The sequence below is a fragment of the Streptomyces diastatochromogenes genome, from assembly GCF_002242805.1.
GTDB lineage: Bacteria > Actinomycetota > Actinomycetes > Streptomycetales > Streptomycetaceae > Streptomyces > Streptomyces diastatochromogenes.
The window spans coordinates 169,637-212,335 of sequence record NZ_MCGQ01000031.1 but is presented as its reverse complement, the minus strand read 5'-3'; the positions used below and the strand labels follow the sequence as shown (position 1 = coordinate 212,335).

Sequence of the window (42,699 nt, the reverse complement as noted above, 5' to 3'; positions counted from 1 at the left end):
GATTGGGTGGGTCCGGTGGGCGTCCTCGGGGGCGCTGAGTCGGCCCGACTTGGGGCCCCTCCCCCCTCCCCCTCCCCTCCCCCTTTTGCACGCTCGGGTTCTTCACGCTCGGCTGACGTCGGCCAGGCCCCCGCGCCCCGGCCGACGTCACCGTCGCTGTCCCGCACCGGTCACGCCCGTCGCCCTGCCTGTCGGCCCGCCCGCCCCAGCAGCCGCAGCAGTTCCGTGTTGTGCCCGCGCCGGGACCAGGCGATCAGGACGAGCGGCACGATCAGGATCAGCGGGGTCGCCGCGTACTGACCGTCGAAGACGGTGAGCTGGACGATGAACGCGCCCACCATGAGCGCGCTCAGCGCGATCGCCGCCACCGACTGCAGCACCGGCACCAACAGCGCGATCGCGCCGGCCAGTTCGAGCGCGCCGATGGTGTACATACCCGCACTGCCCCAGCCGATCTTGTCGAAGGACTCGACGGCCGACGGGTGCGCGATCAGCTTGGGCAGGGCGCTCGCGATCCCGTAGAAGAGGGCGAGCAGCACCTGCACCGTGCGCAGGGCGATCCGGGCGAGGCGACCGCGGGCGGTCACGGGGGCGGTGGAGGGAGTGGAAGTCGCGGGGGCGGTGGTCTCGGACATGGGGGTCTCCTGGGTGAAGCGGTCCCGGTTGCTGTCACCGAGGTAGACCGCCCGCCGTCCGAGAACTCATCGCTCCTACGCCACCGGTACCGCCCTCACCCACATCCCGTCCGGAGTCAGATACGCGTCCACCTCCAGTCCCGCCTCCGCCAGCGCCTGCTCGAACTGTTCCTTCGTGAGGGGCCTGGCGAGGAACGTCTGGGTCCAGGCCGCGTCCGGGAACACGTACTCGGCGCGCACCGAGTGCACCCCGTCGCCGACCGGCTCCGACGACGCGATCCGTACGGTGAAGCCGCTCGGGTCGACCCGCTCCCTCGGCACGTTGGCGTGGTAGTCCCCGCCCTCCCGCTGGATGAGCACGCAGCCGCTCTCCGCGACATGGCGGGCGCAGGCGCGCAGCATGCCGCGGCTCACCTCGACGTCGCCGTTGTGCACGAGGAACGACGCGAGCATCACCACGTCGAACCTCTCGCCCAGGTCCAGGTCCTCGATCGGGCCGCATATCGTGCGCGCCCCGCGGACGTGGGCGAGCATCTCGGTGGACTCGTCCACCGCCGTGACCGTGAAGCCGCGCTCCAGCAGGGCGTGGGTCACCCGGCCCACTCCGCTGCCCAGCTCCAGGATGTGGGCCCCGGCGGGCACTGCCGCGGCGATGACGTCCGGCTCGTCGCCCACCGGAAGCCGCGTGTACAGCTCGACCGCGCATCCGTCCGGGGTGATCGCACCGGGTCCTGTTCCGTCGTATCCTTCACGCATTTCGACCGTCATGCCCGAACAACGGGTGGCCTCCGTACGGCCGTTCCCGTCCGAGGGCGGTTCACGCTTTCGGGTTATTCGCCCTGTAGCGGGAACCATCCGTGCCCGATGTACCAGTGGCCTCCGGCTCGCAGATGGTCGCCGACGGCCCGCTCCACGGACGTGCGCCGCGGCAGCTCGGCGACCGGCAGGTCCGGGTTCCCGAAGACGAACTGGACGGGCTCGGTGTCGGCCGGTTCCGTGTCCTCGTGGGCGATGCGGAAGCGTTCCTGGAAGCGGATGACGTTGGACTGCGCGGGCAGGTGGCGCTTCAACTGGGGGTCGAGCAGCCAGGAGTGGCAGACCGCGACGGGGTACGTCTCGTCGGGGTAGTGGCCCGCGAAGAACTCCGTGGCCAGCGCCAGCGAGCGGTCACAGGCGCCCGGCGAGAGCGGGCCGAGGAAGTCGGGTATGTGGAGGTTCAGGCAGGGCGTGCCCGGGGCTGCGTCCAGCCCGGCGGCTGCGAGTGCCGCGCTGGTGCGCTGTCCGAGTGGGGCCCGCTGGAACTGCAGGCGTCCCAGTTGGTACAGCTCGCCGCGGAAGTGCAGGGTGAGCCAGCGCGGCGCCTGCACGCCCGCACTGCCGTGGCGCCTGCGGTGGACCGCCATGTTCCGCCCGAGGTCGGTGAGGGTGCGGCGGGAGACGTCGGCCGGGATGCCGCGCTCGCGGTGGTGGGTGCGGACGTAGGGGAGCGCCGCCACGAAGACATACACGGGGAAGCAGCGCTGCAGGGCACCCGATGGCCAGTCGAGCTCGGGCAGGTCGGCCCCGCCGCGGATCTCGCCCATCCCTCGCACCAGCTCGGCGACGGCGCCTTCGAGGGTCCGCGACAGTTCCGGGTCGTCGCTCACGCGTCGGCCCATTCGTACGAGTGCGTTGATGTCCTCGTGCGGTACCGCCAGATCGAGCAGCACCTCGGCCAGTTCGTCGGCATCGGGCAGCAAGCGATGACCCCCTTGGTGAACGTTCGCTCCGGAGAGTACGTTGCAGGCAGGAGTGGTGATCCTGATGCGTACGGGCAGTGAGCCGGCGACCGCGCGCAGTGCGCTGCGAGCGCGTTTCTGGCTGAGCGTGTGGGGGCTGGTCTGGGCGATCTTCGGCACGGCGGTGTTCGCGCTCGTCGGGCGCCCCGGTTGGGCGGCCGCCTGCGGGGTGCTGTGGCTGGTGGCCACCGTCGACATGACCATGATCCTCAGGCACATCCGGCAGGGGCCGCACTATCAGCCGGGCCGGGACATCCCGCCGTACCGGCCGGTGGACAGCGATCCGCCCCGCCCTCGGCCGAGCGGTCGGCCCTACCCGCGCCCGCCTCGGCCCCGCCACCCGTGACGGCGGCCTGCGGGCCCGTCAGCGCGGATTCCTCGGCGCGAACGCCCGGCACGGCCCGTCACCTCGGCGCGGACCCCCGGCACGGCCCCGTCCGCAGTCAGGACTCGAACTCGGCCGCCTTCAGGTACTGAGGGTTGGGGTCGAGCGCGGCGGCCAGCCGGAAGTGGCGCTTGGCCTGGTCTTGGCGGCCCTGGCGTTCGTAGGTGCGGGCCAGCGCGAAGTGCGCGAACGCGTTGTCCGGCTCACGCTCCAGCACGATGGTGAACTCGAGTTCGGCGGGCCGCAGTTGTGCGGCCGCGAAGAAGGCTCGCGCACGCAGCAGCCGGGCCGCGGTGTTCTCGGGGTGTGCGGCGATGACTCCGTCCAGCAGCTTCACCGCGCCCCGCGGATCCCGCGCGTTGAGCAGTTGCTCGGCCGCGCGGAAGTCTATGACGTGCGTCTCCGGAGTACGTCCGGTGGAACCGCTGATCTCGGGCACGGCAAAGTCCTTCCCTCACTGCGGCGGTTCAACGCCCTGCCACAGGCAGCTATTCCGCGCCGCCGTCGCGCGATCGCCCGTCCCCGGATGTCGCGCGCGGGTCGCGCGCCCGGCGCACGAGGTCGTCCCAGACCTCCGCCACGCGCTTGCGCAGCGCGTCCAGGGGTACGTCGTTGTCGATCACGATGTCCGCGATCTCCCGGCGCTGCTCGCGGGTCGCCTGCGCGGCCATGCGTGCGCGTGCGTCGTCGTCGGTCATGCCGCGCAGCCGGACCAGCCGGTCGAGCTGGGTCTCGGGGCTCGCGTCGACGACGATCACCAGGTCGTACAGCGGCGCCAGGGCGTTCTCCGTGAGGAGCGGCACGTCGTGGATCACCACGGCGCCCTCGGTCGCGGTGCTCTCCAGCTCGCGGGAGCGGGCGCCCACCAGGGGATGCACGATCGAGTTGAGGACGGCCAGCTTCTCCGGATCGGCGAAGACGATGGAGCCGAGTCTGGGCCGGTCCAGGCTGCCGTCGGCGGCGAGGATCTCCTCGCCGAAGGCCTGCACCACGGCCGCGAGACCGGGTGTGCCGGGCGCCACGACCTCGCGTGCGATGCGGTCGGCGTCGATCAGCACGGCTCCGTGCTCCACGAGCAGCCGCGACACCTCGCTCTTGCCGGCGCCGATGCCGCCGGTCAGGCCCACTTTCAGCATGAGCGGAAGCTTAGGCCCTGCCACTGACTGGGCCACCCCCCGGCGTCGGTCCTACGGCCGGGCCGGCCGCGCTGGGGCGTGCCGGACCCCGCGTCGCCTGCGTGATCCAGAAGACACCCCTAGTTCTCGCCCTCTCGCTCGGCCAGGAACCGCTCGAACTCCCGCCCGATCTCGTCGGCGGACGGAATCTCGACCGGCTCGGCGAGCATGTTGCCCCGGGTCTCGGCGCCCGCGGCCGCGTCGTACTGGTGCTCCAGGCCCTGGACGAGCGAGGTCAGCTCCTCGTCGCCTTCCTGGATCTGCCGGTCGATCTCGGTCTGCGTGCGGTGCGCGTCGGTACGCAGGGAGTGCGCGATGCCCGGCAGCACCAGCCCGGTGGCGGCCGTGACGGCCTCCAGTACGGTCAGCGCGGCGTCCGGGTACGGGGAGCGGGCGATGTAGTGCGGGACGTGCGCGGCGACACCCAGGACGTCGTGTCCGGCCTCCATGAGGCGGTACTCCAGCAGCGACTCGGCACTGCCGGGGACCTGGGCCTCCTCGAAGGGGCTGCGGTGGCCGGGGATCAGGTCGGTGCGGTTGCCGTGGGGGGTGAGGCCCACGGGGCGGGTGTGCGGGACGCCCATGGGGATGCCGTGGAAGTTCACGGACAGGCGGACACCGAGCCGCTCCACGATCTGCCGTACGGCGGCCGCGAACCGCTCCCACTCCACGTCCGGTTCGGGCCCGGAGAGCAGCAGGAAGGGGGCGCCGGTGGCGTCCTGGACGAGGTGGACCTCGATGGCCGGCACCTCGTAGTCGGTCCAGCTGTCCCGCTTGAAGGTGAGCAGCGGGCGGCGGGCCCGGTAGTCCACGAGCCGGTCGTGGTCGAAGCGGGCCACGACCTGGTGGGGCAGTGAGTCGAGGAGCCGGTCGACGATCTGGTCGCCGGTCTCACCCGCGTCGATGTATCCGTCGAAGTGGTAGAGCATGACAAGTCCGGCCGACTCCTGGGCGAGCGCCATGTCGACGACGGCCAGGCCCTTCGGCTCCCATGCGTACAAACCCTGCGGATCAAGCACTGTGACCGCTCCTCCTCGTGTTCCTCTTCCACAACGCGCCCTGGGGCGTAGGCATTCCCGCGTCAGGGCGCTGATCAGGCACCTAGGTCCGCGCATCTTGACGCCCCGTCAACTGGTCCGTACCTTCACGAAGACCGGAGTTCATATCCACGTACATCGTTCATGTATGAGATCCGCGTCCGTACGACAGGAAGGCACCCCCATGCGCACGCGCACGCTGCTCACCTCCCTGCTCGCCGCGACCACCGCAACCGGCGGCCTGCTCCTCTGCGCGGGCCAGGCCCCGGCCGCCTCGACCGTCGAGGTCGGCACCGCGGCGCAGCTCAAGACCGCGCTCAGCAACGCGAAGCCGGGCGACACGATCCATCTCGCGGACGGCACGTACACCGGCAACTTCAAGGCGACCACGCCGGCCGGCGCCACGGCCCGCATCACCCTCACCGGCTCCCCCGGGGCCGTACTCACCGCGAGCGGCGGCTACGGCCTGCACCTGAACGGCGCGTCCTACCGGACGGTCAGCGGGCTGACCGTGACCGGAGGCCAGAAGGGCATCGTGATCGACACGGCCAAGGGTGTCGTGGTGGACGGCGTCACGGTGCACGGGCTCGACATGGAGGGCGTGCACTTCCGCAACTCCAGCACGGACGGCGCGATCAGGAACTCCAGGATCTACGACACCGGGAACGACGGCCGGGGCATGGGCGAGGGCGTGTACGTGGGGACCGCGAACACGCTGTCCGACAGGAGCGACCGCATCCAGATCCTGAACAACACGATCGGCCCCGACGTCGGCGGCGAGAACGTCGACATCAAGGAGGGCACGACGGGCGCGCAGATCGTCGGCAACACCTTCGACGGCAGCGGGCTGACCGGCGCCAACTACGACGACTCCTGGGTCGACGTGAAGGGCAACGACGTCCTCGTCCAGGACAACACCGGCAACGACGGCTACCAGACCCACACCCAGCAGTCCGGCTGGGGCTGCGGCACGGTCTTCAAGAACAACAAGTCAACTTTGACTGGCACCACCGGCACGACCCAGCTGGCCATCAACGTCACCAACTACAGCGCCGGCTGCAAGACGACGGTCTACAGCACCAACACGGTGACAGGCGGCAAGGGTCTGACGAATATCCCGGTCACTTCCTGAGAAGGGCCGGGGCACCCCACCTAGGCGCGCGGGGCTGTATCCATATGCGGCTCCGCCGCGTGGGCGCGACAAGCCCCCACCGGGCCGCACCCAAAGGGCGGTCGCCCCAATAAAAATCTGAGGGCCCGCACCTCGAAAGGTACGGGCCCTCAAACCTACGAGCTAAGCCTCAGCTCACTGAGAAGCTCAGCTCTGGCCACCGGCCAGCTTCTCGCGAAGCGCGGCAAGCGCCTCGTCCGAGGCCAGCGCACCGGAGGTGTCCGCACCCTCGGAGGAGTACGAACCGCCACCCGACGCGGCCGGAGCGGCAGCCTCGCCACCTTCGGCGGCAGCGGCAGCGTCGGCCTCGCGGGACTTGATGACCTGCTGCTGGTGCTGCTCGAAGCGGGCCTGCGCCTCGGCGTACTGGTGCTCCCACGCCTCGCGCTGGGTCTCGTAGCCCTCGAGCCAGTCGTTGGTCTCGGGGTCGAAGCCCTCGGGGTAGATGTAGTTGCCCTGGTCGTCGTAGGACGCGGCCATGCCGTACAGGGTCGGGTCGAACTCGACCGTGGCCGGGTCGGCACCGAAGGCCTCGTTGGCCTGCTTCAGCGAGAGGCTGATGCGACGACGCTCGAGGTCGATGTCGATGACCTTGACGAAGATCGCGTCGTTGACCTGGACGACCTGCTCCGGGATCTCCACGTGGCGCTCGGCCAGCTCGGAGATGTGGACCAGACCCTCGATGCCCTCGTCCACGCGGACGAACGCACCGAACGGAACCAGCTTGGTGACCTTACCCGGGACGACCTGACCGATCTGGTGGGTCCGGGCGAACTGCTGCCACGGGTCTTCCTGGGTCGCCTTCAGCGACAGGGAGACACGCTCGCGGTCCATGTCGACGTCGAGGACCTCGACGGTGACTTCCTGGCCGACCTCGACAACCTCGGAGGGGTGGTCGATGTGCTTCCAGGACAGCTCGGAGACGTGGACCAGACCGTCGACGCCACCCAGGTCCACGAAGGCACCGAAGTTGACGATCGAGGAGACCACACCGGAGCGGACCTGACCCTTCTGCAGGGTCGTGAGGAACGTCTGGCGGACCTCGGACTGGGTCTGCTCCAGCCAGGCACGGCGGGACAGGACCACGTTGTTGCGGTTCTTGTCCAGCTCGATGATCTTGGCCTCGAGCTCCTTGCCCACGTAGGGCTGGAGGTCGCGGACGCGGCGCATCTCGACGAGAGAGGCCGGGAGGAAGCCGCGGAGGCCGATGTCGAGGATGAGACCACCCTTGACGACCTCGATGACGGTACCGGTGACGATGCCGTCCTCTTCCTTGATCTTCTCGATGGTGCCCCAGGCACGCTCGTACTGGGCGCGCTTCTTCGAGAGGATCAGGCGGCCTTCCTTGTCCTCCTTCTGGAGGACGAGGGCCTCGATCTCGTCACCGACGGCGACGACCTCGTTCGGGTCGACGTCGTGCTTGATCGAGAGCTCGCGGCTCGGGATGACACCTTCGGTCTTGTAACCGATGTCGAGCAGGACCTCGTCCCGGTCGACCTTCACGATGACGCCGTCGACGATGTCGCCGTCGTTGAAGTACTTGATCGTCTCGTCGATCGCGGCGAGGAAGGCTTCCTCGTTACCGATGTCGTTGACCGCAACCTGCGGGGTGGTGGCGGTGGTCTCGGTGCTGCTCGTCATGTGGGAAAGGGCTCCGGTTACGGACAGAAAGTCGTAGGTACTGCTACGCCGGGAGCCCGTATCGCTCTGAAGAAGCCGGACAGCCAAGGAAGCGCCCCACCAGTACTGGTGATGGCGCCTCGACAACCGAGGGGACATACAACAGATGCGAGCGCAGCCTGCTACGTCTGAGGTGCGCAGGCCCGCAGCGCAACTTGTAGCATACGGGGGCAGCCGGGCAGGGTCAATGCGCGAAGGCGCACACCCGGGGCGGATCGCCGCATACCCGGCACAAAAAATCGTCCCAGCAGGCCACGCAGGACTGCGGGACCCCTTCCGTGACACGCGCGCGCCCGGCGGGTTGGACGGAAGAGTACGACGAGGGAGCCGATCATCCAAGAGCCTGAAACGCTCGACCCCGAGGGGCTCGAGCCGGAAGCCACCCGACGTGACGCCGGGGTCGCGGAGAGCACCCGGGCCAACCGTGGCTGGTGGGACCGCAACGCCGACGAGTACCAGATCGATCACGGCACGTTCCTCGGCGACGACCGCTTCGTGTGGGGCCCGGAGGGCCTGGACGAGGTGGAGGCCGAGCTGCTCGGCGCCCCGGAGGACCTGAAGGGCAAGGACGTCCTGGAGATCGGCGCGGGCGCGGCCCAGTGCGCGCGCTGGCTGGCCGCCCAGGGCGCCCACCCGGTGGCCCTGGACCTCTCGCACCGCCAGCTCCAGCACGCCCTGCGCATCGGCGGATCGTTTCCCCTGGTCTGCGCCGACGCCGGCGCGCTGCCCTTCGCGGACGGCTCCTTCGACCTCGCGTGCTCCGCGTACGGGGCGCTGCCGTTCGTGGCCGACCCCCGGCTGGTGCTGCGCGAGGTGCGGCGGGTGCTGCGGCCGGGTGGCCGCTTCGTCTTCTCGGTGACGCACCCGATCCGCTGGGCGTTCCCGGACGAGCCCGGTCCCGAGGGCCTGTCGGTGTCCGCGTCCTACTTCGACCGCACTCCCTACGTGGAGCAGGACGAGGAGGGCCACGCGGTGTACGTCGAGCACCACAGGACGCTCGGCGACCGGGTCCGGGACATCGTGGCCTCGGGCTTCCGGCTCGTGGACCTGGTGGAGCCGGAGTGGCCGGCGTGGAACACCTCGGAGTGGGGCGGCTGGTCCCCCCTGCGCGGGAACCTGATCCCGGGTACGGCCGTCTTCGTCTGCGAGCGGGACTGAGCAGTCTCGTCCGTATATGCGCACGCGCGCGTGGGGGGCGTTTTCGGCGTCGTACGACACTAGGGGCGTGATCCGTTACGACGCCCTGGACTCGCTGCCCGTCCGTGCCGCCCTGCCCGCCCTGAGCGACGCCCTGAACGGGCACGGCACTGCCGTGCTTGTGGCGCCGCCCGGCACCGGCAAGACGACGCTGGTGCCGCTCGTGCTGGCGGGGCTGGTCGGCGGCGGTCCCGCGCGGCGGGTCGTGGTGGCCGAGCCGCGGCGGATCGCGGCGCGGGCGGCGGCCCGGCGGATGGCGTGGCTGCTGGGCGAGAAGCCCGGCGAGAGCGTCGGCCACACGGTGCGCGGCGAGCGGGTCGTGGGGCGGCACGCGCGCGTGGAGGTCGTGACGACCGGTGTGCTGTTGCAGCGGCTGCAACGGGATCCGGAGCTGGCCGGCGTCGACGTGGTGGTGCTCGACGAGTGCCATGAGCGGCATCTGGACGCCGACACGGTGGCCGCCTTCCTGTGGGACGTACGGCAGACGCTGCGGCCGGAGCTGCGGCTGGTGGCCGCGTCGGCGACCACGGACGCGCAGGGCTGGGCGCGGCTGCTCGGCGGTGCTCCGGTGGTCGAGGCCGAGGGAGTCGCGCATCCCGTGGACGTCGTCTGGGCGCCTCCTGTGCGTCCGGTACGGCCGCCGCACGGCATGTGGGTCGATCCGGCGCTGCTGGGCCATGTGGCGTCGGTGGTACGGCGGGCGCTGGCCGAGCGGGAGGGGGACGTGCTGTGTTTCCTGCCCGGGGTGGGCGAGATCGCGCGCGTGGCCGGGCAGCTGGGCGATCCGGGTGATGTCGAGGTGCTGCAGGTGCACGGGCGGGCGCCGGCCGCCGTACAGGACGCGGTGCTGGCGGCCGGGGCGCGGCGCCGGGTGGTGCTGGCCACGTCCGTGGCGGAGTCGTCGCTGACGGTGCCCGGGGTGCGGGTGGTGGTCGACTCGGGGCTGGCGCGGGAATCGCGTGTGGACCACGCGCGCGGACTGAGCGGGCTGGCGACGGTACGGGCGTCGCGGGCGGCCGGGCGGCAGCGGGCGGGCCGGGCCGGGCGTGAGGCGCCGGGTGTGGTGTACCGGTGCTGGACGGAGGCCGAGGACGTCCGGCTGCCGGCCTTTCCGGCGCCGGAGATCAAGGTGGCCGACCTGACCGCGTTCGCCCTTCAGGCGGCCTGCTGGGGCGATCCGGACGCGTCCGGACTGGCGCTGCTGGACGCACCGCCGGGTGGGGCGATGGCGGCCGCGCGCTCCGCGTTGGCAGCGGTGGGGGCGGTGGACTCCGTCGGGCGGGCCACGGAGGTTGGTCAGCGGTTGGGGCGGTTGGGGGTGCACCCTCGGCTGGGGCGGGCGCTGCTGGATACCTCCGGTGGGGGTGCCTCGGTTGTTGCCCTGCTTTCTGAAGAGGTGCCGCGGGATTACGGGGATGATCTTGCTGGTGCTTTGAGCCGTGCTCGGCGTGGGGGTGACGCCTACGGGGAGCGGTGGCGGAGCGAGGTTCGGCGGCTGCGGGCCGTCTCTGGGGAGTTTTCCCACCCGCCCACCCATGACCGTCAGTCACAGGTGGACGTTCAAGCAGAGCCACGCACCGCTGACGACAAGCTCACCGGGCTCGTTGCCGCTCTCGCCTTCCCCGAGCGTGTCGCCAAGCTCGACGGCGGGTCGTACCTCATGGCCTCCGGGACTCGGGCCGAGTTGTCCGAGGGGTCGGCGCTGCGTGGGGCGCCCTGGATCGTCGTCGCCGCCGCCGATCGGCCCGGTGGGAAGGGGCACGCGCGTGTGCGGCTGGCGGCGGGCGTGCACGAGGACGTGGCGCGAGCGGCGGCCGGGGCGCTGTTCGAGGAACGGGACGAGGTGCACTGGGGCGACGGGGATGTCGTGGCTCGGCGTGTCGAGCGACTGGGGGCCATCGAGTTGGCCGTACGGCCCCTGAGGGACGTCGGTCCCGGTCTCGTACGCGGTGCCCTTCTGGAAGGCCTACGGCAGGAGGGGTTCGGGCTGTTGCGGTGGTCCGCGGAGGCGGAGGTGCTGCGGCAGCGGCTGGCGTTCCTGCACAGCCACCTCGGCGCGCCGTGGCCGGACGTGTCGGACGAAGCCCTGCACGCGCGCGTGGACGAGTGGTTGGAGCCGGAGCTGAGCCGGGCCCGGAGGCGGGCCGATCTCGGGCGGATCGACGCCGGGCAGGCCCTCGCGCGGCTGCTGCCCTGGGCGAGCGGGGAGGCCGCCCGGCTGGAGGAGCTGGCGCCGGAACGGATCGCCGTACCCAGTGGGTCCAGAATCCGGATCGACTACGGGGACCCGGAGCGGCCCGTCCTCGCGGTGAAGCTGCAGGAGATGTTCGGGTTGCGGGAGACACCCGCCGTGGCGGGGGTGCCGCTGCTCGTCCATCTCCTCTCCCCCGCCGGACGGCCCGCCGCCGTCACGGCCGACCTCGCCTCCTTCTGGAAGGACGGCTACAAGGGTGTGCGCGCGGAGCTGCGGGGGCGCTATCCGAAGCATCCCTGGCCCGAGGACCCGGCGACCGCCGAGCCCACCCGGCACACCAACGCGCGGCTCAGGCGCTGACCGGTTCGGTTTCCGTCGCCTGTGTGTGTGCCGGGCCCTCGGGGCGGCGGCCGCGTGCCTCCAGGTAGAGGGCGAGCGCGAGGAGCAGGACGCCGAGGGTCAGGAAGCCCCAGGGCAGGTAGGAGGTCATCAGGAGGACCAGGGTGCGGTTGTGTTTGACGAGGGCGACGGTGTGTTCGATGTAGTCCTCGCGCATCTTCACGTCCCCGGCGAACGCCGTCACCTTGGCGCGGCCGCCGAGCAGGGTGCCGCCGCGCAGCTCCTCCTTGTGGAGCTCTTCGCCGTAGACGGGCGCTCCGGTGACCGGTTCGACCCAGAACTTCCGGACGGTGCTGTACCAGCGGGTGGTGCCGGTCTTCGCCACCGACTCGGGGGTGATGCCCTGGACCGGCATGGTCTTGGGCATGAGGACCTTGGTCCAGGGGATGGTCTGCTCGAAGTAGTAGACCTTCAGGCCGCGGAAGGTCTGGGTGCCCTTGTAGTGGATGGGGTTGGTGGTGCGGGTCTGCGCGTCGAAGTACTCGTAGTCGCGCTTCTGGGTCAGGAAGGGCCACTTGAACTCGATGCCGTCCCGCTTGACCGGGTCGCCGTCGACGGACTCGCCGGTGGCGTGGACGGGGTCCTGGCTGTGGGCATCGAAGATGTAGCGCTCCGGGATCCGGGAGATCATCTTGCCGTCGGGGCCCTGGAGGTAGGACAGCCCGTCCCAGACGACGACGGGTCGCCCCGCGCTCTTCTCGATCTTCTCGGCGGCCTCCACGTTGCCCTTGAGGGTCTGCACGATGGTCACCTTGGAGACCTTCTTCGCGCGCATGGTGCCGTAGTCGAGGAGGGTGGCGTCCTTGGCCTCCAGGACCATGTCCTGGTACTGGTTCGGCGGGATCCTGGCCAGGCGCGGGAAGGCGTACCAGCGCAGCAGCGGGGACAGCGCCGCGAAGAACACGGCGCAGCCGAGCAGGACCAGGCTTGCGTTGCGGCGCATTCCGGCCTCCCTCCGGGACGGGTGCTGCTACGGGTGCGCGGGCACCGTCGTCAGCAGCGGCTTGGGGGACGTCCGGCCCGTCGGCGCGCCCATGGCGGTCACCGCCAGGACCAGGGCGAGCGCGAGGGCGAGACCGGTGGCGGCGACGAGCAGGGCACGCATGCGGGCCTCCCGGCGGACGTTTCCTGATGGATCGTCAGGTGCGGCAGGCACCGTAGCAACGGGCGGCCGAGATGAGAACAGGTCGCGCACACGGACGAGGGCGCCCCCTCCGCCGTGGCGGAAGAGGCGCCCTGTTTTGCCCGGTGCCGGGTGTGTGCCGTCAGGAGCTCGCGGACGGGCTCGGCGAGGGCGAGGGGCTGGCCGAGGCGTCGGCCGCGGCGACCTTCAGTTCGACGGTGAGGGTCGCGCCGCCCGTGGTGGTGATGCGGAGCAGGAAGGTGCCGGTGGTGTCGTCCGCGTACAGCTTCGGCAGTGTGAGCAGGCCCTTGTCGTCCGTCTGGAGGTCGGTGAGGGTGCGTACGACCTTGCCGTCGGCGTCCTTGAAGTAGGGGCCCTTGTCGTTCTCGGTGGCGTCGTCGGCGGACTTGATCAGGGTGGCGGTGGCCGCGACCTGGTCGGCGACGGCGCCCTTGTACGTCGCCTTCACCTGGACCTGGTCGGCGAACTCGCCGCCCGGGGTGCAGGTCAGCGGGGTGTCGCTGGTGCGGGCGAGGGTGTCGGCGGCGCGCGCGGTGACGGTGGCCGTGTAGTCGACCCCCTTGACCTGGTGGCCGACGACAGCGGTGGTGATCTTGAAGGTGCCGGTCTTCTCGCCCGCCTGGAGCGCCGGTGCGAGCGCCACGCCCTTGGCGTCGGTGGCGATGGTGGCCACGGTCTCGCCGCCGACGAAGGTGGCGTCGGTGTCGCCGGTGATGGTGAACCGGATCCGGACCTTGCCGACGGCCGCCCCGGCCTTGGTCTCGGCACGGGTGCTGATCCGCTGGGCGAACGCGTCGCCCGCCATCGCGGTGAGCTTCGTGGTGCCGTTGCCCGCGTTCTCCAGGTGGTCCACGGTGTCGGAGGGGGTGGGCGGGGCCGGTGGCTTCGGCGGCTTCGGGTCGGGCGTGTCCTTGCCGTCGCCGGGCTTGCCCGGCTCCGGCTTGGTCTTCGGCGGGTCGGAGGGCTTCTTGGTGTGGTGCTTCGAGCCGTCGTCGCTGCGGTGGGAGGGCACGCCGCCGGTGCCGTCGGGCACGGAGTGGGTGCCCTTGCGGTAGTACTCCAGCCAGCTCAGGACCAGGTTCAGGTAGTCCTGCGAGTTGTTGTAGCTGAGGATCGCGCTGTGCAGGCCGGCCTGGGTGGACATGTCCCAGTCGTTGCGGCACAGGTAGTGGCCGGCGGCGAGCGCGGCGTCGTAGACGTTGTTGGGGTCCGCCTTGCCGTCGCCGTTGCCGTCGCGGCCGGCCCAGGCCCAGGTGGACGGGATGAACTGCATCGGGCCGACGGCCTGGTCGTACTGGCTGTTGCCGTCGTACTCGCCGTGGTCGGTGTCCTTGATGAGCGCGAAGCCGTTGCCGTCGAGCTGCGGGCCGAGGATCCGGCCCAGGGTGGTGCCGTTGGCGTCGACGCGGCCGCCGCGGGCATGGCCCGACTCGACCTTGCCGATGGCGGCCAGGAGTTGCCAGGGCAGGTTGCAGCCCGGCTTGGAGGTGCGCAGCTCGGCCTCGGCCTTCTTGTAGGCGTCGAGGACCGTCGCGGGGATACCGGCCTCGGCCGGGCCCCGGGAGACGGGGGTGCCGATGGTGGGCGACGGGCTGGGGTTGGGGCTGTTGAGCGGCGGCAGGTCCGTGTAGTACGGCGAGTTGCCGGTGGCGTTGGCGCTGCCGTCGGCGGCCGCCTCCGGGACCGGGGTGCTGGCGCCGGCCGTGGCCTGTCTGCCGTGGTCCTCGCCGGTGGCTCCCGGAGCCTGGGACGCGGACAGAGCCGCGACCGCTGCCGCGGCCACGGCGGTGGTCGCCGCTCCCTTGCGCAGCCGCCTGCCGATGTGCGCCGCCATAGAGTGAACCCCTCCCGTGGACGCCCCTGCGTCCGTCTCCGTCCGTGTGCCTCGCTCTGGTCTGACGGTTGACCCGGTGCTCTGGTTGCCCCTGTTCCGCCTTTCCATCCGCGCGACGTACGTTCGAACGTGCGCCCGGCACCGCGACCCAGGTGACCCTACGACACCTTCCTTTGCCCGGGCACCCGTTCGCGTCCGTTTTTCACCGGTTGGCCAACTTCCGTTGGTGTGGGGGGCGTCGGACGGTACTCACGCATACTGGACGGACATGATCACCGGTTCCGGTGCCGCGGCCGACGACCGTTCCAGGGGGCTCTGTTGCCGTTCACGCTCAGCCATGCGGCGGCCGTGCTGCCCGCCATCCGCCGGGACGGCGCGGGCCGGGGCCGGCTGGTGCCCTCGGTGCTCGTCGCGGGCTCCTTCGCGCCCGATCTGACCTACTACGCGGCAAGCGTCCTGCCGGGCGGAATGGAGTTCGGGTCGGTCACGCACTCCTTCGCGGGTGTGATCGGCGTGGACGTGCTCATCTCCTGGGCTTTGGTGGGGCTGTGGCTGCTCGTCCGGGAACCCCTGGTGGCTCTGCTGCCCCGGGGCCGGCAGGGGCGGCCGGCCGCTCTGCTGCGCTGCGGTGCGCCACGCGCGCGCGTGCGGGCCGTTTCCGTGCTGTGGTGGTACGTCTCCGCGGTGCTCGGCGCGCTGACGCATGTCGTGTGGGACGCGTTCACGCATCACGACCGGTGGGGGTCCCGGCTGATTCCGGCCCTCGGACGGAGCCTGGCGGGCATGCCGCTCTATTCATGGCTGCAGTACGGCACGTCCGCGGTGGCCGCCGTGGTGATCGCCGTGTTCCTGGTACGTGCGCTGCGGCGGGCGCCGGCCGGTGAGCCGCTGGGGGTGCCCGCCCTGTCCGTACGGGACTGGTGGTGGGCCGCCTGCGTACTCGGCGGCTGCGCCCTGACGGGAGCGGTGCAGCGGGCGACGCGGTGGTGGGAGTACTGGGGTGCGCACGCCAGCCCCTGGGACCTGGTGCCCACGCTGTGCTTCGGTGTGGGCGCCGGGCTGGTCCTGGGGGTGCTGGTGTACGCGGCCGGGGTCAGGGTGTGGCGCTCTGCCCCGGTTCCGGGCAGTCCCGCAGCGGCGGCCGGTGCCGCTCGGGACCGGTCGGCCGCTCGATGACGGGGGCCACGAACACGGTGAGGGTGCGTCTGGGCCGTGCCCTCGGGATCAGGGTGAGCAGCAGCGCGAGGTAGCCGCGGAGAAGGTCGGGCCAGGCGCGCCAGTCGGGGGCGTGGCGGGTGCGGGCGGCCAGTCGGCGCCGGAGGTCCACCGCGGCCCTGCGTACGGTCGTGGCCAGGTCGGCGGGGATGCGGGCGGTGCTTGCGTCGGCCGCGAGGGCCGGGACCGGCGAGGCGGGCGTGGCTCGGTCCGTGGCGGTGTCCGCCCGGGCCGGGGTGCCGCCCTGTGCCTCGGGCGTCCGGCGGTGGAGCATGCGTATACCCATGCTCGCAGTGTTGCGGTTGCGGGGCTCGGGGGGCGTTCTGGCGGGGGCCACGTGAGTGACGGGCCCTGCGGGGGTTCAGCCGGATTCGGGTGCGGGTGGGGCGGCAGCGGCGGGGGTCCGGTGGGTTCGGCACCGCCGGGATGCGCCGTGGGGGGGGATCGCCGTCGCGGCGGAGAACTTCTTCGCGCCGGCGGACGACCAGCAGCCGTGGCGGAGGCGAGGGGGAGTCGCCCGCCTCGGCACCCACGGGCACCCGCAGCGGCGGAGGGGCGTTGTCCTGCCCTTGGCCGAAAACGCCCCTCCGCCGCATCGCCGAAGGCTAGTGCGCCGCCGACTCCCAGTCCGGGCCCACGCCCACGGAGACGTCGAGCGGGGCCCTCAGGTGGACCGCGGCGGCCATCTCGCGGCGGACGATCTCCTCGGTGGCCTCGCGCTCGCCGGGGGCGATCTCCAGGACGATTTCGTCGTGGACCTGGAGGAGCATGCGGGACTTGAGGTCCGCCTCACGCAGGGCCCGGTCGACGTGGAGCATGGCGATCTTGACGATGTCCGCCGCCGTGCCCTGGATCGGCGCGTTGAGGGCCATGCGCTCGGCCGCCTCGCGGCGCTGGCGGTTGTCGCTGTTGAGGTCGGGGAGGTAGCGGCGGCGCCCGAAGAGCGTCGCCGTGTAGCCCGTCGCCCGGGCCTCGTCGACCGCCCGGCGCAGATAGTCCCGGACGCCGCCGAAGCGCTCGAAGTAGGCGTCCATCAGCGCACGGGCCTCGCCCGCGTCGATGTTCAGCTGCTGGGAGAGACCGAACGCGGAGAGGCCGTAGGCCAGGCCGTACGACATCGCCTTGATCTTGCGGCGCATCTCCGCGTCCACCGCGGTGGGCTCGACGCCGAACACCTGGGAGGCCGCCGTGGTGTGCAGGTCCTCGCCGGAGGTGAACGCCTCGATCAGGCCCTCGTCCTCGGAGAGGTGGGCCATCACGCGCAGCTCGATCTGGCTGTAGTCGGCGGTCATCAGGGACTCGAAGCCCTCGCCGACCACGAAGCCGCGGCGGATCGCCCGGCCCTCGTCGGTGCGGACCGGGATGTTCTGCAGGTTCGGGTCCGTGGAGGACAGCCGGCCGGTCGCGGCCACCGTCTGGTTGAAGGTGGTGTGGATACGGCCGTCGCCGGCGACGGTCTTGATCAGGCCCTCGACCGTGACGCGGAGCTTCGCCTGCTCGCGGTGCCGGAGCATGATCACCGGCAGTTCGTTGTCCGTCTGGGTAGCGAGCCAGGCGAGGGCGTCGGCGTCGGTGGTGTAGCCGGTCTTGGTCTTCTTCGTCTTAGGCAGGGCCAGCTCGCCGAAGAGGACCTCCTGGAGCTGCTTGGGCGAGCCCAGGTTGAACTCGTGCCCGGCGGCCGCGTGCGCCTCCTTCACGGCCTGCTGCACCGCGCCCGCGAACATCTGCTCCATCGCCTCGAGGTGTGCGCGGTCGGCGGCGATGCCGTGGCGCTCCATGCGGGCGAGCAGGACGGAGGTGGGCAGCTCCACGTCCCGCAGCAGGTCGGCGGCACCGACCTCCTGGAGGCGCTCCTCGAAGGCCTCGCCCAGGTCGAGGACGGCGCGGGCCTGGATCATCAGCGCCTCGGCCTCGGCGCCGTCGTCCGCCCCGAAGGCCAGCTGGCCGTCGGCCGCGGCGGCGGGGGCCAGCTCGCGGTGCAGGTACTCCAGGGACAGCGCGTCCAGGTCGAAGGAGCGGCGGCCCGGCTTGACCAGGTAGGCGGCGAGGGCGGTGTCCATGGCGACGCCCTCGACGCTCCAGCCGTGCTCGGCGAAGACGCGCATGGCGCCCTTGGCGTTGTGGAACACCTTGGGGCGGCCGGCGTCGGCCAGCCAGGCCGCGAACGCGTTCTCGTCGGTCTCGTCCAGCTCGGCGGGGTCGAACCAGGCGGCCGCGCCCTCGGCCGCGGCGAGAGCGACCTCGGCGACCGAGCCGGTGCCCAGGGCCCAGGTGTCGACGGTGGCGACACCGAGGGTCCCGGTGCCGTGCTCGGCCAGCCAGGGGGCCAGCTCGCCGGTGCCGAGGATCTTGCCGTCCAGCTCGACGCCCTCCGCCGCGACCGGGGTGGTCTCGGCCTCCTCGGCGCCCGGGTCGACGGCGAAGAGACGCTCCCGCAGGGACGGGTTGCGGATCTCCAGGGTGTCCAGGACCATCGCGACGGTCTTGCGGTCGTACGGAGCACGCTCCAGGTCGGTGACCGTCTTCGGCAGCTCGACCTGGCGCTCCAGCTCGGTGAGGCGACGGTTGAGCTTGACCGCCTCCAGGTGGTCGCGAAGGTTCTGCCCCGCCTTGCCCTTGACCTCCTCGACGCGCTCGACCAGCTCCGCGAACGAACCGAACTGGTTGATCCACTTCGCGGCGGTCTTCTCGCCGACACCGGGGATGCCGGGCAGGTTGTCGGACGGGTCGCCGCGCAGGGCGGCGAAGTCGGGGTACTGGGTGGGCGTCAACCCGTACTTCTCCAGAACCTTCTCCGGGGTGAAGCGAGTCAGCTCCGAGACACCCTTCGTCGGGTACAGCACGGTCGTGTTCTCGGTGACCAGCTGGAAGGAGTCGCGGTCGCCGGTGACGATCAGCACCTCGAAGCCCTCGGCCTCGGCCTGGGTGGCGAGGGTGGCGATGACGTCGTCGGCCTCGAAGCCCTCGACGGCGAAGCGCGGCGCGTGCATGGCGTCGAGCAGCTCGCCGATCAGCTCGACCTGGCCCTTGAACTCGTCGGGGGTCTTGGAGCGGTTCGCCTTGTACTCGGTGAACTGCTCGGAGCGCCACGTCTTGCGGGAGACGTCGAAGGCCACCGCGAAGTGCGTGGGGGCCTCGTCACGCAGGGTGTTGGCCAGCATCGACGCGAAGCCGTAGATCGCGTTCGTCGGCTGGCCCGTCGCGGTCGTGAAGTTCTCCGCGGGCAGCGCGAAGAACGCGCGGTAGGCCAGCGAGTGCCCGTCCATGAGCATCAGCCGGGGACGGGTACCGCCGGGGTTCTTGTCGGTCTTCTTCGATGCTGTCTCTGCCACGCCCCCGATCCTGCCACGCCCCACTGACAGTCCGGGCCGCGACGGGTTCGGCACCCCGCCTGGAACCCCACGGATCCGGGCAGGGCCGGGGCTCACGGCTGTCGGTGCCCCGTGCGAGGATCGGAGGCGTACTTCTCACACGTAGAGGCGTATTTCTCACACGCAGTCGAAGGGGACCGTGCGATGGCGACCAAGCCGCCCAAGGGTGATCCGGTTCAGGACGCGCCGCAGGTCGCGGAGCCGAAGCACGCGGCGGCGGGGCTGCCCGCCATCGGGCACACCCTGCGCATCGCCCAGCAGCAGATGGGTGTGAAGCGCACCGCGCTGACCCTGCTGCGGGTGAACCAGAAGGACGGCTTCGACTGCCCGGGCTGTGCCTGGCCGGAGCCTGACCACCGGCACAAGGCGGAGTTCTGCGAGAACGGTGCCAAGGCGGTCGCCGAGGAGGCCACCCTGCGCCGGGTCACCCCGGAGTTCTTCACCGCGCACTCCGTCGCCGACCTGGCCACCAGGAGCGGGTACTGGCTGGGGCAGCAGGGGCGGCTCACGCATCCCATGCATCTGCCCGAGGGCGGAGATCACTACGAGCCGGTCAGCTGGGAGCGTGCCTTCGACATCATCGCGGAGGAGATCTCCGCCCTCGGCTCCCCCGACGAGGCCGTCTTCTACACCTCGGGCCGGACCAGCAACGAGGCCGCGTTCCTGTACCAGCTCTTCGCGCGCGAGCTGGGCACCAACAACCTGCCCGACTGCTCGAACATGTGCCACGAGTCGTCCGGCTCGGCGCTCTCCGAGACGATCGGCATCGGCAAGGGCAGCGTCCTGCTGGAGGACCTCTACCGGGCCGACCTGATCATCGTCGCGGGCCAGAACCCGGGGACGAACCATCCGCGCATGCTCTCCGCGCTGGAGAAGGCCAAGGCGAACGGCGCGAAGATCATCAGCGTCAACCCGCTGCCCGAGGCCGGCCTGGAGCGGTTCAAGAACCCGCAGACCCCGCAGGGCATGCTCAGGGGCGCCGCCCTCACCGATCTGTTCCTGCAGATCCGTATCGGCGGCGACCAGGCCCTGTTCCGTCTCCTCAACAAGCTGATCCTGGAGACGAACGGCGCGGTCGACGAGGAGTTCGTGCGCGAGCACACACACGGGTACGAGGAGTTCGCCGAGGCCGCGCGTGCCGCCGACTGGGACGAGACGCTCAGCGCGACCGGCCTGTCCCGGGAGGAGATCGAGGAAGCCCTCGGCATGGTCCTCGCCTCCGAGCGCACCATCGTCTGCTGGGCCATGGGCCTGACCCAGCACAAGCACGCCGTCCCGACCATCCGCGAAGTGGTCAACTTCCTGCTCCTGCGCGGCAACATCGGCCGCCCCGGCGCGGGCGTGTGCCCGGTGCGCGGCCACTCCAACGTGCAGGGCGACCGCACGATGGGCATCTTCGAGCGGCCCGCCCCGGCCTTCCTGGACGCGCTGGAGAAGGAGTTCGGGTTCGCTCCCCCGCGCGAGCACGGCTTCGACGTCGTACAGGCCATCCGCGCGCTGCGGGACGGCGAGGCGAAGGTGTTCTTCGCCATGGGCGGCAACTTCGTCTCCGCCTCCCCCGACACCGAGGTCACCGAGGCGGCCATGCGGCGCGCGCGGCTGACCGTGCACGTGTCGACCAAGCTCAACCGCTCGCATGTCGTCACGGGCGCGCGTGCACTGATCCTGCCGACGCTGGGCCGCACCGAGCGTGATCTGCAGGGCAGCGGCGAGCAGTTCGTCACCGTCGAGGACTCCATGGGCATGGTGCACGCCTCGCGCGGGCGGCTCGCGCCGGCGAGCCGGCAGCTGCTGTCCGAGCCGGCGATCGTGTGCCGCATGGCGCGCCGGGTGCTCGGCGCGGACAGCAAGGCGCCGTGGGAGGAGTTCGAGAAGGACTACGCGACGATCCGCGACCGCATCGCGCGCGTGATCCCCGGTTTCGAGGACTTCAACGCGCGCGTGGCCCGTCCCGGCGGCTTCACGCTGCCGCACGCGCCGCGCGACGAGCGCCGCTTCCCGACCGCGACCGGCAAGGCGAACTTCACGGCGGCGCCGGTGGAGTACCCGGAGCTGCCCGAGGGCCGGCTGCTGCTGCAGACGCTGCGCTCGCACGACCAGTACAACACCACGATCTACGGCCTGGACGACCGCTACCGGGGCATCACGGCCGGCCGCCGGGTGGTGCTGGTGAACCCGGAGGACGCGCGGACCCTGGGGGTCGCCGACGGGTCGTACGTGGACCTGGTGAGCGAGTGGAAGGACGGCGTGGAGCGGCGGGCCCCCGGCTTCCGGGTCGTGCACTATCCGACGGCCCGGGGCTGCGCGGCGGCGTACTACCCGGAGACCAACGTGCTCGTGCCGCTGGACGCCACCGCCGACACGAGCAACACCCCGGCCAGCAAGTCCGTCGTGGTCCGCCTGGAGGCGGCGCCGGAGGGCCGCCCGGAGACCCGTCCGGAAGCCCGTCTGGAACAATCGGCCACCGACTGAGCGTTTGCTCAGCCAGAGACAGGTGTACGACGAACGGAGCCGGGCCCATGGGTGAGCAGCAGCAGGTGAAATTCCCGCAGGAAGTCATCGACGAGTACGCGGCGCTCGGTGTCGACCTGCCCGCGCTGTTCTCGGCAGGCCACCTCGGGACGCGGATGGGCGTGCAGATCCTGGAGGCGTCGGCGGAGCGGGTCGTCGGCACGATGCCGGTGGAGGGCAACACCCAGCCGTACGGGCTGCTGCACGGAGGCGCGTCCGCGGTGCTCGCGGAGACCCTGGGCTCGGTCGGCTCCATGCTGCACGGCGGCAGCTCGAAGATCGCGGTCGGCGTGGACCTGAACTGCACGCACCACCGCGGGGTCCGCTCGGGCCTGGTGACCGGTGTGGCCACGCCGGTGCACCGGGGGCGGTCGACGGCGACGTACGAGATCGTGATCAGTGACGAGGAGGGCCGCCGGGTGTGCAGCGCGCGGCTGACCTGTCTGCTGCGTGACCTCAAGCCGGAGGACGGCGCCCAGGCTGTCAAGGGCTGATCCCGGCCGCCGAGCGGCCGGCGCCGGGCCGTTGCCCCGCGCCGCCCCTCCCCTTAGCTTCGGCACATGGGACCGCAGCTTCGGCACAGGGGACCGCGAGGAGCCCACTGGCCGGGAGCCACGGGGCTGGGACTCGGACTGGCACTTGTGGCTGCCGTACTGACGGGTGGGTGCGCCGGATCGGGCGCACCCGCTCGCACCCCGCACAGCGGCACGGCCTCCGCGTCACCGGCCTCCGAAGCGGAGCTGTGCGCCAGGATCGTCGCGCACTGGTCGCGCAAAGTGCTCGACAGCGGCACCTACGGCGACTACCAGTCCATGGGGCTGTCCAACGGGCAGTATGAGATCCTGCGGACCGTCGTGGACACGGCGCGGGCGGCCGAGCGGCGCCAAGGGGCCGCTGCGGCCGACGAGTTGATCGACCGTCAGTCCCGCAGTGCCTGCGCCGAGCGGTACCGGCACGGAACGCCGAGCGGAGGTCCGTGGCAATGAGCGGCATCGGCCCCCTGGAGCCCGGCGAGGGCACGCGCGCGTGGGACACCGCACAGGAGGCACCCCTCGGCCGAAGACGCGCGCCGCTCGCGGCCCTGTACGCCCGCCACCGCCGCGCCGTCCTGGCTCTCGCCGCCACCGCGGCCGTACTCGCGGGCGGCGGCTATCTCTACGCGACCCGCCCGCAGCAACCGCCACCGCCCGAAGTGCCGTACCCCGCACAGGTGGTGGCGATGTCGTACCTGCGCGACCGGGCCACCCCGCCCGGCGCGCCGGCCCGCAGCTTCAGCTTCGAGGTACTGATGCGCGTGGAGTCGGGACCGGCGGTCACCGTGACCCGGGTGACCCAGCCGTACGCCGGCCTCTCGGCGGCCGCGGCGCCACACGTCCCCTTCCGGACAAAAGCAGGCGCTCCCCGCAAGATCACCATAACCATGCACGTGACGGAATGCGGAAAGGTTCCGAAGGACGCCGGGATGCCTTTCCTCGAAGTAACTCTACGTAATACGCGCGCAATACAGATTCAGAGTTTCATCCTCGGCCCCCACTACGCACAGCACCTCTCACGCGCCCTGAAAGTCGCCTGCAGCAACAGTGGTACGTAATCACCAAAACCCCTGAGACGCCTGAACGGATCATGGTGAGTCCTGCGGGTTCTCACAATGCGGACAGGGCGAATCGGCCTGAATTCCGGCGTTCTCCCCACGGCGTACCGCTCTGCATTACCTCGTGTCATAACAAGAGCGTCACAGCATCGGTCAGACCCTCCTCCACGTTCCCCACACACGCCTAGAGTCACGGCCAGTCACCGCGCAGTCGGATTCTCACTTCGGCCAGGCGCGCGCGGCTCGACCGTTTCCACGGGGATGCGGTTGTCGATCGGAAAGGACTGATCGTGCGTCAACGTTCGCTCATCGCCATCACCGCCGCCCTGGCGGCGGGTGCACTCACCCTCACCGCCTGCGGCTCGCGCGACAGCGGCGACAAGGGTTCGGACTCCGGCAACGGTGGCACGACCGTCACCATCGGCGTCGACGCCCCGCTGACCGGCGACCTGTCCGCCCTGGGCCTGGGCATCCGGAACTCCGTGGACCTCGCGGCCAAGCAGGCCAACAAGAAGAACTACGTCAAGGGCATCACCTTCAAGGTCGAGTCCCTCGACGACCAGGCCCAGCCCTCCTCGGGCCAGACGAACGCCACCAAGTTCGTCGGCGAGCCGGGCGTCCTCGGCGTGGTCGGTCCGCTGAACTCCTCCGTCGCCCAGTCGATGCAGAAGGTCTTCGACGACGCGAAGCTGGTCGAGGTCTCCCCGGCCAACACCAGCCCGGACCTGACCCAGGGTCCCAACTGGCGGACCTCGAAGTCGCGTACGTACAAGTCGTACTTCCGCACCGCGACCACGGACGCCATCCAGGGCCCGTTCGCCGCCCAGTACGTCTACAACAAGGCCAAGAAGACCAAGGCCTTCGTCATCGACGACAAGAAGACCTACGGCGCCGGCCTCGCCGGGACGTTCACCGACGAGTTCAAGAAGCTCGGCGGCAAGATCGTCGGCACCGAGCACATCAACCCCGACACCAAGGACTTCTCCGCGGTCGCCACCAAGGTGAAGAACTCCGGTGCCCAGGTGGTCTACTACGGCGGCGAGTACCCGCAGGCCGGCCCGCTCAGCAAGCAGATCAAGGCCGCCGGCGCCAAGATCCCGCTGGTCGGCGGTGACGGCATCTACGCCGACGACTTCATCAAGCTGGCCGGCGCCTCGGGCACCGGCGACCTCGCCACCTCGGTCGGTGCGCCGGTCGAGACCCTCCCCTCCGCCAAGGAGTTCGTCGACAACTACAAGGCGGCGGGCTACAAGGAGGCGTACGCGGCGTACGGCGGTTACTCCTACGACTCGGCCTGGTCGATCATCGAGGCCGTGAAGAAGGTCGTGGACGACAACGGCGGCAAGCTGCCGTCCGACGCCCGCGCGAAGATCACCGCCGCGATGCAGAACGTCTCCTTCGACGGTGTGACCGGCAAGGTCTCCTTCGACGAGTACGGTGACGCGACCAACAAGCAGCTCACCGTCTACTCCGTCACGGGCGGTGCCTGGAAGGCCGTGGAGTCCGGCACCTACAACGGCAGCTGACCCACACCCGCACCACGAGCCGCGCGGGGCGCTGTTCCACAGGCGCCCCGCGCGGACTCGCATCCGGCCACATCCGTCGAACTTTCCGAACGCTCGGAGGACATGCGGTGAACGAACTGCCGCAGCAGCTGGTCAACGGCCTGCTACTTGGATCCATGTACGGGCTGGTCGCCATCGGCTACACAATGGTCTATGGCATTGTCCAGCTCATCAACTTCGCCCACGGCGAGATCTTCATGACCGGAGCGTTCGGCGCGCTCACGGTCTACGCATACATACTTCCCGACGGCACCTCGATGTGGGTGGCCCTGCCGCTCATGCTCGTCGGCGCCATCCTCGTCGCCACCACCGTCGCCGTCGGAGCGGAACGGTTCGCCTACCGGCCCCTGCGCAGCGCCCCGCGCCTCGCTCCCCTCATCACCGCCATCGGCCTCTCCCTGGCCCTGCAGCAGGCGGTGTGGGCCTGGTACCCGGGCGCCAAGTCCGCCCGCACCTTCCCGAGCATCCCCGGTGGCCCCTTCGAGATCGGCAACGTCACGATCCAGACCGGTGACATCTTCCTGGTCTGCGCGGCGCCGCTCAGCATGGCGTTCCTCGCCTACTTCGTGATGCGCACCCGTACCGGGCGCGGCATGCAGGCCACCGCCCAGGACCCGGACACCGCGAAGCTGATGGGCATCAACACCGACCGCATCATCGTGGTCGCGTTCGCCCTCGGTGCCACCTTCGCCGCCGTCGGATCCGTGGCCTACGGCCTCAAGTACGGCCAGATCGACTTCCGCATGGGCTTCATCCTCGGCCTGAAGGCCTTCACCGCGGCCGTCCTCGGCGGCATCGGCAACATCTACGGCGCCATGCTCGGCGGCCTCGTCCTCGGTGTCGCCGAGGCCCTGTCCACCGCCTACATCTCCGACATCCCCGGCATGGACAAGTTCGGCAGCCAGTCCTGGGCAGACGTCTGGGCGTTCGTACTCCTCATCCTCGTTCTGCTGTTCAGGCCACAGGGTCTGCTCGGCGAGCGCGTCGCGGACAGGGCGTGACACCGATGACCACACAGACCACCGCATCCGAGACCCCGAGCGCTCCCACGGCCGCCCCGTCCGGCCTGATCGGCCTGCCCGCCCCGCTCGGACGGGCCCTCGCCACCGGCGGCGGCGTCCTGACGATCGTCTCCACCTTCCTCGCCTGGACCTGGACCGCCGCGTTCCCCGGCGACCTCACCGTCTACGGCTACCCGGGCGGCCTTCAGGTCCTCGTCCTGATCGGCGGCATCCTCACCACCGTCCTCGGCCTCGCCTCCTACGGCGTCAAGGGCCTGAAGTGGCTGACCCCGGGCAGCGCCGACAGCGCCCTGAAGCTGTCCGCGCTGGGCACGTTCGCCACCGCCTGGTACACGGTCATCGCCATCAGCGCCAAGCTGGGCGGCCTGGTCAACCTGGAGGCCGGCGGCTTCATCGTGGCCGTCGCCACGCTGGCGGCCCTGGTCGGCGCGCTGGCTCTGCCCTACGAGCGGCCGGCCCCGGAACCCGCCGACCCGGACGACACCGGCCTTGAGGCGCTCCGTCACCAGGCCCGCCAGAACTGGAACAACTTCAAGGCGGCCTTCGCCTCCAAGACCCCGGCCCCGGCCCCGAAGCTGCCCACCTACGCCGAGCTCCTCGTCATCATCGCGGCGATGGCGGTCGGTCTGATCGTCTTCACCTACGGCATCGGCACCGAGTACGACCAGCTGTTCATCGGCTTCCTCCTCACCGCCGGCTTCGGCTTCGGCGCCCTCGCCAAGGCCGGGCTCGTGGCCCGGGTCTCGGCGATCACCGCCCGGCACCGCAACATCACCATGACCGGTGCCTTCGTCGCGGCGGCCGCCTTCCCCTTCACCCAGTCCAACGACCAGTACGCGACGATCGGCGTCTACATCCTGATCTTCGCCACCGTCGCGCTCGGCCTGAACATCGTCGTCGGCCTCGCCGGCCTCCTCGACCTCGGTTACGTCGCCTTCCTCGGTGTCGGCGCCTACACCGCGGCCCTGGTCTCCGGCTCGCCGTCCTCGCCGCTGCACGTCAACTGGCCGTTCTGGGCCTCGGCGTTGACCGGCGCGGCCGTCGCCATGGTGTTCGGTGTCCTCATCGGTGCCCCGACCCTGCGCCTGCGCGGCGACTACCTCGCCATCGTGACGCTCGGCTTCGGTGAGATCTTCCGCATCACCGTCCTCAACATGGACGGCACCTCGGGCCCGGACGTCACCAACGGCTCCAACGGCATCTCCTCGATCCCGAACCTGAACATCCTCGGCTTCGACTTCGGCCAGGAGCACCAGTTCCTCGGCGCCACCATCGGCCGGTTCGCGAACTACTTCCTGCTGATGCTGCTCATCACGCTCATCGTCGTCGTGGTGTTCCGGCGCAGCAGCGACTCCCGCATCGGCCGCGCCTGGATCGCCATCCGCGAGGACGAGACCGCCGCGCTCGCCATGGGCATCAACGGCTTCCGGGTCAAGCTCATCGCGTTCGCCCTGGGTGCCTGCATGGCCGGCCTCGCCGGCTCCGTCCAGGCCCACGTCACCTACACGGTGACCCCGGAGCAGTACCAGTTCGCCCACGTGGTGCCGCCCAACTCGGCCTTCCTGCTGGCCGCGGTGGTCCTCGGCGGCATGGGCACCATCTCCGGTCCGCTGGTCGGCGCGGCGCTGCTGTACCTGATCCCGGCCAAGCTCCAGTTCCTGGGCGACTACCAGCTCTTCGCCTTCGGCTGTGCGCTCGTCCTGCTGATGCGCTTCCGCCCCGAGGGCCTCATCCCCAACCGGCGCCGCCAGCTCGAATTCCACGAAGAAGCCGAAGCGCCCGCCGTCCTCAGCAAGGCAGGGGCGTGACCACCATGACCACCGACACCACCACCCAGGACGCCGTCCCCGGCGCTTCCGCACCCGGCGAGGTCGTGCTCGACGCCCGCGGCGTCACGATGCGCTTCGGCGGTCTGACGGCCGTGCGCAATGTCGACCTCACCGTCAACAGCGGCGAGATCGTCGGTCTGATCGGCCCCAACGGCGCCGGCAAGACCACGTTCTTCAACTGCCTCACCGGCCTGTACATCCCCACCGAGGGCGAGGTCCGCTACAAGGGCCAGGTCCTGCCGCCGAAGTCCTTCAAGGTCACGGCGGCGGGCATCGCCCGCACCTTCCAGAACATCCGTCTGTTCGCCAACATGACGGTCCTGGAGAACGTGCTCGTCGGCCGGCACACCCGCACCAAGGAGGGCCTGTGGTCCGCGCTGCTGCGCGGCCCCGGCTTCCACAAGGCCGAGGCGGCCTCCCGCGCCCGCGCCATGGAACTCCTGGAGTTCGTGGGCCTGGAGGCGAAGGCCGAGCACCTCGCCCGCAACCTGCCCTACGGCGAGCAGCGCAAGCTGGAGATCGCCCGGGCGCTGGCCAGTGAGCCCGGCCTGCTGCTCCTGGACGAGCCGACGGCCGGTATGAACCCGCAGGAGACCCGGGCCACCGAGGAACTGGTCTTCGCCATCCGGGACAAGGGCATCGCCGTCCTCGTCATCGAGCACGACATGCGCTTCATCTTCAACCTCTGCGACCGCGTCGCCGTCCTGGTACAGGGCGAGAAGCTCGTCGAGGGCGACAGCGCGACCGTGCAGGGCGACGAGCGGGTCGTCGCCGCGTACCTCGGCGAACCCTTCGAGAACGCTCCCGGCGACGAGGAGGTCGCCGAGGTCGAGGCGGCCGAGGCGCACGCCGAGGCCACGACGGACGCCGCGCCCGGCAAGGAGAACGACCGATGACCGCACTGCTCGAAGTAGAGGACCTGCGGGTCGCCTACGGCAAGATCGAGGCCGTCAAGGGCATCTCCTTCAAGGTCGAGGCCGGCGAGGTGGTCACCCTCATCGGCACCAACGGCGCCGGTAAGACCACCACCCTGCGCACGCTCTCCGGCCTGCTCAAGCCGGTCGGCGGGCAGATCAGGTTCAACGGCAAGTCGCTGAAGAAGGTCCCGGCCCACCAGGTGGTCTCGCTGGGCCTCGCCCACTCCCCCGAGGGGCGGCACATCTTCCCGCGCATGACCATCGAGGACAACCTGCGCCTCGGTGCGTTCCTGCGCAGCGACAAGCCGGGCATCGAGAAGGACATCCAGCGCGCCTACGACCTCTTCCCCATCCTCGGGGAGCGCAGGAAGCAGGCCGCCGGCACCCTCTCGGGCGGTGAGCAGCAGATGCTGGCGATGGGCCGCGCCCTGATGTCCCAGCCGAAGCTGCTGATGCTGGACGAGCCGTCCATGGGTCTGTCGCCGATCATGATGCAGAAGATCATGGCGACGATCGCCGAGCTGAAGTCCCAGGGCACGACGATCCTGCTGGTCGAGCAGAACGCCCAGGCGGCGCTCTCGCTCGCCGACCAGGGCCATGTCATGGAGGTCGGCAACATCGTCCTGTCCGGCTCAGGCCAGGACCTGCTGCACGACGAGTCCGTGCGCAAGGCGTACCTCGGCGAGGACTGACCGCCGAGGCAGACGACCAGGCCCGCGCCCCTCTTCTCCGGGGCGCGGGCCTGGTCGTTCGCGTGGGAAGGTCAGCCCTTCTTGGCGGACTTCTTCTCCTCGTTGTCCTCGATGACCGCCACGGCGACCTCCTGCATCGACATCCGGCGGTCCATGGAGGTCTTCTGGATCCAGCGGAAGGCGGCGGGCTCGGTCAGCCCGTACTCGGTCTGCAGGATGGACTTGGCGCGGTCGACCAGCTTGCGGGTCTCCAGGCGCTGGGTGAGGTCGGCGACCTCCTGCTCCAGCTGCTTCAGCTCGGTGAAGCGGGAGACGGCCATCTCGATGGCCGGCACGACGTCGCTCTTGCTGAACGGCTTCACCAGGTAGGCCATGGCACCGGCGTCCCGGGCGCGCTCGACGAGGTCGCGCTGGGAGAAGGCGGTGAGCATCAGGACCGGGGCGATGGACTCCTCGGCGATCTTCTCGGCCGCGGAGATGCCGTCCAGCTTGGGCATCTTGACGTCGAGGATCACCAGGTCCGGCCGGTGCTCGCGGGCCAGCTCCACGGCCTGCTCCCCGTCCCCGGCCTCGCCGACGACGGTGTACCCCTCCTCCTCCAGCATCTCCTTCAGGTCGAGCCGGATCAGGGCCTCGTCCTCGGCAATGACGACACGGGTCGTCAGCGGAGGCACGTGCGACTTGTCGTCGTCGGGCGCGTCTACGGGCTGGGGCGACTCGGCGGTCACGGGGGCTCCTCGTTCAGGGCAGGGGTACTGCTGACAAGAGCCTACCTAGCTACGGTATGGTGGACGCGCGGAGGGTCAGGGGAAACCTTGGATTCTGCGAGCCCCGGTAGCCCAATTGGCAGCAGGCAACGGATTCAAAACCCGTACAGTGTCGGTTCGAGTCCGACCCGGGGCACTTTTCTTTGGATTCCAAGGTCACTGAATTGGCGGGCCCCTCTCGATGAGGGGCCCTTTTCCGTAGCGCGTTCCACTATGTGGGACTGTCGTCCTCGCCGATGTGGTGCACCCGGACCAGGTTGGTCGAGCCGGAGACACCGGGCGGGGAGCCCGCCGTGATGACCACGACGTCGCCCTTCTGGCAGCGGCCGTACTTCAGCAGCAGTTCGTCCACCTGGTCGACCATGGCGTCCGTGGAGTCGACGTGCGGGCCGAGGAAGGTCTCCGCCCCCCAGGTGAGGCTGAGCTGGGAGCGGGTGGCCTGCTCCGGGGTGAACGCCAGCAGCGGGATGGGCGAGCGGTAGCGCGACAGCCGACGGGCCGTGTCTCCCGACTGGGTGAACGCCACCAGGAACTTCGCCCCCAGGAAGTCGCCCATCTCGGCGGCGGCCCGGGCGACCGCGCCGCCCTGGGTGCGGGGTTTGTTCCGCTCGGTCAGCGGCGGCAGGCCCTTGGCGAGCAGGTCCTCCTCGGCCGCCTCGACGATCTTCGCCATGGTCCGCACGGTCTCGATCGGGTACTTGCCGACGCTGGTCTCGCCGGACAGCATCACCGCGTCCGTGCCGTCGATGACCGCGTTGGCCACGTCCGAGGCCTCGGCACGGGTCGGACGGGAGTTGTCGATCATCGAGTCCAGCATCTGGGTGGCCACGATGACCGGCTTGGCGTTGCGCCTGGCGAGCTTGATCGCGCGCTTCTGCACGATCGGGACCTGCTCCAGCGGCATCTCCACACCCAGGTCGCCGCGCGCGACCATGATGCCGTCGAAGGCGGCGACGATGTCGTCGATGCTGTCGACCGCCTGTGGCTTCTCCACCTTGGCGATCACCGGGAGGCGGCGGCCCTCCTCCGCCATGATGCGGTGGACGTCCGCGGCGTCCTTGCCGCTGCGGACGAAGGAGAGGGCGATGACGTCGAAGCCCGTGCGCAGCGCCCAGCGCAGGTCGTCCTCGTCCTTCTCGGAGAGGGCGGGCACGGAGACGGCGACGCCGGGGAGGTTCAGGCCCTTGTGGTCGGAGATCACCCCGCCCTCGATCACCCGGGTGCGGACCCGGGGGCCGTCGACGGCGGTGACCTCCAGGCAGACCTTGCCGTCGTCCACGAGGACGCGCTCACCCGGGGTGACATCGGCGGCGAGGCCGGCGTACGTGGTGCCGCACGTGTGGCGGTCGCCCTCGACGCCCTCCTCCACGGTGATGGTGAACGAGTCGCCGCGTTCAAGGAGTACGGGTCCTTCGCTGAAGCGGCCGAGCCGGATCTTCGGACCTTGAAGGTCGGCGAGCATTCCGACGCTGCGACCGGTTTCGTCGGCCGCCTTCCGTACGCGCTGGTAACGCTCCTCGTGTTCGGCGTGCGTGCCGTGGCTGAGGTTGAAGCGGGCGACGTCCATTCCGGCCTCGACCAGGGCCTTGATCTGGTCGTACGAGTCGGTGGCGGGCCCCAGAGTACAGACGATCTTCGCTCGGCGCATGATTCGAGCCTAGGCCTTACCCGCCGGTAGAGAATCCGGGCTACATGACCACTCAACAACCTTTGCGTAAAGGGCTATTGACAAGTGTTGAATTGTGCAGCCGCCCGCTCCTATGAGCGATTCTTTTCGGGCGTCGATTCTCGGCCCGCACAATTCACAGTCGCGGCGGCACCACAGTGAATTGAGCGCTGACCTGGGCCGTCACCCGCAGTCGCGAGGGTTCCAGATCGAGAGGTTCGGCGGGCTCGGCCGTTTCGGCCATGCCCATGCGCCGGACACTCCGCGCGAAGGCGGCCCCGCCGGCCCGCGGGCGTTCGGCGCCGGTGTCGGCCAGTTCGATCAGGGCGGCGATCGAGGTGCCCAGGGCCTCGGCGTACTCCCGGGCCCGCTGGAGCGCGTCGCCGACCGCCCGCCGCCTGGCCTCCGCGTGCACCGGCGAGCCGGGGCGCAGGGACCACCAGGGGCCGTCGACCCGGGTCAGGTCCAAGTCGGCCAGGCGGGTGGTGAGTTCACCGAGGACGGTGAAGTCCGAGAACTCGGCGCCGAGGTGGACCCGGCCCTGGTAACTGCGCACCCGCTCGCCCCGGCCGCGCTCGGTGAGTTCCGGGGTGATGGAGAAGGCGCCGGTGGACAGCTCCTCCACCGCGTCGCCGTAGGACTTCACGAGGTCGAGGACGGCGGTGTTGCGACGGGTGAGGTCGTCCAGGGTGGAGCGCCGGTCGCGGCCGCGGGCGCTCACGGTCACACCGATGCGGGCGATCTCGGGCTCGACGTCGAGTTCGGCCTCGCCGCGGACCACGAGGAGGGGGGCGTCGGGGGTGCCGTACGGGACGGTCGACGGAGAGGTCATACGTCCCACTCTGTCACGCACCTCCCGCTTCGGCGGCCGGAGTTCACCTCACAGGTCACCAGATCGAAACCTCATGGACCTGTTGCCGTCGGTCATGAACGGGTCAGAATCTACGCGCGTTGTTGACCATTCCCCGAGGAGACCGAGAGATGCCGTTGAACCGCCGGAAGTTCCTGAAGAAGTCCGCCGCGACGGGGGCGGGAGTGGCGATCGCCGGTGCGGCGGCGGCTCCGGCGGCCGAGGCGGCCGAGCAGCAGACGCCCGGGAAGCACGTGAAGCGCTACTCGCTCACCGTCATGGGCACCACCGACCTGCACGGCCACGTCTTCAACTGGGACTACTTCAAGAACGCGGAGTACACCGACAAGGCGGGCAACGCCCAGGGCCTGGCCCGGATCTCGACGCTGGTCAACCAGATCCGCGCGGAGAAGGGCCACTGCAACACGCTGCTGCTGGACGCCGGCGACACGATCCAGGGCACCCCGCTGACGTACTACTACGCCAAGGTCGACCCGATCACCGCCAAGGGCGGCCCGGTGCACCCGATGGCGCAGGCGATGAACGCGATCGGGTACGACGCGGCGGCGCTCGGCAACCACGAGTTCAACTACGGCATCGAGACCCTGCGCAAGTTCGAGGACCAGCTGGACTTCCCGCTGCTCGGCGCCAACGCGGTCGACGCCAAGACGCTGCGGCCCGCCTTCCCGCCCTACTTCATCAAGACCTTCCACGTGCCGGGCGCCCGGCCGGTCAAGGTCGCCGTGCTCGGCCTGACCAACCCCGGCATCGCGATCTGGGACAAGGCGTACGTGCAGGGCAAGCTGGCGTTCCCGGGTCTGGAGGAGCAGGCCGCGAAGTGGGTGCCGAAGCTGAAGGCACTGGGTGCCGACGTCGTCGTGGTCTCGGCGCACTCCGGGTCCTCCGGCACCTCGTCGTACGGTGACCAGCTGCCGTACGTGGAGAACGCGGCCGCCAACGTCGCCAAGCAGGTCCCGGACATCGACGCCGTCCTGGTCGGCCACGCGCACGTGGAGATCCCGGAGCTGAAGGTCACCAACGACAAGACCGGGAAGACGGTCGTGCTGTCGGAGCCGCTGGCGTACGCGGAGCGGCTGTCCGTGTTCGACATCGAGCTGGTCTTCGAGAAGGGCCGGTGGACCGTCGAGTCCGTCTCCTCGAAGGTGCTCAACTCCAACTCGGTCGCCGACGACCCGAAGATCACCAAGCTGCTCAGCGACGAGCACGCGAAGGTCGTGACGTACGTGAACCAGGTCGTCGGCACCGCCACCGCGACCCTGACGACCGTCGAGGCCCGCTACAAGGACGCCCCGATCATCGACCTGATCACCAAGGTCCAGGAGGACGTGGTCAAGGCCGCGCTGGCGGGCACCGAGTACGCCTCGCTGCCGGTGATCGCACAGGCCTCGCCGTTCTCCCGGACCTCCGAGATCCCGGCCGGCAACGTGACCATCCGGGACCTGTCGAGCCTGTACGTGTACGACAACACGCTGGTCGCCAAGCTGCTGACGGGCGCCCAGGTGCGGGCGTACCTGGAGTACTCGGCGCAGTACTACGTCCAGACGGCCGCCGACGCCGCCGTCGACGTGGAGAAGCTGACCAACGCGGGCGGCCGTCCCGACTACAACTACGACTACGTCTCGGGCCTGTCGTACGACATCGACATCGCCCAGCCGGCCGGTTCGCGGATCAAGAACCTCACCTTCAACGGTGCCGCGCTGGACGACGCCCAGCAGTTCGTGTTCGCGGTGAACAACTACCGTGCCAACGGCGGCGGCGCCTTCCCGCATGTCGCCTCGGCCAAGGAGCTGTGGTCGGAGTCGACGGAGATCCGCACCCGGATCGCGGAGTGGGTCACCACGAAGGGCGTCCTGGACCCGAAGGACTTCGCGTCCGTGGACTGGAAGCTGACGCGGAACGGCACGCCGGTGTTCTAGGGAAAGCCGTTCCCTGGAACACCGTTCCAGGGAACGCCTCTCTCACCCTTCCTCGACCAGCGGAGTCAGCTGCTTCGCCTGCCTGGTCTGCGGCACCCTGGACCGCTGCTCCTGAAGTCCGAACGTGGTGAAGGCCGTTCGGAGGGGCTGCGGGTACGGCTCCTTCTCCGTGAGGGAGTTGAGGATGGAGGCGCTGCGCCAGGCGGCGAGGCCGAGGTCGGGGGCGCCGACGCCATGGGTGTGGACCTCGGCGTTCTGGACGTACACCGATCCGGTGACCGAGGGGTCGAGGACGAGCCGGAACTCGTCGTCGATGCGCAGGCGTTCGCTGCTGTCGCGGCGCAGGTAGGGGTCGAGCCCCGCGAGGATGCGGCCGAGCGGGCGTTCGCCGTAGCCGGTGGCGAGGACGACGGCGTCGGTGGTGAGCCGGGAGCGGCTGCCCTGCTGGACGTGTTCCAGGTGCAGTTCGACCTTGGTCGTGGCGATGCGGCCGGCGGTGCGGACGCTGACACCGGGGGTCAGGACGGCGTCCGGCCAGCCGCCGTCCAGGGTGCGCCGGTACAGCTCGTCGTGGATCTCGGCGAGCGTGCCGGCGTCGATGCCCTTGTGCAGCTGCCACTGGGCGGCGACCAGCCGGTCGCGGACGGGCTCGGCGAGGGCGTGGAAGTAGCGGGTGTAGTCGGGGGTGAAGTGCTCCAGGCCGAGCTTGGAGTACTCCATCGGCGCGAACGCCTCGCTCCGGCCGATCCAGTGCAGCTTCTCGTGTCCGGCGGGGCGGTTGCGGAGCAGGTCGAGGAAGACCTCGGCACCGGACTGTCCGGAGCCGACGACGGTGACGTGCTCGGCGGCGAGGACGGCGGCGCGGTGGTCGAGGTAGTCGGCGGCGTGGAAGACCGGGACGCCGGGCGCCTCGACCAGAGGCTTGAGCGGGTCGGGCACATAGGGGGCGGTGCCCACGCCGAGGACGACGTTGCGGGTGTAGGTGCGGCCCAGCGCCTCGGCCTCGCCCTCGGCGTCGAGCTGGGTGTGGTCGACCTCGAACACATCGCGTTCGGGGTTCCAGCGGACGGCGTCGACCTGGTGGCGGAAGCGCAGCCCGGGGAGGTTCTCGGAGACCCAGCGGCAGTAGGCGTCGTACTCGGCGCGCTGGATCTGGAAGCGCTCGGCGAAGTAGAAGGGGAAGAGCCGCTCGCGGGTCCTGAGGTAGTTGAGGAAGCTCCAGGGGCTGGTGGGGTCGGCGAGGGTCACCAGGTCGGCGAGGAACGGCACCTGGATGGTGGCGCCCTCGATGAGGAGGCCGGGGTGCCAGTCGAAGGCGGGGCGCTGTTCGTAGAAGACGGCGTCGAGTTCGGCGAGCGGGTGGGCGAGGGCGGCGAGGGAGAGATTGCAGGGGCCGATGCCGATGCCGACCAGGTCGCGCGGGGACTCGGGCTCGTGGCGTGGGGGGATGGTCATCTGGGGGTCGTTCCTTCTACGAGTTTGAGGAGCTGGGCCAGTTCGTCCGGCCGGGTGTGGGGGTTGAGGAAGGTGGCCTTGAGCCAGAGGCGGCCGTCGAGACGGGCGCGGCCGAGGACGGCCCGGCCTTCCTGCAGCAGCGTGCGGCGTACGGCGGCGACGGTGTCGTCGTCCGCTCCGGCGGGCCGGAACAGGACCGTGCTGATGACGGGCCGGTCGTACAGCTCGAAGCCGGAGTGGCCCTGGACGAGCGCGGCGAACTCGCGCGCGCGGGCGCAGACCTGGTCGACCAGGGTGCCCAGTCCGCCGCGGCCCAGCGTCCTGAGGGTGACGGCGATCTTGAGGATGTCCGGCCGGCGGGTGGTGCGCAGGGAGCGGCCGAGCAGGTCGGGGAGTCCGGCCTCGGTGTCGTCGTCGGCGTTCAGGTAGTCGGCGCGCTGGTGCAGGACGGCGAGTTCGCGGGGCCGGGCCACGGCGAGGAGGCCGGCGGCGGCCGGCTGCCAGCCGAGTTTGTGCAGGTCGAGGGTGACGGTGTGGGCGGCTTCGAGTCCGGCGAGCTTGTCCCGGTGCCGGTCGCTGAAGGCGAGGCCTCCGCCGTAGGCGGCGTCGATGTGCAGGCGGGCGCCGTGGGCGGTGCACAGGCCGGCGATCTCGGGCAGCGGGTCGATGAGCCCGGCGTCGGTGGTGCCGGCGGTGGCGGCGACCAGCAGCGGGCCGGAGAGCGCGGTCAGGGCCGCGTCGAGGGCGGCCGGGTCGAGGGTGCCGCCCGGGGCGGGGACGACGACCGGCTCGGGCAGGCCGAGCAGCCAGGCGGCGCGGGGCAGCGAGTGGTGGGCGTTCGCCCCGCAGACCAGGTGGACGCTGCCGCCGTGGGCCTCGCGGGCGAGCAGCAGGGCGAGCTGGTTGGACTCGGTGCCGCCGGTGGTGACCAGGGCGTCGGCGAGGCCGATCTCCTGGGCGAGAGCGCGCGTGACCTCGGCCTCCAGCGCGGAGGCGGCCGGGGCCTGGTCCCAGGAGTCCAGGGACGGGTTGAGGACGCTCGCGGCGAGGTCGGCGGCGGTGGCGACGGCGAGCGGCGGGCAGTGCAGATGGGCCGCGCACAGCGGGTCCGCGGGGTCGGCGGCGCCCTCGGCCAGGGCCCGCACGAGGGCGTGCAGCGCGCCCGGGTCGCCGTCGTCCGGCAGGACGTCCCCGAGGGCGTCGGCGATCCGTGCGGCGACGGCCTCGGGCCCGCCGGCCGGCAGCGGTCCGCCGCGGGCCCGGGCGCCGCTCGCGAGCGCGTCTATGACGGTGTCCAGGAGCGGCCGCAGGGCTTCGGGGCCGTCGGGTCCTGAGGCGAGGGGCGGCAGGCTCATGGGGCTCTCCTCCGGGGCGCGGGGACAAGGGGGGCGACCATGCCGGCTTCCGGCTGGTGCAGGGACTTCTGTACGGCGTTCTTCCAGTTTGTACGGGAAGAATCCCACGCGTCCGGAAAGCCCAACGATCGGAACCCGAAAGTGGGTACTGCCGTACGGGGAAAACGCGTTGGAGCGTGGTGACCTGCGGCTAACGTCGGTCGGGTGGTTGACGCGTGGATGATCGACGTGCCCGGTGAGCGGGTGGTGGTGCGCGAGCCCGGTCCGGCGGACGAGGTGCCGCTGCTCACGCTGTTCGCGGAGTGCGAGGACTGGTTCGTGGCGGCGACGGGACTGCCGTCGGGGCCCGGGGACGTGCAGAGCCTGTTCTACTCGCTGCCGGAGGGCGCGAGCCCCGACGACAAGGTGCTCCTGGTGCTGGAGCGGGACGGCGTGGTCGCGGGCCTGGTGGACGCCGTACGGGACCATCCGGAGCCGGGCGCGGTGGCGGTGGGCCTGTTCCTGCTGGCGCCGTGGGCGCGAGGCCGCGGCCTCGGCCGTGCGCTGGCCGAGTCCCTGCTGGCCCGCGCCGGTCGGGTGCCCCTGGTCACGGCGACGGTCCCGGCGGGCTGGCGCTCCGGCGAGTGCTTCCTGGAGCGGCTCGGTTTCACCCTGGCCGTCGCCGCTCCCGCCCCGACCGAGGTGGGCAACCGGCGGGCGGGGCGGGGCGAAAGGGGCGTACTGCGGGCGGAGTTGAGGTTCTAGACGCCTCGGAAGTCGTCCGCGTGATCCTGTGCCCACCGTTCGAAGGTGCGCGCCGGAGTGCCCGTGACCTTCTCGACCGTGGCGGTGATCTCAGGGGGTACGCCCACGGTGGCGGCGAAGCTCTTCAGCAAGGGCTGGACGAACTCCGGCGGGGCGTGCGGGAACAGCTTGGGTCCCGCCTCTTCCGGGGGCACCTCGACGAAGGTCAGCTCGCGGCCCACGGCCCGGCCGATCGCGGCGATCTGGTCGGTGTTGGTGGTCGCCTCGGGCCCGGTGAGGCGGTGGACCGCGCCTTCGTGACCGTCGTCCAGCAGGGCGCGTTCGGCCACGGCGGCGATGTCGTCCTCGTGGATGGGCGCCGTGAGCATGCCCGCGAAGACACCGTGGACGGTGTCGCCGCCACGGATCTGCGGCGCCCACTGCAACGCGTTGACGGCGAAGGCGTTGGGGCGCAGGAACGTCCACTCCAGGCCGCTGTCACGGATCTGCCGCTCGGCGGTGGCGTGCATGACGTGGATGGGATGGGTCTCGTCGGCGCCCTCCTGGATGATCCCGGAAGAGAGCAGGACGACGTGGCGCACCCCGGCCGTGCGCGCGGCCTCCAGCAGGGCGGCCGTCCGCTCGCCGGCCGCCTGGACGTACAGGAAGAGCTTGCTCGCTCCCTCGAACAGGGCCACCGACTCCTCCGGCGCGAACGCCACCACCTCGGCCCGCTGGGGCAGACCCGCGCGCTCGGGGTCGCGGGTCAGTGCCCGTACCGGCCGGCCGGCGGTGACGAGACGCTCGACGAGGGCACGGCCGACGTTGCCGGTCGCACCGGTGACTACGATCACGGGTTGCCTCCTGGGCTCGGGTTGATCGTCCTGGTCGTCCTTGGCCTTCCGAGCCTAGGAAGGACGATCGGCCCTCCGCATCGTCGTCAGGGACCAGCCGCCCCGGCCGCGCCCTACGTCCCTGGCCCTACTCCCCCCGTACCCGCAACGCCCGGGCCAGGTCGTCCAGTTCGTCGACCAGCTTGCGGCGGAGGGCGACGACCGGGTCGGCCTCGCGCAGGCAGGCCTCCCCGAGGGCGAGGTTCTCGGCGTCGACGGCGTGGTGCGGGAAGGCCCAGCGGCCGGCGGCGACGGCGATGGCGGGGCCGCGGCGGGCGGCGAGGGCGACCGCGTCCTCGTAGTAGCGCGACACGTACCCGCGTACCAGGTCGGCCTGTTCGGGCTGCCAGAAGCCGCGCGCGGTGGCTGTGAACAGGTAGTTGGAGAGGTCGTCCGTGACGAACATCGCCTCCCAGGCCGCCCGCTTGGCCTCGGGGTCGGGCAGGGCGGCACGGCAGGTGGCGGCGCCCTCCTGGCCGGTGGCGGACGGGTCCCGCTCCAGCTCGGCGGCGATCGCGGCCTCGTCGGTGGCGCCGAGCACGGCGAGCCGGCCGAGGATGCGCCAGCGCAGCTCGGGGTCGAGTTCCGGCCCGCCGGGCACCGTGCCGTCGGCGAGCCAGGCGGCGATCGTGTCGGGGTGGGCGGCGACGTCGATGAAGTGCCGTACGGCGATCAGGCGCAGGCCGGGGTTGTCGCCGTCCTCGGTGCGGCGCAGCAGGTCGCGGCAGAGGGAGCTGAGGGTGGCGAGAGCGGCCGGGCGGTCCTCGGGGCGCAGGAAGCGGTCGGCGACGTGGGTGGAGGCGAAGGCGAGGACGCCCTGGACGAGGGCCAGGTCGGTCTCCAGCGGGAGATGGGTGCGGGCCGTCTCCAGGTAGGCCTGGGGCGGGAGTTCGCCGTCGCGGACGGCGTCCCTGAGGGCGTTCCACACCACCGCGCGGGTGAGCGGGTCGGGCAGCCCGGACAGACCCTCGCGGACCGCCTCGAAGGACTCGGTGTCGAAGCGGACCTTGGCGTAGGTCAGGTCGCCGTCGTTGACCAGGAGCAGCGCGGGGCGCTTGCCGATGGGCTCCGGGGCGGTCTGCGGGACGTCGAGGCCGATGCGCTCGCGCAGGGTGAGGCGGCCCTCGTCGCCGAGGTCACGGTCGTAGACGCCGACGGTGACGCGGTGCGGTCGGCTGCCCGCGCGCTCGACGGTCAGGGCGCAGGTGCCGTCGGCGGTCTCGATCGCCGGGGTGAGCGTGTCGACTCCGGTGGTGCGCAGCCAGGCGTCGGCCCAGGCGTGCACGTCGCGCTCGGTGGCCGCGGCGAGGGAGTCGATGAAGTCGGCGAGGGTGGCGTTGGCGAACCGGTGCCGCTTGAAGTGGATGTTGATGCCGGCGAGGAAGTCCTTCTCACCGAGCCAGGCCACCAGCTGACGCAGCGCGGAGGCGCCCTTGGCGTAGGAGATGCCGTCGAAGTTGAGCAGGGCGGAGGCGGTGTCGTCGACCGCCTCGGGGGCCACCGGGTGGGTGGAGGGGCGCTGGTCGGCGTCGTAGCCCCAGGCCTTGCGGGCGACCCCGAAGTCGGTCCAGGTGTCGGTGAAGCGGGTGGCCTCGGCGGTGGTCTGGTAGCCCATGTACTCGGCGAAGGACTCGTTCAGCCAGATGTCGTCCCACCACTTGAGGGTGACGAGGTCGCCGAACCACATGTGGGCCATCTCGTGGGCGATGACCATGGCGCGGGTCTGCCGCTCGGTGTCGGTGACCGCCGAGCGGAAGACGAACTCGTCGCGGAAGGTGACCAGGCCGGGGTTCTCCATGGCGCCGGCGTTGAACTCGGGGACGAACGCCTGGTCGTAGGAGTCGAAGGGGTAGGGCTCCTCGAACTTCTCGTGGTAGCGGTCGAAGCACGCGCGCGTGACCTCGAGGATCTCCTCGGCGTCGGCGTCGAGGTGGGGCGCGAGGGAGCGGCGGCAGTGGATGCCGAAGGGCAGGCCGCGGTGCTCGGTGCGCACCGAGTGCCAGGGGCCGGCGGCGACGGCGACGAGGTAGGTGGAGATCAGCGGGGTCGGGGCGGCCCGCCAGCGGCCCTCGCCGAGGTGCTCGGTGATGCCGTTGGCGAGGACGGTCCAGCCGTCGGGCGCGGTGACGGTGAGCTCGAAGACGGCCTTCAGATCGGGCTGGTCGAAGGCGGCGAAGACCCGCTGGACGTCGTCCAGGAACAGCTGGGTGTAGACGTACGTCTCGCCGTCGGTGGGGTCGGTGAAGCGGTGCATGCCCTCGCCGGTGCGGGAGTAGCGCATGGCCGCGTCGACGCGCAGCTCGTGCTCGCCGGCGGTGAGGTTCCGCAGCGGCAGCCGGTCGTCCTGGAAGGACTCCGGGTCGAGGGGCTGTCCGTCCAGCGTGACGGCGCGCAGCTCGGCGGGCTTCAGCTCGACGAACGTGTCCCCGTCGGTCCGCGCGGTGAACCTGATCACGGTACGGGAGTCGAAGGTCTCGTCCCCCGTGGTGAGGTCGAGCTCGATCGAGTAGCGGTGGACGTCGAGGAACTGTGCTCGGAGCTGCGCTTCGTCGCGCGTGATGACGGACATGCAGCCATGCTGCCTGATCGCACTGACAGCGCACAGGGGTGGATCGGTACACGCCTTTTGTCCGAATCCCCTCGCGGCTGGTCAGTCGGCCTGGGCCGGCTGCCCGTTCGCGGTGTCCTCGGCGATGGACTCGTGGTGCCGGATCACCTCGGCGATGATGAAGTTCAGGAACTTCTCCGCGAACGCCGGGTCGAGCCTCGCGTTCTCGGCGAGGCTGCGCAGCCGCTCGATCTGCCGGGCCTCGCGGGCCGGGTCGGCGGGCGGCAGCTGGTGCACCGCCTTGAGCCGGCCGACCTGCTGGGTGCACTTGAAGCGCTCGGCGAGCATGTGGACGACGGCCGCGTCGATGTTGTCGATGCTCTCGCGCAGCCGCTCCAGCTCCTGGCGGACCGCGGGGTCGACGTCACCGGTACCGGTGTTGCTGATGGTCATGGGCGTCAACCCTAAGGGGCGCGGCGCCTCCCGATCACCGGCTGATCACCATGCGATCAGTCGCCGATCATCGGAGGATCGTCCGGATCCGGGATGCGGTCGCTCCAGCCGCCGGGGACGCTGCGGCCCTGCTGGGCGCGGAAGCGGACGGGGGCGAGGCCGACCCGGCGGGTGAACAGCCGGGAGAAGTAGGCGGGGTCGTCGTAGCCGACGCGGCGGGCGACGGCCGCGACGGGCAGCTCGGTGGCGGCGAGGAGTTCCTTGGCGCGGCCCAGGCGGATGCGGAGCAGGTAGTCCTTGGGGCTGCATCCGGCGGCGCGGCGGACGGCGCCACGCAGCTCGGCGGGGGTCATGCCGTGCACGCGCGCGTGGTCGGCGACGCTCATCGGCCTGCAGGCGTCCCGGGCCAGGGCCTGCAGCACCTGGTCGCCGTCGGGGGCGAGGTCGGCGCGGGCCCGGCGCAGAGCGACGAGGAGTTCGTGGACGGCTGCGCCGGTCTCGACCTCCAGGAGGGGGTTGCCGCGGCGGGCGGCGCGGGCGATGCGGGCGACGACCGCACGGGGCCCGGCCGCGTCCGAGAGCGGGACGACGGGCCGCTCGGGCTCGATGTAGCCGAGTTCGGTGTAGGTCGAGGTGGCGGGCCCGGCGAAGTCGACGAAGCCCTCGTCCCAGCCGGTGTCCGGGTCGGGCCCGTAGTGGTGCGGCACCCC

The 42,699-nt window shown here is 70.8% G+C and carries 37 protein-coding genes and 1 tRNA gene (1 of these 38 running past the window's edge); 17 read left to right on the top strand and 21 right to left on the bottom strand.

Features of this window, described 5'->3' with window-relative positions; genetic code table 11:
- Nucleotides 1–170: 170 nt before the first annotated feature.
- The 3 genes from BEK98_RS32495 to BEK98_RS32485 form a co-directional block, all read right to left on the bottom strand.
- On the bottom strand, nucleotides 171–635 hold the full coding sequence (locus tag BEK98_RS32495) for a DoxX family protein (RefSeq protein ID WP_094220301.1): 465 nt from the start codon (nucleotides 633–635) through the stop codon (nucleotides 171–173).
- Nucleotides 636–710: 75 nt separating this feature from the next.
- Nucleotides 711–1,391: a class I SAM-dependent methyltransferase gene (locus BEK98_RS32490; protein WP_094220320.1), complete on the bottom strand. Its 681-nt coding sequence runs from the start codon at nucleotides 1,389–1,391 to the stop codon at nucleotides 711–713.
- 74 nt (nucleotides 1,392–1,465) lie between these two features.
- Complete coding sequence (locus BEK98_RS32485; protein WP_094220300.1) at nucleotides 1,466–2,374, bottom strand: acyltransferase domain-containing protein; 909 nt, start codon at nucleotides 2,372–2,374, stop codon at nucleotides 1,466–1,468.
- 64 nt (nucleotides 2,375–2,438) lie between these two features.
- On the opposite strand from BEK98_RS32485, the gene BEK98_RS32480 reads away from it, so the two are divergent.
- A complete protein-coding gene (locus BEK98_RS32480) occupies nucleotides 2,439–2,759 on the top strand; it encodes a DUF6343 family protein (protein ID WP_208643299.1) in 321 nt (106 codons plus the stop codon).
- Nucleotides 2,760–2,856: 97 nt separating this feature from the next.
- On the opposite strand, the gene BEK98_RS32475 is transcribed toward BEK98_RS32480, so the two are convergent.
- From BEK98_RS32475 to BEK98_RS32465, 3 genes are all read right to left on the bottom strand, one after another.
- Nucleotides 2,857–3,237 carry a tetratricopeptide repeat protein gene (locus BEK98_RS32475; RefSeq protein ID WP_094220298.1) on the bottom strand — a complete coding sequence of 127 codons (381 nt, stop codon included), beginning with the start codon at nucleotides 3,235–3,237 and terminating at the stop codon, nucleotides 2,857–2,859.
- A 49-nt stretch (nucleotides 3,238–3,286) separates the two neighbouring features.
- On the bottom strand, nucleotides 3,287–3,934 hold the full coding sequence (gene coaE / locus BEK98_RS32470; protein ID WP_094220297.1) for a dephospho-CoA kinase: 648 nt from the start codon (nucleotides 3,932–3,934) through the stop codon (nucleotides 3,287–3,289).
- Nucleotides 3,935–4,053: 119 nt separating this feature from the next.
- Nucleotides 4,054–4,992 carry a PAC2 family protein gene (locus tag BEK98_RS32465; protein ID WP_094220296.1) on the bottom strand — a complete coding sequence of 313 codons (939 nt, stop codon included), beginning with the start codon at nucleotides 4,990–4,992 and terminating at the stop codon, nucleotides 4,054–4,056.
- A 202-nt stretch (nucleotides 4,993–5,194) separates the two neighbouring features.
- Here BEK98_RS32465 and BEK98_RS32460 point away from each other — a divergent pair, with 202 nt between their 5' ends.
- A complete protein-coding gene (locus BEK98_RS32460) occupies nucleotides 5,195–6,142 on the top strand; it encodes a right-handed parallel beta-helix repeat-containing protein (RefSeq protein ID WP_094220295.1) in 948 nt (315 codons plus the stop codon).
- A gap of 186 nt (nucleotides 6,143–6,328) precedes the next feature.
- On the opposite strand, the gene rpsA is transcribed toward BEK98_RS32460, so the two are convergent.
- A complete protein-coding gene (gene rpsA, locus BEK98_RS32455) occupies nucleotides 6,329–7,822 on the bottom strand; it encodes a 30S ribosomal protein S1 (RefSeq protein ID WP_094220294.1) in 1,494 nt (497 codons plus the stop codon).
- 372 nt (nucleotides 7,823–8,194) lie between these two features.
- On the opposite strand from rpsA, the gene BEK98_RS32450 reads away from it, so the two are divergent.
- The gene (locus BEK98_RS32450; RefSeq protein WP_094220293.1) at nucleotides 8,195–9,019 is read left to right on the top strand and encodes a class I SAM-dependent methyltransferase; all 825 of its coding nucleotides are present in this window, start codon (nucleotides 8,195–8,197) and stop codon (nucleotides 9,017–9,019) included.
- A 67-nt stretch (nucleotides 9,020–9,086) separates the two neighbouring features.
- The gene (hrpB, locus tag BEK98_RS32445; protein ID WP_094220319.1) at nucleotides 9,087–11,612 is read left to right on the top strand and encodes an ATP-dependent helicase HrpB; all 2,526 of its coding nucleotides are present in this window, start codon (nucleotides 9,087–9,089) and stop codon (nucleotides 11,610–11,612) included.
- Here the strand turns inward: hrpB and pgfA are convergent.
- The 3 genes from pgfA to BEK98_RS32435 all read right to left on the bottom strand — a co-directional run bounded on the left by pgfA (nucleotide 11,602) and on the right by BEK98_RS32435 (nucleotide 14,629).
- Nucleotides 11,602–12,594 (bottom strand): cell envelope lipid trafficking protein PgfA, encoded by a 993-nt coding sequence (pgfA, locus tag BEK98_RS32440; RefSeq protein WP_094220292.1) that lies wholly within the window; start codon nucleotides 12,592–12,594, stop codon nucleotides 11,602–11,604. The two genes, hrpB and pgfA, sit on opposite strands and share 11 nt — an antisense overlap.
- Before the next feature lie 27 nt (nucleotides 12,595–12,621).
- A complete protein-coding gene (locus BEK98_RS48090; protein ID WP_107428305.1) occupies nucleotides 12,622–12,756 on the bottom strand; it encodes an SPW_0924 family protein in 135 nt (44 codons plus the stop codon).
- A gap of 160 nt (nucleotides 12,757–12,916) precedes the next feature.
- Nucleotides 12,917–14,629 (bottom strand): lytic transglycosylase domain-containing protein, encoded by a 1,713-nt coding sequence (locus tag BEK98_RS32435; protein WP_094220291.1) that lies wholly within the window; start codon nucleotides 14,627–14,629, stop codon nucleotides 12,917–12,919.
- 318 nt (nucleotides 14,630–14,947) lie between these two features.
- Between BEK98_RS32435 and BEK98_RS32430 the strand changes: the two genes are divergently transcribed.
- Entirely contained in the window at nucleotides 14,948–15,805 is an 858-nt protein-coding gene (locus BEK98_RS32430) for a DUF4184 family protein (RefSeq protein ID WP_094220290.1), read from the top strand.
- On the opposite strand, the gene BEK98_RS32425 is transcribed toward BEK98_RS32430, so the two are convergent.
- Complete coding sequence (locus tag BEK98_RS32425; protein ID WP_208643298.1) at nucleotides 15,723–16,130, bottom strand: hypothetical protein; 408 nt, start codon at nucleotides 16,128–16,130, stop codon at nucleotides 15,723–15,725. The two genes, BEK98_RS32430 and BEK98_RS32425, sit on opposite strands and share 83 nt — an antisense overlap.
- Nucleotides 16,131–16,449: 319 nt before the next feature.
- A complete protein-coding gene (polA, locus tag BEK98_RS32420) occupies nucleotides 16,450–19,176 on the bottom strand; it encodes a DNA polymerase I (RefSeq protein ID WP_094220289.1) in 2,727 nt (908 codons plus the stop codon).
- Nucleotides 19,177–19,359: 183 nt separating this feature from the next.
- Here polA and BEK98_RS32415 point away from each other — a divergent pair, with 183 nt between their 5' ends.
- The 9 genes from BEK98_RS32415 to BEK98_RS32375 all read left to right on the top strand — a co-directional run bounded on the left by BEK98_RS32415 (nucleotide 19,360) and on the right by BEK98_RS32375 (nucleotide 29,342).
- On the top strand, nucleotides 19,360–21,687 hold the full coding sequence (locus BEK98_RS32415) for an FdhF/YdeP family oxidoreductase (RefSeq protein WP_244202088.1): 2,328 nt from the start codon (nucleotides 19,360–19,362) through the stop codon (nucleotides 21,685–21,687).
- 47 nt (nucleotides 21,688–21,734) lie between these two features.
- Complete coding sequence (locus BEK98_RS32410; RefSeq protein ID WP_094220288.1) at nucleotides 21,735–22,220, top strand: hotdog fold thioesterase; 486 nt, start codon at nucleotides 21,735–21,737, stop codon at nucleotides 22,218–22,220.
- Between the two features lie 147 nt (nucleotides 22,221–22,367).
- Nucleotides 22,368–22,712: a hypothetical protein gene (locus tag BEK98_RS32405; RefSeq protein ID WP_341869007.1), complete on the top strand. Its 345-nt coding sequence runs from the start codon at nucleotides 22,368–22,370 to the stop codon at nucleotides 22,710–22,712.
- A complete protein-coding gene (locus tag BEK98_RS32400) occupies nucleotides 22,709–23,317 on the top strand; it encodes a Tat pathway signal sequence domain protein (protein ID WP_094220287.1) in 609 nt (202 codons plus the stop codon). The genes BEK98_RS32405 and BEK98_RS32400 overlap by 4 nt, the downstream gene beginning before the upstream one ends.
- Before the next feature lie 290 nt (nucleotides 23,318–23,607).
- Entirely contained in the window at nucleotides 23,608–24,843 is a 1,236-nt protein-coding gene (locus BEK98_RS32395; protein WP_094220286.1) for a branched-chain amino acid ABC transporter substrate-binding protein, read from the top strand.
- Nucleotides 24,844–24,950: 107 nt separating this feature from the next.
- Nucleotides 24,951–25,883 (top strand): branched-chain amino acid ABC transporter permease, encoded by a 933-nt coding sequence (locus tag BEK98_RS32390; RefSeq protein WP_094220285.1) that lies wholly within the window; start codon nucleotides 24,951–24,953, stop codon nucleotides 25,881–25,883.
- A gap of 5 nt (nucleotides 25,884–25,888) precedes the next feature.
- On the top strand, nucleotides 25,889–27,712 hold the full coding sequence (locus tag BEK98_RS32385) for a branched-chain amino acid ABC transporter permease (RefSeq protein WP_094220284.1): 1,824 nt from the start codon (nucleotides 25,889–25,891) through the stop codon (nucleotides 27,710–27,712).
- Between the two features lie 5 nt (nucleotides 27,713–27,717).
- Complete coding sequence (locus BEK98_RS32380) at nucleotides 27,718–28,629, top strand: ABC transporter ATP-binding protein (RefSeq protein WP_094220316.1); 912 nt, start codon at nucleotides 27,718–27,720, stop codon at nucleotides 28,627–28,629.
- Nucleotides 28,626–29,342 carry an ABC transporter ATP-binding protein gene (locus tag BEK98_RS32375; protein ID WP_094220283.1) on the top strand — a complete coding sequence of 239 codons (717 nt, stop codon included), beginning with the start codon at nucleotides 28,626–28,628 and terminating at the stop codon, nucleotides 29,340–29,342. Before BEK98_RS32380 ends, BEK98_RS32375 begins: the two co-directional genes overlap by 4 nt.
- A gap of 71 nt (nucleotides 29,343–29,413) precedes the next feature.
- Here the strand turns inward: BEK98_RS32375 and BEK98_RS32370 are convergent, their stop codons facing one another.
- Entirely contained in the window at nucleotides 29,414–30,070 is a 657-nt protein-coding gene (locus BEK98_RS32370; protein ID WP_094220282.1) for an ANTAR domain-containing response regulator, read from the bottom strand.
- 100 nt (nucleotides 30,071–30,170) lie between these two features.
- Between BEK98_RS32370 and BEK98_RS32365 the strand changes: the two genes are divergently transcribed.
- Nucleotides 30,171–30,245: transfer RNA gene (locus BEK98_RS32365), tRNA-Leu, on the top strand.
- Between the two features lie 75 nt (nucleotides 30,246–30,320).
- On the opposite strand, the gene pyk is transcribed toward BEK98_RS32365, so the two are convergent.
- Together pyk and BEK98_RS32355 are read right to left on the bottom strand one after the other, a co-directional pair.
- On the bottom strand, nucleotides 30,321–31,757 hold the full coding sequence (gene pyk, locus BEK98_RS32360; protein ID WP_094220281.1) for a pyruvate kinase: 1,437 nt from the start codon (nucleotides 31,755–31,757) through the stop codon (nucleotides 30,321–30,323).
- A 154-nt stretch (nucleotides 31,758–31,911) separates the two neighbouring features.
- A complete protein-coding gene (locus tag BEK98_RS32355; protein ID WP_094220280.1) occupies nucleotides 31,912–32,607 on the bottom strand; it encodes an SIMPL domain-containing protein in 696 nt (231 codons plus the stop codon).
- A 149-nt stretch (nucleotides 32,608–32,756) separates the two neighbouring features.
- On the opposite strand from BEK98_RS32355, the gene BEK98_RS32350 reads away from it, so the two are divergent.
- Nucleotides 32,757–34,562, top strand: a complete 1,806-nt coding sequence (locus BEK98_RS32350) for a bifunctional metallophosphatase/5'-nucleotidase (protein ID WP_094220279.1) — start codon at nucleotides 32,757–32,759, stop codon at nucleotides 34,560–34,562.
- Between the two features lie 42 nt (nucleotides 34,563–34,604).
- Here the strand turns inward: BEK98_RS32350 and BEK98_RS32345 are convergent, their stop codons facing one another.
- Both BEK98_RS32345 and BEK98_RS32340 read right to left on the bottom strand, forming a co-directional pair.
- Nucleotides 34,605–36,017, bottom strand: a complete 1,413-nt coding sequence (locus tag BEK98_RS32345) for a lysine N(6)-hydroxylase/L-ornithine N(5)-oxygenase family protein (RefSeq protein WP_094220278.1) — start codon at nucleotides 36,015–36,017, stop codon at nucleotides 34,605–34,607.
- On the bottom strand, nucleotides 36,014–37,372 hold the full coding sequence (locus tag BEK98_RS32340; RefSeq protein ID WP_094220277.1) for a pyridoxal phosphate-dependent decarboxylase family protein: 1,359 nt from the start codon (nucleotides 37,370–37,372) through the stop codon (nucleotides 36,014–36,016). Before BEK98_RS32340 ends, BEK98_RS32345 begins: the two co-directional genes overlap by 4 nt.
- A gap of 204 nt (nucleotides 37,373–37,576) precedes the next feature.
- On the opposite strand from BEK98_RS32340, the gene BEK98_RS32335 reads away from it, so the two are divergent.
- Nucleotides 37,577–38,116 (top strand): GNAT family N-acetyltransferase, encoded by a 540-nt coding sequence (locus BEK98_RS32335; protein ID WP_244202087.1) that lies wholly within the window; start codon nucleotides 37,577–37,579, stop codon nucleotides 38,114–38,116.
- Here the strand turns inward: BEK98_RS32335 and BEK98_RS32330 are convergent.
- The 4 genes from BEK98_RS32330 to BEK98_RS32315 form a co-directional block, all read right to left on the bottom strand.
- A complete protein-coding gene (locus tag BEK98_RS32330) occupies nucleotides 38,113–38,949 on the bottom strand; it encodes an NAD(P)H-binding protein (RefSeq protein ID WP_094220276.1) in 837 nt (278 codons plus the stop codon). The two genes, BEK98_RS32335 and BEK98_RS32330, sit on opposite strands and share 4 nt — an antisense overlap.
- Nucleotides 38,950–39,076: 127 nt before the next feature.
- On the bottom strand, nucleotides 39,077–41,557 hold the full coding sequence (gene pepN, locus BEK98_RS32325) for an aminopeptidase N (protein WP_094220275.1): 2,481 nt from the start codon (nucleotides 41,555–41,557) through the stop codon (nucleotides 39,077–39,079).
- Between the two features lie 81 nt (nucleotides 41,558–41,638).
- Nucleotides 41,639–41,989, bottom strand: a complete 351-nt coding sequence (locus BEK98_RS32320; RefSeq protein WP_094220274.1) for a chorismate mutase — start codon at nucleotides 41,987–41,989, stop codon at nucleotides 41,639–41,641.
- Nucleotides 41,990–42,045: 56 nt separating this feature from the next.
- Nucleotides 42,046–42,699, bottom strand: the 3' portion of a protein-coding gene (locus BEK98_RS32315) for a helix-turn-helix domain-containing protein (RefSeq protein WP_094220273.1). It continues 225 nt past the right edge of the window; only the last 654 of its 879 coding nucleotides appear in the window; the start codon falls outside the window, past its right edge; it ends in the stop codon at nucleotides 42,046–42,048.

What these genes read in the sequence shown, in the direction of transcription:
- BEK98_RS32495 (WP_094220301.1), bottom strand. Translation starts at nt 635, where the DNA reads ATGTCCGAGACCACCGCCCCCGCGACTTCCACTCCCTCCACCGCCCCC.
- BEK98_RS32490 (WP_094220320.1), bottom strand. Translation starts at nt 1,391, where the DNA reads ATGCGTGAAGGATACGACGGAACAGGACCCGGTGCGATCACCCCGGAC.
- BEK98_RS32480 (WP_208643299.1), top strand. Translation starts at nt 2,439, where the DNA reads ATGCGTACGGGCAGTGAGCCGGCGACCGCGCGCAGTGCGCTGCGAGCG.
- coaE (WP_094220297.1), bottom strand. Translation starts at nt 3,934, where the DNA reads ATGCTGAAAGTGGGCCTGACCGGCGGCATCGGCGCCGGCAAGAGCGAG.
- BEK98_RS32460 (WP_094220295.1), top strand. Translation starts at nt 5,195, where the DNA reads ATGCGCACGCGCACGCTGCTCACCTCCCTGCTCGCCGCGACCACCGCA.
- rpsA (WP_094220294.1), bottom strand. Translation starts at nt 7,822, where the DNA reads ATGACGAGCAGCACCGAGACCACCGCCACCACCCCGCAGGTTGCGGTC.
- pgfA (WP_094220292.1), bottom strand. Translation starts at nt 12,594, where the DNA reads ATGCGCCGCAACGCAAGCCTGGTCCTGCTCGGCTGCGCCGTGTTCTTC.
- BEK98_RS48090 (WP_107428305.1), bottom strand. Translation starts at nt 12,756, where the DNA reads ATGCGTGCCCTGCTCGTCGCCGCCACCGGTCTCGCCCTCGCGCTCGCC.
- BEK98_RS32435 (WP_094220291.1), bottom strand. Translation starts at nt 14,629, where the DNA reads ATGGCGGCGCACATCGGCAGGCGGCTGCGCAAGGGAGCGGCGACCACC.
- BEK98_RS32425 (WP_208643298.1), bottom strand. Translation starts at nt 16,130, where the DNA reads ATGGGTATACGCATGCTCCACCGCCGGACGCCCGAGGCACAGGGCGGC.
- BEK98_RS32415 (WP_244202088.1), top strand. Translation starts at nt 19,360, where the DNA reads ATGGCGACCAAGCCGCCCAAGGGTGATCCGGTTCAGGACGCGCCGCAG.
- BEK98_RS32410 (WP_094220288.1), top strand. Translation starts at nt 21,735, where the DNA reads ATGGGTGAGCAGCAGCAGGTGAAATTCCCGCAGGAAGTCATCGACGAG.
- BEK98_RS32400 (WP_094220287.1), top strand. Translation starts at nt 22,709, where the DNA reads ATGAGCGGCATCGGCCCCCTGGAGCCCGGCGAGGGCACGCGCGCGTGG.
- BEK98_RS32385 (WP_094220284.1), top strand. Translation starts at nt 25,889, where the DNA reads ATGACCACACAGACCACCGCATCCGAGACCCCGAGCGCTCCCACGGCC.
- BEK98_RS32380 (WP_094220316.1), top strand. Translation starts at nt 27,718, where the DNA reads ATGACCACCGACACCACCACCCAGGACGCCGTCCCCGGCGCTTCCGCA.
- BEK98_RS32375 (WP_094220283.1), top strand. Translation starts at nt 28,626, where the DNA reads ATGACCGCACTGCTCGAAGTAGAGGACCTGCGGGTCGCCTACGGCAAG.
- pyk (WP_094220281.1), bottom strand. Translation starts at nt 31,757, where the DNA reads ATGCGCCGAGCGAAGATCGTCTGTACTCTGGGGCCCGCCACCGACTCG.
- BEK98_RS32355 (WP_094220280.1), bottom strand. Translation starts at nt 32,607, where the DNA reads ATGACCTCTCCGTCGACCGTCCCGTACGGCACCCCCGACGCCCCCCTC.
- BEK98_RS32350 (WP_094220279.1), top strand. Translation starts at nt 32,757, where the DNA reads ATGCCGTTGAACCGCCGGAAGTTCCTGAAGAAGTCCGCCGCGACGGGG.
- BEK98_RS32345 (WP_094220278.1), bottom strand. Translation starts at nt 36,017, where the DNA reads ATGACCATCCCCCCACGCCACGAGCCCGAGTCCCCGCGCGACCTGGTC.
- BEK98_RS32340 (WP_094220277.1), bottom strand. Translation starts at nt 37,372, where the DNA reads ATGAGCCTGCCGCCCCTCGCCTCAGGACCCGACGGCCCCGAAGCCCTG.
- pepN (WP_094220275.1), bottom strand. Translation starts at nt 41,557, where the DNA reads ATGTCCGTCATCACGCGCGACGAAGCGCAGCTCCGAGCACAGTTCCTC.
- BEK98_RS32320 (WP_094220274.1), bottom strand. Translation starts at nt 41,989, where the DNA reads ATGACCATCAGCAACACCGGTACCGGTGACGTCGACCCCGCGGTCCGC.